The sequence below is a fragment of the Rhizobium tibeticum genome, assembly GCF_900110205.1.
GTDB classification, from domain to species: domain Bacteria; phylum Pseudomonadota; class Alphaproteobacteria; order Rhizobiales; family Rhizobiaceae; genus Rhizobium; species Rhizobium tibeticum.
Genome location: NZ_FOCV01000013.1, coordinates 1 through 56,132 on the forward strand (window position 1 = coordinate 1; position 56,132 = coordinate 56,132).

A 56,132-nucleotide genomic window follows, 5' to 3' on the forward strand; every position below is an offset into this window, starting at 1 on the left:
CTCGATGTTGCGGCGCGTTTCCGCTTCCAGTCGCCGGCTGGAACGCACACGGTTGATATACCCGTACACGTAAAGCTTCAAAAGGTCGGCTGGGTCGTAACCCGGACGGCCGGTCTCCTTCGCCGCCACCCGCACGAACCCGGCGGCTTGGAGATCGAGGCCGTCAACGAAAGCCTCGATGAAGCGAACCGGATTGTCCGGCCCCACATAATCATCAACCGCTTCCGGCAGAAGCAGCAATTGAGAGCGGTCTGTTCCTGAAAGATGCGCCATGGCAAAAGCTACCACGGCAGTCTAACGTGAGGAATCCCCGACGGGGTTTTCAGACGGTCTGCCAGATTTTGGAGATCACCCATGCCGTATCATTTTTTGGAAGTTGCAATCACTCCGAATGTGCGGCTTGCACAAGCTGAAATTGGTGCCGACCAGATTTGGTTAGGCGACCACCATCGAGAATCCGACAGCTTCACCGACAGCGAACTGGCTTTCATCTCTGCACGGGACAGCTTCTACATTGCCTCTGTGTCGGAAACCGGCTGGCCATATGTTCAGCATCGCGGTGGGCCAAAGGGCTTTCTGAAAATAGTCGACAAGAAAACGCTGGCTTTTGCCGACTACAGGGGCAACCGCCAATATATCAGTACCGGAAACTTTGCCGCAAATGACCGGGCCTGTCTCTTTCTGGTGGATTACCCACGACGAGCACGCCTCAAGATCTACATGCATGTCGAGAAGCTGACACTCGATGCCGACCCGGCACTGACGGACCTTGTTTTCGACGCCGGCTACCGAGCAAAGGCAGAACGGATTTTCCGGCTGCGGCTGGAAGCCTTCGATTGGAACTGCCCTCAACATATCACACCGCGTTACACCGACCACGAGGTCGAGAAAGCGGTAGCACCGTTGCGGGAACGCTTGGCTGAATTGGAGTCGGAGAACGCAGAATTGCGTACTCGGCTCGAGGCCTTGGGAGGAAAATAATGGACGCCACAAGACCCCCATTGCCGCCCTTTTCAGGGGCTTCTGCAACAGAAAAGGTTCGGCTTGCGGAGGATGGCTGGAACACCCGCAATCCCGAGAAGGTAGCGCTGGCCTATAGCCATGACAGCCGGTGGCGCAACCGCTCCGAGTTTATAAACGGCCGCGAAGCGATTATCGGCTTTCTCACGCGGAAATGGAAACGCGAACTCGCATACAGACTGATCAAGGAGCTTTGGGCTTTTACCGACAACCGCATCGCTGTTCGCTTTGCCTATGAATGGCACAACGATAGCGGCAACTGGTTTCGGTCTTACGGGAACGAAAACTGGGAGTTTGGGACAGACCGCCTCATGCGAAAGCGCTTCGCCTCCATCAACGACGCACCAATCCAAAGCCGGGATCGCCGGTTTCATTGGCAGCTCGGCCGTCGGCCGGACGACCACGCCGGCCTCAGCGATTTCGGCTTTTAATGCGAGGACAAGATGAGAAGCCCGACCTATCACCGTATCGATATCGACGGTCACGAAGTATTCTATCGCGAAGCTGGAGATTCGACGAAACCGACGCTGTTGTTGCTGCACGGGTTTCCGTCCTCCAGCCACATGTTTCGCGATCTCATCCCTCAGCTCGCCGATCGATTTCACCTTATTGCGCCCGACATACCAGGGTTCGGCCAGTCGGCAGCGCCCGCGCGCGCGAACTTCTCGTACACTTTCGATAATCTCGCCGGCGTCATCCAGAGGTTCAGCGAGGTCCTGGGCATCGAACGGTTTGCCCTCTACTCTTTCGATATAGGAGCGCCCATCGGGTTCCGCGTTGCAATCAAGTATCCGGAGCGGGTAACGGCTATCATTTCTCAAAATGGCAATGCCTACGACGAAGGATTGAGCGACGTCTGGAACCCGATCAAGCGATACTGGTCGGAACCGACGTACGCCAACCGGGATGCCCTGCGCGAGATTATGAAACCTCTCGCCATCCGTTGGCAGTACGAACACGGTGTTTCGGATTTATCGAACGTGTCTCCCGATGGCTATTCGCTCGATGCCTTCTACATGGCGCGTCCGGATACTGAAGAAATCCAACTCGACATTGCGCTCGACTACGCGAGCAACGTGGCTCTGTATCCGATGTTTCAAACATATTTCCGCAAGTATCAACCGAGGTTCCTGGCAATCTGGGGCGACAAGGATCCATTCTTCCTGCCCGCAGGTGCGGAGGCCTTTAAACGCGATCTCCCGAACGCGGAGATCCACCTCCTCGATACAGGCCTTCGCGTTGGAGACGCATTCCCGAGAAATCGCCACCGCAATAGCCGACTTCCTGACTTAACCGCGCTCGCAACCTCAGCCTGCTTCCACCGTTGTTGACTTCGCTGCGGTGAAGTCTGTTTGGCTTGTTGATAGTTAAGGACACTACCATGGATCGCCCGTCAGCATCGCGCCAAACGGTGCCGGAAGAAGATATCATCGAAGCGAAAGCTTTTGTCGACCTGTTCATGATCGCGCCCCAGACGCTCGTCGACCAGGCTGAGTTTCGCTGCATGCAATTAGCTGTAGGTTGCGCAATATCGCTGCCCAGCGCGCCCGCCATCGGTCTCAATCGTGTGCTCGGCATTGTAGCACTTGAAGATCTCAACACGGCCTATGAATGGATGAGCAAAAAGGCAGGCCGCCGCTACTTGCAAATGAACGCTGCCACCGCTCCTCAACAGACACACGATTGGATAAGGAAACGGGGCCTTGTTCCCCAAGGTAACGGATGGGCAAAGCTACGGCGAACGGCGCCTTCTACGCCACTCATCCATTCCGGCGAGGTCGCTACCCGGCAGGTCAAAGTCACCGAAGCCGAAATCTTCGGCTCGATGATGTGCGCCGGATTTAACTTTCCGGCAAACCTGACACCGCTTTGGTCAGCGATCGTCGGGAAGGACGGTTGGAGCTGCTTTTTCGCGGAATTGGACGGCAGGCCGATTGCGACCGGCGCGATGTATACGGCAGACGGCTTTGCGTGGCTTGGCGGTGGCGCGACCGTTCCCGAGTTTCGCAATCGAGGGGCACAGAAGGCTCTCATTACCGCGCGTCTGAACCGAGGCGCCAGTCAGGGCGTTCAGACATTCGTCGTCGAAACCGCCCAGCCTTCAGCCGATGAACCGAATATCTCTCACGCCAATCTCATCGTGGCCGGATTCGAGCAGATTTATACGAGAACGAATTACCGATTTCCGGACGGTTCATAAGGGACGTCAGACACCTTAGGTCTGCGAGTCGAGCTGTTGCTGTCGTTCCAATTGTCGCGCTTGCCGGATCAGTGCTTCGAACTCTGAGAGAATGTCATCTGCTTCTGGATCAGCCTCCAAACCCCACTCCCAAGCACCGCCACCGGCCCTACCCGAAAGGATCATCGACGTCGTGGGCTGTTGCGAGACCGACCGCCAGGTCATACGTTCTGTGATCCAACCTCAGAAGGAGCAGCAGATGCAGATCGACCTCGCAGGCAAGACCGCTCTGATTACTGGATCTACCGAAGGCATCGGCTACGCGATCGCCCGCCAGCTCGCGAGGGCTGGCGCGGACGTGGTGATCAACGGACGGTCTGAAGAAAAGACCGCAAAGGCCGCCGAACGCCTGAAAGGCGAAGGTGCCGGGGGCACCGTAGCCGCCGTCGCAGCCGATGTCGCAACCGCTGAAGGGTGTGGCGCTCTCGTCGCCAAGGTTCCTCATGTCGATATCCTGATCAACAATGCGGGCATCTTCCAGCCGCTCGACTTCTTCGAGGCGAACGACGAGGTGTGGGATCGCCATTGGCAGGTAAACGTCATGTCGGCCGTCAGGCTTTCGCGTGCCTACCTTCCGGGCATGCAGAACGTTGACTGGGGTCGCGTCATCTTCATCGCATCGGAATCCGGCTTTAACATTCCGGTGGAGATGATTCATTACGGCGTTAGCAAGACCGCCGATATCGCGGTTGCCCGCGGGCTCGCCAAGCGCATGGCTGGTACGGGCGTTACTGTGAACTCGGTTCTCCCCGGCCCAACACTGTCCGAAGGCGTCGAGGCGATGCTTGCCGAAGAGCGTGCGAAGACGGGCAAGCCGATCGAGGAGGTCGCGGCGGACTTCGTCAAGAGGCATCGTGGCAGTTCGATCATCCAACGAGCTGCAAGCGTCGAGGAAATCGCCAACCTCGTAACCTATCTGGCGTCGCCTTTGGCATCCGCGACAACCGGAGCCTCCATGCGCGTGGACGGAGGACTGATCGACACGCTCTGAGGTGATCCCTCACCTCACCTGCCAGTTGTTCATACGGCGGAGCCTTCCGATCGGCCTCCCGTCTTCTTTCCAACCGCCATCTATTTTCCATCTATTTTAGACCGGACCGTCTCGTGATCTGGAACAAGTCGGACCGGGGAACCAAGCAGTTGCAATCCTGTTGAGCTGCACTCGCGCCTCGTTGGCGTTCGTCATCGACTAAACAAGGAAGACGCACATGGCTAGATACGCCGTCTATTTGAGACACGCCGTCGAGCAGGTCGGACATCTCACGATCGAAGATAATCGCTCGCTTGCCGATTTGGCAAACACTCTTCAGAGTGTTGGCTACCTCCTTACAGAGGAAGTCACGACATTGGGTGGAAGACCCGCCAGAGCGAAGCAGTCCACGATATTCCTCGGCGACGTAAGCCGAATTCAGCCCGAATAGTGAAATGCTTCTCATGCCGCGCATTCGGGACTGGCATGCGGAGCAGCCAGAATAGCGGTACCCTCACAAGCTGGCGGGACGCTGTTGATGAGGCGACAGAAGACGCAAGATCCCCAGGGCCGGCTGGCCGATGTTCTGGCTCGCATGTCCGACATCCTGGTTACACAACTCGCAGAGCTGTTGCCGTGGCATCGGAAACCGGAAACAGCGATCATCGCATCGGCCGCGTAAACAGAGCGCGGAACAATTCTTCCGACCGTCGCAAACCTTCGTCGCTCAGAACGACAGACTTCGACTTGTTTGCGGGATTTGCAATGAGGCCCTTCTGATGCAAACGGTCCATCACGCCCCAATCAAAGCCTTTTCAGGCTCGACGCTCGTCATGCAGCGTCAGCCATAGCAATGCGCGAACAGCATCGTCGATCTTCTCGTCATCGATCTCCATGCCGGAAAGATACTATGTGCAAAAGCGAAAATCCTGCGATCCTCACCGGGTGCGTAGAAGAATAATCAGCGTGGACGGAAGTCTGGCGCTGCCAACAAACAAAACGTTGAAATGACGCGATGGTCAAAAGATGCAGCAGATTCAAGGTGACGATCGACTACAGCTGAACGCCGCCACCTATTATCAAAATACCACTTTCATTGAGATTTGCTTGCCTCACCGATGACTACTCAAGTCCGCGACCAATCAGTTGCGTTTGTTTACCTGCCAACCGCGTAGGCCTGCATAAGGCGGGGGGTCGCGGCGGCCCTTAGAAGACCGTCCATGTCCCGGCGCGCTGCGGTCAGACGGCCTACGGTCCAAGGATCGGCAACCTGTATCTTGTGGCCACGCCGGCGCAGCTCGTCGAGCGTCGACGCGCCGATGCTGCTTTCGACCATGATCTCGCCGGGAGAACTGGTGCGCGGGTAGAAAGAACCCGGGAAATGCGAAGTGTGAAAGAGTGGCATGTCGATACATGCCTGCAGGTTTCTTCCGTGATGGACGTAGCGCAGAAAGAAAGGCAGCTGCCACTGATCCTGCTGATCGCCGCCAGGTGTGCCGAAGACCATCGTCGGCCGGCCCTGATATAGCGCCAGCGAGGGAGTGAGCGTCGTCCGGGGGCGCTTGCCCGGCTCAAGAGAAGTCGGCAGGCCGGGCTTCAGCCAGAACATCTGGGCGCGAGAGTTCAGCGCGAAGCCGAGGCCCGGGATGATCGGCGAAGACTGCAGCCAGCCTCCGGAAGGCGTGGTTGAAACCATGTTGCCCCAGCGGTCGATCACATCGATATGCACCGTGTCGCCACGTTTTTCGCTAAGATGCGCCATGGTCGGTTCGTAGACCGTGCCCTTGCCGCTCATTTCGGCAAGCATGGCCATGGTCACGTCGAATTGATGGTCGTAGCCTGGCACGCGGCCGGGGCGCAGCTCGAGCGAAGCTCCCTCGCCGATCAGTTTTCGGCGTTCGCTATTATAGCTTTCCGACAGCAGATACTCGGTGGGGATCTGCGCGAAACTCGGATCTCCGTAATAGACTTCGCGATCGGCGAAGGCGAGCTTCATGGCTTCAACGACGGTGTGTACGAAGTCCGGCCCAGACGGGTCCATCGCGGCGAGATCATGGCTTTTCAAAAGCGCCAGGGATTGCAGCAACACAGGTCCTTGGCCCCAGGCCGGCGTTTTAGCAATCGTCCAGTCATGGTAGTCATAGGTCAGCGGCGCCTCGACCGTGGCGCGCCAGCTTGCCATGTCATCAGCGTTCAGCACGCCCTTGTGCCTGGCTCCGCTCGCATCCATGACGGCGGTGGTGCTGACGAACCTCTCGATCGCCTCGGCCACGAAGCCCCGGTAGAAGGCGTCACGGGCGGCCTCGATCTGATTTTCCCGACCGCTCTTCGCTTCGGCCACGGCAATCACCCGCTTCCAAGTCTCCGCCAGAACGGGGTTCTTGAAGTTGCGGTTCGGCTCCGGCGCGCTACCACCCGGCAGCCAGGTTGCGTGGGAAGTCGGCCATTCCTTCTCGAAGAAGCCGCCCAGTCTCTTGATTGTCGCAGAAACCGCCGCAAGCACGGGATGGCCCTCTTCGGCGTAGTAGATCGCCGGCTCGAGAATATCCCGGATGCTCATCGTTCCGTAGTCGCGCAACATCAGCATCCAGCCGTCGAAGGCGCCGGGAATAACCGTCGCCAGCAAGCCGTCGCCGGGTATCAGGTTCAGGCCTTCGGAGGTGTAGTGCTCGATCGTCGCACCGGCCGGTGCCGGTCCCTGGGCGCAGATGACCTCGACCTTGTCCTTTTTCTTCGAATAGAAAATGGCGGGCATGTCGCCGCCGGGGCCGCATAGATGCGGCTCGACGATCTGCAGCACGAAGCCGGTGGCGACAGCCGCGTCGAAGGCGTTGCCCCCCTTCTCCAGGATCGCCATGCCAACCGAAGACGCGATCCAGTGGGTCGACGTGACCACTCCGAAGGTGCCGAGGATTTCCGGTCGTGTCGTGAAGCTAGTCATCGTATTAAGTCCTCAGGAATATGCTTGCCGGGCGATTTATGGTGTCTTCAGGATCCCAGGTTTGTGCAAACAAAGGCGTGGATGACCTGGCAGAACAGATAAACGGGGCCTGGGCAGGTATGCTGATCGATCAAGCACAAGTGGGCAGACGTGAGCGGCCATCTTGTAATAGCCATGCTCGTCTCATATCAGATTTGACTATGGTTCCAAAGAATTGATGCTTTCTATACGCCCGGTTTCGTCGTCAAAATACAAGTAAAAATTGCATTGACAACTTGAATCTTTGAGGGGTCGGGAAGCCCCCACGGACGTCGGTTGCAGCCTCTTTGCCTGTTGGTGCTGGAACAATGGGATAGAGGGCGCGCTAGCGCTATCATCGGAGCACGCTCGTCATCCTGAGGAACTTCACGACGGAAGTTCTCACGATTAACGGCTCATGAACGATTACTGCACTCGTTTCCTCGGATGGCGGCGAAATGGGGACTGGCTGGAAGGGAACGTTCCATCTATGATTCCTTCTGAGACGACGGACAATTGCATGGAAGCGACGGAGAGTTCTCAAACATGGATAGGGGTACCCCGCCAGGGCCTTCATGTTTTTGCAGACGGTTGCTGCGAACCGCGCTCCAGTCAGGGCGGATGGGCCTTTGTGGCCTACCGCAACGGCGTGGAACTCGCGTTCAGCTTCGGCGGCTCGCTAAACAGCACAAACAACACAATGGAGTTGCTGAGCCTGTTCAACGCCGCAGACTGGATCAATCGCGAGAGTACCAATGAAAGGGCTACCGTCTGGTTAGACTCCATTTACGCAGTGAAGGGCTGCAATATCTGGAGACCGATCTGGAAGAACAACGGCTGGCGGAAGGTGCGTGCGAATGCCAAGGCGAGAAACCGAAAAATAGCCGATGCAGAGCTTTGGCAGAACGTTGATCGTGAGCTCTCACGAAATCCACTCATCACCATAGCTTGGTGCAAGGGTCATTCGGGAATTGATGGCAACGAACGGGCGGACAAGCTCGCAGATCAAGGCCGGCGATCATTCCTTAAGACCTAATTCATGCGATGCGTCACGATGGAGACGGGCAACTCCATACTGTTGCCTAGACGTCGGTCCAGCTAAAAAAAGTTGCGGCCTGGCCCCTCGTCCTGCCGTGCTCATCGAGAAGCTGCCAAACAATCCCATTCTCCATCCAGAAGTGTTTTCCAGATCTGGTGACGCGCAGCCCTCGGTAGTCGGCAATGTAGCCTTGCCGTGCCACCGCATCGAGGAGCCGCTGCCGCTCCTGTCGGTCCGGCGCCTCAGCGGACAATCGCGACGGCAGCTTCGTGAACTCGTCCCATGTATATCCGAAGCGCGTCTGGGCGGCGATGTTGGCATAAACGAAAAGCGGATCAGGATCAGTATTGTGGGCCAGAACGACAAAAGGCGCTGCACGATAGAGCCAGTCGGGGCCTTGCTCCGACGGAACAAGCGGCTTGCCGACGAGCCGCTGAAAGCTGCCGGTCAACAGTTTGAAGAATTCCAAGTCGCCGGCTAGACCGGCCGACTCGGGGTGCTGATCTTCCATAGTTTCGGTCCCTCTGCGAGGCATGGGCGGGCGCCGGACATTGCCGCCCACAAAGTGGGACAGCTATGACGGATTGGAAACAAGGTCTCACACGTCAAAGCAAAGCAATCCCGATAACGTTCTAGGCGTCAAACAGCGACGACGGCAGCTCGACAGTGAATCGGCTCGCTCCTGCAAGACGGATTGCAACTGCTTCTCGCAACAGAGCAAAGCGCAGTTCCAACGCCGTGGTCTCCGGCGATCTCGGCAGCTGGCTCAATTCCACAGCGAAAAGGTCAAACTCCCTTCCCAACGCGGTTTCATCAAAAAGTGCGTTCACGTGTTCACGACCGATCGTTGATTTGAAGACTCACTCGGCCACCGGCTTACAGCCAGCGATAAGACCGCGCCCAACTGTCGTGCGGGCATGCTGAATATCCAATGAACCAGCTTGCCGCACGGTGTAGCAAATTGGAACGAGTGGGGTGCGAGCCTGGATCATTTCCTCGTACTCAAACCAATATGAACCACTCGTTCACATGGCCTTCAGGTAGCCACCGCTAGCTTTGGTTCATCGTCATTAATCACTATGAATCTTCGGGACAATTTAGCAATGCCTTATCCTGCCACTGTATCGGCCGGCCGTGATCCGCGTCTTGATTTCTTTCGTGGCGTTGCCTTGGTGATGATTTTCGTCAATCACGTGCCGGGAAATTTCCTTGAAGGCATCACCTCGAAGAATTTCGGTTTTTCCGATGCAGCCGAAGCCTTCGTGTTAATGTCAGGCATGTCCGCCGGGCTGGCCTATTCGAGTGCCTACGCGCGGGACCGCGTGCAAGCGATCGCCCGTGTCCTTCGCCGTGCTCGTCACCTCTATGGCGTCCACCTATTGACGACGGGCTTGGCGGTTATCATTCTCATGAGCGCTCACCACTTCCTGGGGACCGCTGCGCTGTCAGATCGCGTCAACCTAGAAGCTTATCTGAGCGCTCCGTGGATGACGACCCTTGGCGTGGTGGCGATGACGCACCAGCTCGGCTACTTCAATATTCTGCCTTTATACATTCTGCTGCTCGCCGCTACACCAGTCTTTCTGGCAATCGCCTCGTCCAGCAGATCCGCGCTATTGACTGTGTCGGTGAGCGTCTGGGCTGTCGCGGGCTTCTACAACATCAACCTTCCCAACTTTCCGACCGAAGGGATGTGGTTTCTCAATCCATTCTCCTGGCAGTTGATCTTCTGCATCGGCCTTTGCGCCGGTATGGCATCGAAGAAACGGGAGACGTTCGTCGGATACAATTCGACGCTCATGTTCGCGTCACTGGTCTATCTTGCTTTCTCGTTGTTCGTTATCCAGGGGCAACGCTACGACCTGACGAACTGGGGAGATCATCCTGCAATCCTCGTTGGCTTTGACAAGGGTATCCTGCCTCTGCCCCGCCTTCTGCACGTGCTGGCGCTGACTTACGTCATCTCACAGTTTGGGGTCTTTCGGCGGATCGCCGCTGACACACGCCTTGGCGCCGTTACGCTTCTTGGAATGCAGGGACTGGCGGTCTTTGCATGGGGCTCATTGATCTGCATAGTTCTACAGGTCATTCGCGAGGCATATACGGTTCCGCTGCTACTCGACGCGTCGACGCTCGCGGCTGGGTTGGCGGCTCAATATGCCGTCGCCAACCGCCTGCAGCAGGCCAAGATATCCTCCCGCGGCGGCCCGGCGCACGCGACATAAAAATTCACGACCCTCATCAAGCACGTCGAGCTGCATGGCCGACATTAAGGTCAATCTGGTGCGTCACAAGCAAACTACTTGCCGGCAAGACCGGGTTAGTCGGCCTAACGCCTTGCGCTCTCCACAATCAGCCGAACGGCGGCTTCCATGCTTTCTGGCGTCGTGCCGGTGACGATGACGCCGAGCAGCGGCGCGGCGATGCCGGCCGCCTTCAGTTTTGGCATGTCCTCGGGCGTGAAGTTCTTCTGGCTCGGCGCAATGACCGGAATGCCGGCCTTGGCGGTGATCTCGCTGTAGCGGGCGAGATCGGTCTCGTTGAGCGGCTTGCCATAGTCCGCGAAGGCGGCAACGGAGGCTTCCATCATTGCGCCCGGAATCTCGAGGATCTTCCGAATTTCCTCGTCGGTGCTCTTTTCGCCGAGCGCCGGCATGGGCCGGAGCTTCGATTGCAAGAGATGCGGCTGCATGTCGCTGACATAGATGTTGAAGCCCTCGAAGCCCAGATCGGCGAGCACATCCATCTCTTGCGCGCTCGGCACATTCTCCTGCCCGGCCATGACAAGCAGCGGCACGCCCAAAGTGGCGAGGTTCTCGAAAAATGCTCGCTCTTGCGCAAAGCTGCCGAAGGTGGTGCCAGTCGCGCGATGATGGGCGTTGAGATGCACTTTCAGCGCAAAGGCCCCTGCCCCCAACGCGGCCCTGGCGAGATCGAGGTCATGACGCGCAAGCGAGACGATGACCGGAAAGTCGCCACCGCGCAGCGCCTTGGTAAGTTTCGTTTCAGGATACGCAGGCATGTCTGGTCTCAATTCAGCCGTTGGCCGCCATCGGCCGCGAAGAGATGGATGTTGGCGAGTTCCGGCCGCACGCGGATCGTCGCGCCGGGCGAAAGCGACACGCGCTCGCGGAAAACGCCGGTGACCGTCGTATCTCCGAGCTTCACCGTCATCTGAGTTTCCGAACCCATCGGCTCGACGAGGATGATTTCCGCGGGCACGCCCTTGTCATCGAGGACGAAATGCTCGGGACGAATGCCGTAAACTGCCTTGCTGTCCCTGAACTCATGCGCCGCCTCCGGCAGTGGCAGCAGGATGCCTGGTGCAGCGAAACCGCTTGAGGTGATCGTACCGGTCAGAAAATTCATGGCCGGCGACCCAATGAAACCCGCCACGAACTGGTTGACCGGCCGGTCGTAAAGATCGAGCGGCGCTCCGATCTGCTCCATGCGGCCGCCGTTCAGCACGACGATCTTGTCTGCCATGGTCATCGCCTCCACCTGGTCATGGGTAACGTAGATGGTCGTGGTCTTGAGCTTCTGGTGCAGGCTCTTGATTTCGCCGCGCATCACGACGCGCAACTTGGCATCGAGGTTCGAGAGCGGCTCATCGAACAGAAACACTTGCGGGTCGCGGACGATTGCCCGACCCATAGCGACACGCTGCCGTTGGCCGCCCGAAAGCTGGCGCGGATAACGGTCGAGCAGATGCGACAGTCCAAGGATATCCGCCGCCCACTTCACCCGCTCCGCGATCGCGGCCTTGCCGGTGCCGCGATGCTCCAGCGAAAACCCCATATTCGTCGCGACCGTCATATGCGGGTAGAGCGCATAATTCTGGAAAACCATGGCGATGTCGCGATCCTTGGGATCGAGGTCGTTGACCACGCGCCCGCCAATGCGGATGTCGCCGCCGGTGATCGTCTCAAGCCCGGCGATCATCCGGAGGAGCGTGGACTTGCCGCAGCCGGACGGACCGACAAGTACGACGAACTCGCCGTCGTTGATTCCGAGGTCGACGCCGTGGATGATGTCGACGGCGCCATAGCTCTTGCGGACGCGGGAAAGGGTAACTTCAGCCATCAATCAGATTTCCGGTTCTTCAGCCCTTGAGGCCGGTATGCGCGAGCCCTTCGACGAATTGCTTCTGCGCGATGATGAAGACAATGAGAACGGGGAGCGCCGTCAGCGTCGCGGCGGCGAGCTGGATGTTCCACATGGGGCCGCCATAGGCGTCGGTGTATTGGGTGAGAGCCTGCGGCAGGGTGAACTTGTCGGCACTTGAGAGAAACACGATCGGTTCAAGGAACAGGTTCCAGGAATGCAGGAAGGTGAAAATCGCGACCGATGCAAGCGCCGGCCTGGCCAGCGGCAATGCGATCTTCCGAAAAATCTTGAAGCGGCCGAGGCCATCGACGCGCGCCGCCTCCTCCAGCTCCGCCGGCAGTGTCACGAAAAACTGCCGCATTACGAAGGTGGCGAAAACGCTCGGCGCTCCGAAGATCGGCACCAGGATCAAAGGCCAGTGGGTGTTCACCATGCCCGCCTTTAGGAACATCTGGAAGAGCGGCACGATCGTTACTTCTGACGGAATGAGAAGGCCGAGCAAGACGATCATGAAGATCGTGTTGGCGAAGGGAAATTTGATCCGCGCGAAGGCGTAGCCCGCCATTGAGGAGACGATCATGGTGCCAACCGTCACAACCGCGGCGATATAGGCCGAGTTCCAGTATTGCTTCACGAAGGGCTGCAGTTCGAACACCTTGCTGTAGGTCGTCCAGTCGTAGCTCTGCGGGATGAGCCGCGGCGGAAAGGCGAAGATGTCGCTGATCGGTTTCACGGAGGATGTCACCATCCACCAGGTCGGGAAGACGAAGGGGATGAGCAGCACGCACATCAGCCCGTAGAGAAAAGTTTTCAGACGCGGAGAGAGTTCAGCGTTCATAGAAGACAATCCTCTTGCGCATCTGCCATTGGGCAAAGGTCAGAACGGCGACGATCACGAAGAGCACGATCGACAGAGTCGAGCCGTAGCCGAAGAGATGGAACTGGAAAGCCTGCTGATAGAGGTAGTAGACAAGCACCGTCGTCGATATGCCCGGCCCACCCTGGGTCAGCACCGCAATCTGCGCGAAGACCTGCAGCGACCCGACGATGGTGATGATCGAGGTAAGCAGGATGGTCGGGCTGATCAACGGCAGTGTGATGCGGCGGAACTGCTTGAAGCGCGGCGCACCATCGATGCGGGCGGCCTCATAGAGTTCGTTCGGCACGCCCTGCAGCGCCGCGAGGAACAGGATCATGTTGAGGCCGACATTCTTGAAGACTTGTACGACGATGACCGAGATCATCGCGGTGGTTTCCTCGCGAAGCCAGTTCGGTCCCTCGATGCCGAAGACCTGCAACATGCCGTTGATGCCGCCATTCTTCTGCAGCAGGAAGCCCCATACAATCGTCCAGGCGACCAGCGACACGACGACCGGCGAGAAGAACAGCGTGCGGAAGATGGTAATGCCGGCGAGCTTTTGGTTCAGAAGAACCGCTAGCAGCAGCGCCAGCGACAGATTGAAGACGACGAGCCCGGCGGAAAAGATGCCGGTCGCGCCCAGCACTTTGAGGAGGTTGGTATCCTCGATCAGCATCTGGTAGTTCTGCGCACCCGTATAGGTGAAGGTATTGGCAAGCACGTTCCACTCGTGCAGCGAATACCAGAAGACAAGCCCGAGCGGGATCAGTACGAAGACGATGACGCCGATCAGCTGCGGGGCGATGAAGAGGAAACCGGCAAGGCTGTCACGCCGCGCGATCGTCCAGAACGGCGACGAGGAGCGGCCCTCCGGAACTGCGTTATCCTGCGCGACAGCCATCAGCTTATCCTCAGCGCTTCAAGAGCGGGCCGATCTGGCCGCAAATCTTCTGGAGCGTGCCCGCAATATCGGCATCCGGACGCCAGACGGCATCGAGGCCGGAGCGAACCGCCTGCTGGATCTGCGCGAAGCCTGTATGGCCGGGGATGACCTCGCCTGTCGCGATGCCGGCAATGACGACCTTGTCGAGCTGCTCCTGGCTGAGCAACGGATTGGTCTTCTTCAGCACTTCGGCATTGAGCAGGGACTTGCGGGCCGACGGGAAGAACTGGCTGAGCTTGGCCGAGTTTTCCGGGTTCGTCATGTAGGCGACGAATTCGGCCGCCGTCTTGGCGTTCTTGCCGGCCTGCATCACGCCGATACCTGCCTGGCCGATCAGCGCGTAATCACCGGCCGGTCCCTTCGGAAGTGGCACGAGATCCCATGAGAAGGGCTTATCCTTCGGCAGCAGCGAGGCGCGGCTGATCTGGGTGATGGTCATGGCCGCATTGCCGGCAAAGAAATCGACGTTCTCGCCAGGACCTGGCATGGCCTTCTTCCTGAAGATCGCCTCGTGGATGGTGGTCAGCGCGTCGACCATCGGCTTTTCGGTCATCGCGCACGTCTTGCCGTCAGCGCTCCAGGGCGAGGCGCCCCAGCCGTTCCAGACGGAGGCGAGATTCTGCCAGATCTGGTAGTTGAAGTCGCGGACGATCAGACCGCCCTTGCCCGTCTGGCCGACGGCCGAGGCAGTGGCGATCGCGTTATCCCAAGTCCACTGCCCGGCGGCGATTAATTCGGCGGGCGTCTTGGCGCCGGCCGCCTTGATGACGTCGTTGTTGACGAACATCGCGAACGGCGAAGTCGAGAAAGGATAGGCATAAAGCTTGCCGTCCTTCGACCAGCGCTCGGCGGCCGTGGCGCTTAGTTCGTCGAGGTTGTAACCCTTGGCTGCTTTCAGCGTATCGCTCAGCGGATAAAGCGCGCCGGAATTGACGAAGTCATAGGCCGCGGTTTCGAATATCCAGGCCATGTCCGGCGCATTGCCGCCGGCAATCTGGGTGGTGAGCGCCGTCGTATAGGTGTCGAAGGGCAGCGACTCGTAGGTCACCGTGACATTCGGATGGTCTTTCTTGAAGCCGGCGGCGATTTCGTTGAAGAGTTTGAGATGCGCCTCGTTGGCGCTCCAGATGGTCATGCGCAGGTTGACCGCTTCCTGCGCCTGGGCGATGCCGCTCCAGGCAAGCGGCACGGCGATGGCAAGTGCCGCCACGGCCGATTTGAGTATCTTGTGATAGTTCATTCCCGTTCCTCCTCCAAAGATGGGTTTGATCAATAGGCCGCGATGTCGGGCCAGCGGATTTCAATGCCTTCACGGATGAGCTCGCGCTGGAAATCGTGGAGAAGCCCATCGTCTTCCTGGACCTGAAGAGGGGTCAGCCGTTTCTCCAAGCAATAGGCCGCAAGCATGCCTGCCACTTCGCCGACGTTCCATTCAACCGGATGCAGGCGGTAGCAGCCATTGGTGATGTGGGTGGTGCCGATGTTCTTGCCGGCTGGAATGAGGTTCTTCACCCGCCGCGGCAACAGCGCGCCAAGCGGGATCTCAAATGGGCAGGATCGCACGTCAATATAGTTGTCACCGCCTGTCGAGGGATGCAGATCGATGCGGTACATGCCGATGCCGATGCTGTCACGGTAGTTCACGGCGCCCTTTTCGCCGCGCACGGCGTAGGACATGTCCTGCTCGACGACGCGGGTAACCGGCTTTATGCGACGGCTCTCGCGGATATAAGGCGCCATGGCGAGGCCATGTTCCGTCCCGGTGATATCGCCGCGCAGGCGAAGGCCGCGATAACCCTGCCCGCCGTCGACGCGGGGCGCTTCCGTCTGCAGCCAATAGAAGACCGAGTAGGAAAGATCGGCGGCAGACTTCAGGTGCTTTGCCTTTTCCTCCTCCGACACGTCGATGATCGTGCCGTCCATGTAGTCGATCATCGGCCAGTTCACGAAGCAGATGTCGGATTGATAGAAGCCCGGCTGAAAATTGCGGCGTGCCGCAATGCGCCGGAACAGCCAAAGATTCTCGTCGCCCCCACCCTTGCGCTGGTCGGCGTCGACCGCTAGCGGATCGTCATCGACATTCGGGGTGAAGGAGCGCGTTGTGAATTCCAGCGTGCGCGGATGCGGCGCGGTGAAGCCAAGCAGCCGCCCGCCCCAGAAATGCGGCTGGTATTTGCGCCAGTAGTCGTAGTTTTCCGGTTTGTCGACTGTCCAGTCGCCGTCTACGTGATCGACGGCAAAGCATACGGACACCGCCTGAACATTGTCCGGCTGCGCTTCGGACGGCGCGCTCGGCTCGCCGGTGTCAGACTGTGCCTCGAAGCCTTTCACATATTCCGTACCAGTCATAGGCAGGAGGTCGCCGAGTTCGGTCGCGTCGAGGATGTAGTCGGCGCAAACGACGATCTCGTTGCCGGTATCGCGATGGCGAAGTGTGACGGAGCGGATGGTGTCGCCCTCGACATCCGCCGCGACCGCCCGGTAAGGCTGCAGCACGTTGAGGCGACCGGCACCGCGATAGGGCATCAGCATGGCTTCCATAACTGCGAGGCTGACGCGCGGTTCGGCGCAGATCCGGCTCACCCAGCCAGCGCCGGGATTGAGGTCGTCCCAAGCGCGGGCACCCTCGGTCAACGGATAGTTGTCACGGTAATACTGGCGGATGCCGTTGCGCAGCTTGCGATAGGAGCGGGTAATCCCGAACTGCTCGACCCATGTATGCTCGTCGGACGGCACTGCCTGGCTGGTCGATTGACCACCGATCCAGTCGAATTCCTCGGTCATGATGACGCTGCATCCCGTCCGGCAGGCGCCAAGCGCGGCTGCCACGCCACCGAGACCGCCGCCGACTATCAGAATATCTGCTCGCATTTCTTTCACGTTCTCAATTCCGTTTCTTTGCGGGTCCGAGGGTTTCGCCCTCGACCGGTTCACAAGTCAGAAGAATTTGTTCGATCGGGACCGCCCCCTCGATGCGACGCACCAACATGGTGGTCGCCTGCCGGCCCATTTCCTCGCGTGGAATACTGAAGGAGGTGAACTGCACATGGCTGCGTTCGGCCCGCACGTGGCTGCCGAGCACGACAGCGGAAAAATCATCAGGCAGAGATAACCCTCGCTCGCGAGCCACCGCCTCGACGCGCACCGCGTCCGCCAGTTCGACGAAGAAGACGGCGGTCGCGCCACACGTAACAATGGCATCGAGAATTTCGCCGGCCGACCTGCCGACATCGTCGACATGCAAGACCAGCTCGGCGCCCTCGGTGATCGCCTCGGCAAAGCCGCGCCAGCGGTCGACGACGGATTCGGCCGATCCGCTGGGGCCGACATAGGCCAGCTTCTCGTGTCCGAGCGCCCTCGCCTTTTCGACCAGCGCGCGGGTGCCGGTCGTGTAGTCGCCGCCAACGTAGGGAACGGGTCCGCCAGCGTCCTCACGTCGGCCGATCGCCACGAAGGGATAATCGCCGGAAACCAGCCGCTTGAGTTCCGCGCGGTCGAATTCGCGGCCGAGCACGAGGCAGCCGTCGGCGATCCTCAGCCGGTTGCCGTCGGCAAAAATCTTGCGCTCCCGGCCGACGCCGGCGCCAGTCAGAAGCAGCAGGTCGTAGTTCTGTGCCTGCGCCTCCTCCTCGATGCCGAGCAGGAAAGGCGCGAAGAAGTCCGCCTGCTCGCTCGGGAAAGCCGGTTCATAGGTGAAGACGCCGAGGATACGGTTCAGGCCCTTGGCCATGCGCCGGGCAATCGGATCCGCCACGTAGCCAGTCGTGCGGATGACGTGCTGGACGCGCTCGCGGGTTTCTTGAGGAATGCGCGCCAAGGCTGTCGGAGCACCGTTCAACACAAGCGATACGGTTGCCTGGCTAACGCCGGCAAGCTTGGCAATATCGTGCTGCGTCAATCGCTTAGGGCCTGCCACGCGAACTCCTCCAACTTCGCCTTGACTGCTAATACGTATTAGCTGCTAATACGTATAAACAAGATTGAGCCGGTTTCTGTCAAGCGGGAAAATGAAGGAAAAATTGATGCGGTTTGGGGAGCATTTGAAATCACTCGGAATTTCCGGCACGCGTGTGTTCGGCGACAGCATTACTGCCGGCTTCAATGCCAGCCAGCCGCATCTCGCCTGGCCCGCTTTGTTTGCAGCCAAGGTCAACGGCTTCCCAATCCGTAATCACGCGATCCCCGGCACTATATTGCAGGGATCGCGCCTTGCAGACGGTAAACTGCGGCCCGACAACGGTATCGGCCGTTTCGAAAATGCGCTTCTGAATGCGCCCCACCGCGACGCGATCCTGATTCTCTATGGCTATAACGACGCCCGCTATACAGCCGCCCCGGATACGATGAACGTCCGAAACTTCACCCGCGACTACGCGAAGATGCTGGAAAAGCTGATCGAGGCCGGGCACGCGGAACGGCTAGCGATCGGCAGCCCACCTTACATCCCGGATGCCGGGCTCTCCGTCGGCAGCACCGGCTTCACAAGTCAGACGCGGATGGGTTTCGAAGGTTACGTCGAGGTCGTGCGCGAGCTGTCGCAACGCTTCTCACTCTTCTATGCACCTGTTTACGAAAGCATGAAAACTCACGGCGATGGCGACTTGGCCTCAGCCGATCTAGTCCATCCGAGCGATGCCGGACATCGCGCGATCTTTGATGCTTTCATAAATGCCGTTCGTTCATAACTTGTGTTCCTTCTTCTAAGTTCGGATCGCAGGCCGTTGATGCGTGCCCGCGCTGCCGCTATCGCTATCAACTCGTCACGACGTGGAAAAATGACAGGACGGAAGATTGTCATTCCAGGGAGTTCTGATCAGCATTGACCAATGATAGGTTGGTGGTCGCCTATTGACGTGAGCACGGAAAATGCGCCTGCTTATTGTGGAAGACAACGCCGACCTTGCTGCCTGGCTCGCGAAGGCTCTTAGACAAACACAGTACACTGTGGATATTGCGGCCGACGGCCTGGACGCCGAGCATATGCTACGTCTTGCGGCCTATTCGGCAGTTATCCTCGATCTGTCCCTACCCAAGTTAGACGGCATAACTGTCTTGAAGCAGTTGCGCCGCGCCGGCAATAAGGTGCCCGTCATCATTCTCACCGCAAACGCTAGCGTGGAGGGTCGTGTTGCGGGTCTTGATAGCGGTGCGGACGACTATCTCGCCAAGCCGTTTGAAATTGCGGAACTTGAAGCGCGAATCCGCGCGGTGATCAGGCGTGGTCATGACGTCGCCGCGCCACAAATTGCCGTTGGAGACCTGGTCCTTGACGGCAGAACGCGACAGTTTTCGCTGCGCGGGCGGCCACTACAGCTCACGCCTCGCGAACACGCCGTGCTCGAGCACCTGATAATGAAAGCGGGGGCGACTGTGACGAAAACATCCCTTTCCGAAGGGGTCTTTGGATTCGATGATGTTGCTGATCCGAGCGCAATCGAAATCTACGTCCATCGGCTCCGAAAGAAGCTTGAAGGCAGCTCCATTCAGATCGTAACGCTGCGCGGCCTTGGCTATCTGCTGCGCCATGTTTAAAGGCCCAAAATCGCTGATCCGAAGGCTGACAGGCCGAATTGCTCGGCTAAGGCGCAGCCTGCGTGTCCAACTGGTCTCACTGGTCGTCTTGACGCTAGCTGGAGCAATCTGCGTCAACCTCTATTTGAGCTTCCGCTCAGCCGCTGCTGCCGCCCAGCTCGTTACCGATCGCACTTTGCTGGCATCGGCTCGTGTCATTGCCGAGGCCGTGCACGTCGACGACAGTGGCTCCGTTCAGATCGAAATTCCCCCCGCCGCATTGGAGATGTTTGACACAGGCTTTGGCGATCAAGTCTTCTATCGAGTGACCACGCCCTGGGGTAACCTACTCTCAGGGTATCCCGATCTGCCGACGCCGCTGGTCGCGCTGAAGGGCCAGGATTTGATATTTCACGATCAAAGTATTCGAGCGCTCATGCTTGCGCATCCAGTCGTGGGCCTTGTGGGAGACGGAACGATTGCTGTGACGGTCGGTGTCACGCATGGTAGCCAATATGCAATTCGACGCCAGCTGTGGCTTTCCGATTTCGCAAACGAGCTTGCGCTTGTTCTACTGGCAGGCCTTGTCACCATCATCGGTCTCCAGAGAGGACTTTCGCCCATATTGCGTCTGCGGGACGCTGTGCGCCAACGTGGTCGTGACCGCCTCGATCCATTCCCGCCATTAATGGTACAGACAGAACTGCAGCCGCTCGTTCACGCCTTGAACGAGCATATGGAGAGCGTGCAAAATCAGATGGCGGCTCAGCGGCGATTTGTTGCCAATGCCGCTCACCAATTGCGAACCCCACTGGCGCTGATCGCGACCCAGGCCGCGGTGGCCGCCAGGGAAGTTGACATTCGGCAACGCGATGAAGCACTTCAGGCTCTACAGAAAAGCACGCGTCAAGTTACCCGGCTGGCCGGGCAGCTACTTGCTCTTTCACGGGCCGAGCCCGGAAACTTCCGCCCACGCACGGACAATATCGACTTGGCGGCTCTTACACGTTCCGTACTCGAAAATGTCGCCGAAGAGGCCTTGAAACGCAGCATTGATCTCGGTTTCGACAATAGCGGTCCAGTGAACGTGACTGGTGATGCTACTATGCTCGGCGAGTTGGTGGTGAACCTGGTCGACAACGCACTGCGCTATACGCCAGCCGGCGGCGCGGTGACCGTTACGGTCAAGTCACTGCGAAATATGGCAATCCTCACGGTCGAAGACACCGGCCCGGGAATTCCCGAAGGCGAGCGCAGGTATTCGAACGCTTCTATCGAGTGATCGGCACACAGACCGAGGGTAGCGGTCTCGGATTGGCGATCGTGCGGGAAGTGGTCGAGAGCGCCGCAGGTGTCATCGAACTTGGTGATGGAAAAGACGGAGGACTTCTTGTCCTTGTAACATTGCCGCTTGGAGTGTGAAAACCAAAAGGGCCGAGCATGTCACCCGGCCCTTTCAGCGTTCCAGCAATGCTTGGGAGGATTACTGAACGTCCATCTGCTGTGGCCGCCACTTCGCTAGGCGGTTCTCGATCACGGTCATGATTGCCTCTGCAACCAGTGTGAAGATCATGACGAGGATAATCGCCGCGAACATGCCTGCGGCATCGAAAGTGCCCTTGGCGATCGAAATCAGCTGGCCAATGCCAAAGCGGGCGCCGACAAATTCGCCAACGATCGCGCCGATGATAGCAAAGCCGAACGAAACATGCAGGCTCGCGAAGATCCAGCTCATCGCCGATGGAACGATAACACTACGGGTTACCTGCCAATTGGAGGCGCCGAGGATGCGTGCATTGGCGATCATGTTGCGGTCTGCTTCCCGCACGCCCTGAAAAGCGTTTGCGAAAACCACGAAGAATACCATGATGAAGGCGAGCGCAACCTTGGATGGCAACCCAAGACCCATGATCATGATGAAGATCGGTGCAAGCACAACGCGCGGGATCGAGTTGATCGCTTTGATATAAACGGAGAAGATATCGGAGAGGAAGCGGTTGCGGCCAAGACCGACGCCAACGAATACGCCCGCGATCGAACCGGCGAAAAAGCCGATTAACGCTTCTTGCATGGTAACCCACAGGTTATACCAAAGCGAACCTTCCGTTGTGCCGTTGAGGGCCCAGTCGTAGAGCCGTGCGGCGATGGCGCTTGGGCTTGCATAGAAAAACGGGTCGATCCAGAGCATTGCGGAGGACAGCTCCCAAAGCCCGAGTGTCGCGACGAGAATGGCGATCTGCCAGAACAAAACCGTCTGCTTGCGGCGCTTGGTGGACTTCAACGCGACAGCTTCGATTTCGGCATCAGAGGTGCCTGGGCGAAAAACTGCACGCGCCGTCTCCATAGGTACGTTTGCCATTGCTAAGACCTCCCTATGCCGCTTCGCTCGCACGGCGATAACTGGTTTCAACCTCCTGTCGCAGATCATCCCAGATGGTCTTGCAGTAGTCGATGAATTGCTGTTCGTAGCGGATTTCCGACACAACGCGCGGCCGCGGCAGGTCGATCTTGTAGACCGACTTAGCAGTTGCGGGTCCGGCGGTCAGGACATAGACCTTGTCGGCAAGTGCGACGGCTTCCTCGAGGTCGTGCGTGACGAAAACCACTGATGCCTTGCGCTCCGCCCATAGTTTCAGCAGTTCCTCGTGCATGACGGTGCGTGTCTGCACGTCCAGTGCGGAAAAGGGCTCATCCATCAGTAGGATTTCCGGCTCATTGACGAAGGTCTGAGCGAGCGAGACGCGCTTGCGCATGCCGCCGGACAGCTGATGCGGATAGTGGTTCATGAATTTTGAAAGTCCGACGCGTGCCAGCCAGCTCTTGGCCGACGTTTCCGCATCATCGCGCGGCTTGCCGCGAAACAGGGGACCAGCCATTACATTGTCGATCACGTTCTTCCAGGGGAAGAGGGCATCCGTCTGAAAGGCGAAGCCGACGCGCGGATCGATGCCAGACACAGGCCCGCCCATAAGGCGGACTTCGCCAGCACTCGGCCGCGCGAGGCCGGTGACGAGATTGAGCGTCGTCGACTTGCCGCAACCCGTAGGGCCGACCACAGCGACGAACTCACCGCGTTCGACAGTCATGTTGAAATCGCGAAGCGCTGTCAGAGACTTGCCGGTCGGAGAAACGAAGCGGCGACTCACATTGATCAATTCGATCGCTGGATCATGGGTTATATGTTCTGTCATGAGATATCCTCGCGCATGCCTGTAGGCGCGCATACAGGTGCTTTTTGTTCAAGGGAACTGGTTCCGGCTTGACCGGACGTGCAGCGAAGGGGCGCTTATTTGACGTTCTTCACGAATTCCGTCGTGTAGGTCTTCGAAAGATCGATTTGCTTGCCCTTGACGTTTTTGGAGAATTCCGAGAGTACGGCTAGAACGGTCTTCGGGCCGTCTTCCGGCATGACACCGTCCGGCGTGAACATGCCCTTGCCCGCCTCGAGTGCGTTGATGTAGCCGTCCTTGTCGCCGACGTAGAAATCCTTAGGCATTTTTTCGGCGATCTCGGCGGCAGAATGCGTATCGATGAATTTCAGGGTCTTCACGAACGCATTGGCAAGCTTCTGAGCCTCATCCTTATGTGCGTCGACCCAGGCAGTCTCCATGTAGAGAGAGGCAGCCGGATAGGTGCCGCCGAGCGCCTTGCGCGTAGACTCGACGGTGCGCATATCGACGAGAACCGATGCCTCCCCGGTCTTGACCATGCGCGAAATTGTTGGCTCCGTCGTCATTCCTGCCTGGATCTGATCCTGCTGCATAGCGGCGATGAACGTTCCCCCAGCACCCACTGGGACGGTGACGACGTCTCCGGATTGCAATCCAGCCTTCGATGCCATGTAGAGCGTCAGGAAATTGGTCGAGGAGCCAAGCCCTGTCACTCCGATCGTCTTGCCTTTAAAGTCGCTGGGGGCATTGATTTCCGGATGCTTGCTCGAGACAAGCACAACCTCACCTGGGGCCTGGCTGAATTGGACGATCGATTCGACGAATTTGCCTTTCGCCTGCAGATCAACGCAGTGATCATAAAAGCCGACAACCCCCTGCACGGCGCCGGCAAGCAGCTGATTTTCTGCATCGACGCCAGCCGCCTCGTTCAGAAGTTCGACATCAAGGCCTTCCTCCTTGAAATAGCCAAGTGTCTCGGCGAGCTTTGCCGGCAAATAGATCTGCTTTTCGTAGCCGCCGACCATGATCGTGATCTTGTCAGCAGCATTGGCTGAACCTGCGGTTGCCATGGCGGCGGCAAGGAAGGCGGAAACGGCAGCGGAATGAAGAAGTGCGCGCATACAACGCATAGACTGTATCCTCCTGATGGTTTTCAGCATCGCCAATAACACACGGGCTCGTGTCTCCTCCACGATGCGACGACGACAGTAGCAGGCCAAGCTTTCAGTCAGCTTTCAGCCATTGCAGCCAAAACTCAAAATCACGAACGACTATTTGCACGGGTGCGCAGGACGACGGTAGGCTCTTCAAGCCAACTCAACCATTCATTGCCCGCGGCCTCGACGAAGGCATCCACGCGGCCTCGGGCTGGAGCAGTAATCGACGCTGGTACAGACCTGGCCAGCGTCGAGGACCTTCGCCCAGACGATTCGTTCGGCCAGCCTGATTGGAAGATCCGGCGCCACCACACAAGGCGACTTGCCGCTCAGTTTCAGCGTCACCGGCGTCAGAGTCGTCAAGGACTTTCCCCGACATATATAACTAGCCTTCTTCGAAGATGGCGGCGGGGCGGGCGCCGTCGGGCCAACAAGTTGGCCAAACATGCGATGTTGTCAGGCGACCCTAGCCAAAAAAGAGACACCTAAAAGCTATGCGACCCGTGGCGCAATCGCGCGTCGCTTGCATGAGGAAAACAAAAGCATCTCGGAGGCGCTTTCCCTACGCCTCACATTGGCAAAGCGGATTCAAAGCCATCGCAGAACTCATATCCCGGCATACCACTCATAGCCGCGATCCTCCCAGAACCCGCCATTACCGCCATAAAGCTGGCCTAGGTCCGCGACCGCTTCGATGCCGGTCAGATATTTCGCCTGCTTGTAACCGAGTTGCCGCTCGACCCTTAGCCTCAACGGGGCTCCATGCGCCACGTCCAGGTCGCGGTCGTTCATCGAGTAGGCAAGGATCGTCTGCGGATGGAAGGCATCGACCAGATCGACGCTCTCATAATACCAGCCGTTGCCGTCCAACGTCTTTTCGTATTCATCCGCGCAGTGAAATACGACGTAGCGCGCCTCAGGCTTCAGCCCGACTGTTTGCAGCAGCTTGCCAAGCGGGAGGCCCGTCCATTTGCCGATCGCGCTCCAGCCTTCGACGCAGTCGTGCCGGGTGATCTGTGTGCGCGATGGCATCGCCTTCAGTTGCGCAAGCGAGAACTGCGACGGCTTTTCGACCAGTCCACCGACCTCCAGCCTCCAGTTCGAGAACTGGCGACCCATCCAGTCGAGATATTGCAGGTTGTCCGGCATGCTGGTGCCGTTCGAGCGAAAGACCGGTGAGAGATCCGGCTCGCTGAATTCACGGGCGAGCGCATTGTCGCCGAGCAGGACCCGCTGCGTCTTCATGCTGAGACCCTCGGCGATCTTCAGGACCGACTTCGTCCGGTCGCTTTCGACCAATGCGTCGCAACCGCTCAAGCCCAGTGCAGAGGCGGTCAGGGTCGAACCGAGCAGGAAGCGGCGGCGGGTAAGAAGGCGGCTCATTGTTTGCCTCCCTGTTCAATGGCGTAATAGCCGGTGATCATCGAACGCAAATTGTTGAAGACGCCCGACAGGATCACCATGGCGACATGCACGACGACGAAGGCGACGAGCGAGAAGGCAGTCAGGAAATGGATGGTGCGTGCCGATTGACGGCCGCCGAAGACATCGAGCAACCAGGGTGCCACAGCATTGAAGCCGGGCGACATGGTGAGCCCCGTGGCGATCATCAACGGCAGCAATACGAAGATCACCACGAGATAGGTCAGCTTCTGCAACGTGTTGTAGTGCCTTGCCTCCGCTCCCTTCGGAAAGCGCAGCCGGGCATGGTTGACGACCTCGTGGCCCAAATGAGCGAGCGTCAGTTCATTGCCGGTTGGAGCGAGATCACGGCGGAAATGCCGGCTGGCCAAGCCATGGACGAGATAGACAAGGCCGTTGAGGACGAACAGCCAGGCAAAAAAGAAATGCCAGCGTCGGCCGGTCGACAGGTCTTGGTAGCTTGGAACGGTGAGCCAGCTTGGAAAACCCCTTGCTGCCGCCTCGCCATCAACAGTCGAGAGACCAAGGAAGCCGGTCGTGTTGAAGGTGAGAGAACCGAATGCGTCAGCCCCTTAACCTGGTTGCCGTCTTCGACGGCTTCCATGGAAATGAAGGAAGGGTCGTTGTCGGCTCCATACTGGCCCCAATAGAGCGCCGGATGAGCATTGAATATTTGCAGGCCGCTGAACAGCAGCACGGTGAGGGAAAGCACGTTTACCCAATGCGACAGGCGGACAGTAAGACTGTGGCGGTAGATGAGCGTGTGGCCGGTTTCCCTACCGGAATCGATCCTCGCCATGATTGTTCTCCAATGAAAGACCTCAGGAGAAGACGCGGCCGCCGCGGATAAAGTTTCAGCGGCCGCGAGATACGAGAACGCTTATTTCATCGCGTCGCAGGCCTTCATCATGTCGGCCTTTTTCATCGCGTCCTTTTCCATACCGGCCTTGTGCATGCAGTCCGTCTTGGTGTTCGACTTCATGGCGTCCTTCGACATCGCATTGCTTTGCATATTGTCCGTCTTCATTGCGTCGGACTTCATGGCATCCTCAGCCGACGCGGCACCGGCGAGCGAAAGGCCGACGACGAACATGCACGCTGCAAGGCTGGAAAGAAGCTTGGTCATGGAATTCTCCTAGAATGGAATTGTCGTGTCCGCCGGCTGCGTGCCAATGGCTCACACCTACCCATTCGAGAGAGCCTCGAAATGCGTTACAGCCTCACACGCATGTGATAGATCCGTGATGCCAAACATTTTTGATCTGCCCTGTAACCGATTGGCTGCTTCTGCGAATGAACTCGCTGACAACATGACGACCGCTCATTCGGAAGAAGCCCTGAAAGCATTGATGCTTCTGGCCCTTGACGGGGACGAGGCCGCCTATCGGCGTTTGCTGACCGCGTTGCGTGTGCTGCTTGTCGGTTACTACAGCCGCAGGATGGCTACGGCGACGAAAGCGGATATGGAAGACCTGGTCCAGGAGACATTGCTGGCACTGCATTCTCGCCGGTCCACGTATGACCGAAAAAGACCCTTCACGGCCTGGTTCTTCTCGATCGCCCGCTACAAGCTGATCGACCATTATCGCGGCCGCGGTGGACGCCGGCTATCCGAGACCGAGCTTGGCGAGGAGATCGAAAGTGACTTCAGCGAGGATACGCTGACTGCCCGCATGGATGTCGAGCGGTTGCTCGACGGGTTGTCGCCGAAACAGCAGGAACTCATCCGGCAGGTGAAACTGGAGGGCCAGTCGGTCGCCGACACTGCAAACCGCACCGGCCAGTCTGAATCAGCGGTAAAAGTCAGCATCCATCGGGCGCTCAAGGCGCTCGGGGAGAAATTGCGAGGCGCATCGTGACAAAGACGGACGATATCATCGAAAGCCTGGTCAGCGACCTGAAGCCGGTCCCGCGCAATGCGCCATGGCGCCGCTTCGCGCTTTGCATCGTTCCGGCCCTCGGGCTCTCCCTGCTGCTGATGCTGACCATCCTCGGTCTGCGGGTCGATATGCCCGAAGTGCTGATGCTGCCAGTCTTCTGGATCAAATCGACCTATAATGCACTGATTGCCGTGGCGGCCTTCCTCACTCTCTATCAGCTTTCCCGCCCCGATGGTTCTGAAGGTCGCTTTTTCGGTTTGCTTACCACGATCTTCGCCGGCATGGCCGCCGTCGCAGCCATCCAGCTCATGATGGCCCCCATCGAGACTTACCGGGCGCTGATCCTCGGTTCTTCGGCACGCCATTGCCCGCTTCTCATCTTCGGCTTCGCGATGCCCGTTTATGCAGGGACGATCTGGGCACTGCGCCGCGGCGCACCTATGGACCTGCGGCTAACGGGGCTCGTTGCCGGTATAGCCGCAGGGGCAGCCGGCGCCTGGGTCTATTCCTGGTTCTGCACCGAGAACGGCATGCCCTTCGTGCTGATCTGGTATTCACTTGGCATCCTGCTGACCAGCGCGCTCGGCGTATTCACCGGTCCTCGGCTGCTCCGCTGGTAGATCCTTGCCAGCTTGGCGACTGTCCATCAGCACTGGCCATCATGTTGTCGAAAGCGCGCCAAACCGCTTTGACGCAGGCCGGTTCCCCCGTGTGCCTAGGATGTTCGGGAAGGCTGCATAGGTCTGTCCGTTCAGCCGGGCATTGCGGATCAGGGTCCACCAGTCCATGCGCCCGAAGCGCTCCTCGAGATAGTCGGCAAGCACGGACCGCAAGGCATTCTCCACCGCAAACACGAAGGGGTAGAATGAGGAGAACTCCTCGACCTTGCGGGTATAGATCCTGTGGATCACCTCAGCGAGCCAGAATACCGCCTCGCAACAGGCTCCGCACTATCCTCATCATATTTGCACGGATCACCGTAGTCGTGTCCGCAAGTCGCTGTAGGAAATGGCTGCTCACGGCACTTCGCTCTTGTGGCGTCTAAGCTTCGCTCCGCGATTCTGTGATCGCTGTGCCTTTGATCCTGCTCCCGCTGTCACGTCCGGCCGTGTTGATCTCCTTTCGCGTCCAGAGGCTGGCGCTGGCGATAACGGCACCACCGACGATCAGCACTCCGGCCCACAAAAGGGAGAGGTCGAATGTGGCCGCAGTAAATGAAGCGACGAGAAGAGCCCCGACAAACGGCTCAACATAGGAGAAGGCCCCGAGCGCCTGAATGTCCCCCTTCTTCAGACCATGGTCCCAAAAATAGATGGCGAGCCCCATAGGCAAGCAGCCAAGCGCAGCCATTGCCAGCCATTCCGCCGTCGTGGGCCTAACCCACTCTTCAAAGGATAGGTGCGCGATGTACGAGACGATGGCGGAAGCAGCGTAGAACATTCCGAGAGCCGATGAAGGAACTTCCGGCAGTGCTCTAGTCAGAACGGAATAAATCCCCCAGAGCGCCGCCGCAACCCCGATCAGCGAGAGATAGAATGTCGCTCCCGCCGAAAAGGACGCCTCGCTGCCAGCGTCAACCAGACTGATGACGCCCACCAACCCCATCATCGCGCCGACAATGTGCCACCATCGGAGCCTCTCTCCAGGGAGGAAAGCAGACCCGAGCACGATCATAAGCGGTGTCGTTCCCTGAAGAAGGGCTGCGGCTGCCGCAGGAGCCTTTTGCGTGGCATAGTAAATACAGGCATGGTAGCCAACGAGCGAAACTACCGTCAGCAGCCAGACGCGGGGCGGTTGACGAAAAGCGACAAGCGGGTGGCTCCGTGTGATAAGCCACACGAAAGGCGACATGGCGGCGGCGAAGAGAAATGCAGTCGCCACCGTCTGAAGAGGCGGGATGGCCGTGGTGAAGGTGACAAGTGTCGTCTCAGTGGCCCAGAGGACGACCCCCACAGCTCCGACCAGCGAGGCGACCAAACGGCCCGAGCAAACCAAAGACATCGCGCTTTGCCCTTATTCACCTAATGCCACAACGTTGTCGGTGTAGAAACCGTTGAACTGTGTGCGCATCGACAGACTGTACGCACCCATCATCCCGATTTCGATCCAGTCGCCCTCGCGAACGTCTCCAGGCAGATTGAACGGTGCTCCCAGCACATCGTTCGAATCGCAGGTAGGCCCATAGATCTTGAAATCGACATTAGGGGCCGCCGAACGCACGCCGCTCCTGACAAGCCGGGTCGGGCGGTGCTCCTTGGGGTGACCAAGCTCCTGCAACGTGCCAAAAACGCCATCGTTAATGAAAATGCTCGATCCTCGGCGCATTACGACTTGAACGATTATCGTCCCCGCCGTTGCCACGAGGCTCCGGCCTGGCTCACAAAGGACGATGCAGCTGCGCGGTAGCTCAATCGTTCGCACCGCTCGGACAATATTGCCGAAGTAGTGCTCCCGCCCCTCGATCTTGTCGCCGGGATAGGGTGCTGGAAAACCACCACCGACGTTCAGCACACTCAGGGGAACGCCCGCCTTGTTAGCGACCTTTCCAGCGAGTTCCACGGCTGCGGCAAATGCGCCGGGTGACAGACACTGCGAGCCGACGTGGAACGAAATCCCAGCCCGGATGCCTCTCGCATGAATGGCCTTCAACATTTCGGCCGCATCGTTGGGCTGGGCACCAAACTTGGTGGCCAGAACATACCTTGCATCAGCCGCACGTGTAGCAAGGCGGACGGCAATAACCAGGTCGTCCCTGGAGCCGGCTTCCTCGACGATCTTTTCAATCTCTTCGATACAGTCGGCGGTGTAGAAGCGAATACCATGATGTTCGCTTGCAGCACTTATGGCGGGGCGTGTTTTCGCTGGGTTGTTGAAAAACTGGCCGGCAGCCTTCCCAAACATGCCGTCGATCAGACGTATCTCATCCAGCGACGCGACGTCAAAATCCGTGATACCGGAACGATAGAGGGTCTCGAGCACGAAGGGGTGGGGATTGCACTTAACCGCATAGAGCGCCCGGCCGGGAAACGACTGAAAGCTCTGCGCAGACTCCCGCAACTGCGTGGGCGAAATGCAAAAAACCGGTTCTGTGGGCTGCAACTCAGCAATAATAGTATTGACGTCAGGATAACTCGCTAGCGGAGTACCTGTGTGGCGAGCCTTCTCCAGCGATGGAATAGAACTTTGTATCCGTGCCTGCAGCTGGCGCGGGGACAAATCCGGCTCGTCTAGGACGGCAGACGCGGTTTGCGCGGTCATTTCAATTTTCCTGTCTGATTTCTGTTTGCGGCTAGGCTGCTACAATGGACATTATGTCCGACCCTTCCCAGCGATCGATAAACGCGGTGAGTTCCGATGCTGTGACGGGCCTACTGAAATAAAATCCCTGGAGCTGGTCGCAGCCTTCATTGGTGAGGAAGGTAGCCTGCTCGATCGTCTCCACGCCCTCGGCGGTCGTCACCATGTTCAAGCTCTGGCCGAGACTGATCACCGATTTCACAATCGCGCCAGACTTGTCCTTGCTGCTCATATCTCCGATGAAGGATCTGTCGATTTTGATTTTGTCGAACGGGAACGCGTTGAGATAACCCAAAGATGAATATCCGGTCCCGAAGTCGTCCATCGCAATCCTGACACCGAGGCTTTTCAGACCGTTCAATATCTCGAGCGCGGCTGTAGCATCGTTGATAAGGACGCTCTCGGTAATTTCCAGTTCCAGGCGCGCTGGATCAAGGCCCGTTCGAACAAGAACACCGTTGACGGTGTCGACAAGTTCACGGCCTCGGAATTGGACGGGCGAGAGGTTGACGGCGACCCGGAGCTGGGGCCACTCGAGCGCCTGCAGACAAGCTGTTTCAAGAACCCATTCGCCAATGGCGACAATCAGACCCGTCTCCTCTGCGAGTGGAATGAATTCCGCTGGTGAGACAAGACCCCGCGTGGGGTGGCGCCACCGCACGAGCGCCTCAACCGCGGCCACTGCACGCGTCTCAAGATCGATGAGCGGCTGGTAGTGAACTTCGAGCTCGTTTTTGAGGACTGCCTGGCGCAGGTCATATTCCAACGCCTTGCGGGCCTGAAGCTCCACGTCCATTTGGGCCTCGAAGATCTTGTAAGTCGCGCGGCCAGCTTGCTTTGCCCTGTAGAGCGCGATGTCGGCATTCTTCAGGAGCCGCTCGGGATCGTTGTCGCGAGTATCCGCAACCGCGATGCCAACGCTGACGCCGATATGAAGGTCCTGGCCGTCGAGTTGAAATGGAGCTCTTACGACCTCGATAAGCCTTCGGCTGAGTTGTTCGGATTCAAGAGGCTGGTTTACACCGACCTGGATGATCGCGAATTCGTCGCCGCCGAGCCGGGCGACGGTGTCGCTCGAACGGACACAGCCCAAAAGCCTGTTCGAGAGCTGCTGGAGAAGTATGTCGCCAGCGCCGTGTCCAAGCGTATCATTGATCTCTTTGAAGTGATCGAGGTCGAGACAGATGATGGAAACGCGTGACTTCTCGACGTCATTCGCCGCCAATGCGATGTTGAGCCGTTCGCGGAAAAGTACCCGGTTCGGCAGGCCGGTGAGAGCATCATGGTGTGCCAGGTGCGTTGCTCGCTCCTGTGCCTTGACCTCCTCGGTAATATCGGTTGCCGTGCCACGAAAACCGAGGAATTCACCGCTCGCACTTGTGATGGGACGTCCTGCGAGCCGGCAGATACGCGTTTGGCCGCCTGCATCACGATAGCAGCATCTCAGATCCCGAAATGACGTCCGCTCATGGGTTTCCTCGATCAGCCGGCGCCAACCGTCGGTATCGGCGTCGCTCGAAAAAAACTGTTCGAGCGTCTTGCCCAAGACGCTCGCGGCCGCCACGCCCGTCACTTCCGTGAAGCGGGTCGAAAAGTATACCAGCCGCAGAATGTTGTCGCTCTCCCAGATCCAGTCCGAGGATGCCTCCGCGACATCCTTGAACCGAGATTCACTCTCCTTGAGCGTCTGTGCGTAAGCTTCGACTGTCTTGGCCGACTCCTCAAGAGCGCGAGTGGACCGGCGAGCATTACGGACCACCAGCAAGGAAAAAGCGGCGAGGATAACAAGCGCAACTGCCAGCGGCGGCAGGATGAAGCGGAGCAACTGGTAGCCGGGCTTAGCTGGAAACCATGTAATCGAGCCGAGGTAAACTCGATCCTGCGTAAGCAGGGGGATCGAAGCTTCTGCGTCGGTGGGCTTGGTGGGCGAGATCGCCAGCCCATTCAGAAGATAGTCGCGGCCGATGCGGTCAAGGAACTTCTGATCAAGTTTCTTGGCGAACACCAGCATCGACAAATCCTTAGGCCGAACCGTCGATCTTTCGATGGAAGGCGGAAGAATTCCGGTGGCTGCGACAATGAACACGTCTTCCCCGGACTTGATGATGCTTGTGACCGGATCAGTCTGTATCGAGGCGACATGTAGGAGATCTCTCAAGCCATTAGGCATCACTTGGAGCGCATCGACCTTTTGGGGTGCTCCGTGGATCACCGCATAAACGGTCTTGCCGCTCGGATTGATCGCAAAGGCCATCTCATAGCCCAGACCTTCGTAAATGTTCGCTCCAACGTTTCCGTCGGTCGCGGCCCATTCGCCGTTCACGGTCTCGTGGAGGTTCTTGTAGACATCTTCCCAAACGGCGTAGTCGCGGAGGTTGCGGGCAACTTCTCTCGCCTTAACCTGAAGGGCGGTGGTTGCGAGTTTGGTCGAGGCTTCGACCTCAAGTTTGTTCTGACCGCTTGCGGATACAAGCACAAAACCCAGCACGACCGCGATTGCAACAACCAGGATGCTGGCCATGGGGAAAATGATACGTCTGGTAAAAGTCTCTCCCGACAGAGTCGGATTGTTTAAACTGACTGTATTCATGGCAACCCGCCCCAGTGTTGTTTCGTGCACACTATGTTTTAACTGCAAATGATGCGTTAAAATCTGAAGTTGCATAATGCTATAGTTAATTAATACTTACATTTGATGTAAATTGGTTCGGCCCATGGTTCCTCGCACGTCGATTCGGGCTACGTGCTGGCTGGTAGATCGTGGACGAGCCCGCCGACCGTCAAGCATCGCTCGGGAAGCCTGTTCGCCGGAAATGCGGTAGCAGAAACTGGCGTAGATTTATCCACCAAATGGTGCTGTTTTTCGTGCCTTAGTAAGGGAAACAGACCGCGCGATCGACCATTAACCTCGACGACACACTTATGGAAAAGGCCAGGTCCTTAACCGGTACCAAGGAAACCGCAGCACTCGTGCGCCAAGCGTTGGAAACGCGCCATGGTCGTGACCTCGCTTTCGGCCAGTCACCGCTTCAACTACGCCGAAACGCCCAGGTCTGCGAGTGCCGCAGTGAGAGTAGGCGCGGATAGGCCCGTCTTCTGAACGAGTTGATTGGCCGTTAAGAACGGATTTTGCTGAAAAAGATCTTGGATGCGAAGCGCTGAACCCGCTCGGTCACTTTCGATTGTGATACGCTCGCGCTCTTCCTTGAACACATCGACGATCCGGGTGGCGGCGTCAAACGCCTGGTTGGCGGTGTCAGCAACACCGGAGAGGAAGTCAGCCAAGCTTCCCAATTGCCGTGTTCGCGGACCTCCTGGAGCAGCCGATAGTATTCCGTCCGATGGGTCTTGAGGTAAAGACTGGACGTAGAGTCGCGCGACGGAGGAATCGTTGTTACGGCCCATGCCGGCTGGAGGCGGCGGGCTGGCGGGCTGGCGGGCTGGCGGGCTGGCGGGCTGGCGGGCTGGCGGGCTGGCGGGCTGGCGGGAAAATATTCGTGCGGCACTGCCAGCGCAACGGACATTCATTCCTTCACCGCACCGGTCATGGATGACACGTAATAATCGACGAAGAAGGAATAGAGGATCACCACCGGCAGCGAGCCGAACAGCGCGCCCGCCATCAGCGCGCCCCATTCGAACACGTCGCCGCGGACCAGTTCCGTCAGGACGCCAACCGGCACGGTCTTGTTTTCCGAAGACTGGATGAAGGTCAGCGCATAGATGAACTCGTTCCAGGACAGCGTGAAGGCAAAGATGCCCGCCGATATCAACCCGGGAACGGCAAGCGGCAGGATGATCTTGATCAGGATCTGCCAGCGCGTCGCGCCATCCACCAGCGCGCTCTCCTCGAGCTCGAACGGAATCGACCGGAAATAGCCCATCAGCAGCCAGGTGCAGAAGGGAATGAGGAACGTCGGATAGGTGAAGATCAGCGCCAGCCTGGAATCGTAGATGCCGAACTTGAAGACGATGAAGGCGAGCGGAATGAACAGGATCGACGGCGGCACGAGGTAGGCGAGAAAGATCATCAGCCCCACCGGCCGCGAGCCCGAGAACCGCACGCGCTCGATCGCGTAGGCCGCAAAGACCGATGCCGCCAGCGACAGGAACGTCGCGCAGGTGGCCACTAGCATCGTGTTCCACAGCCAACCCGGATAGGAGGTCTCGAACAGCAGGTACTTGATATGGTCGAGCGTCGGGCCGACCACCCAGAAGGGGCTGTAGTTCGTATAGTCGGTCAGCTGCGAATTTGGCTTTATCGCCGTGATGGCCATCCAGTAGAACGGAAAGAGTAGCACGAAGACGAACACCGCCATCGGCAGATAAACCATCACGATCCGGCGCGGCAGGCGATTGAGATAGCTCATGCCCTGTACATCGTCGGTCAGAACGGCGTCTTCGGATTTCACGGTCGTGGTCATCGTCATTTTCCCCTCAATCAATCCTGGCCGCCCTGCTGCCATTTGCGGCGTTGCAGGCCGAAGAAGCTGAACATAATGGCGCCAAGCAGGAAGGGGATCATCGCCACGGCGATCGCCGCCCCCTCGCCCAGTTGCCCGCCGGGAATTCCGCGCTGGAAGGAGAGCGTCGCCATCAGATGCGTCGCATTCACCGGCCCGCCCTTGGTGAGCACATAGATCAGCTGGAAGTCCGTGAAGGTGAACAGCACCGAGAAGGTCATGACGACGGCGATGATCGGCGTCAGCATCGGCAACGTCACATAGCGGAAGCGCTGCCAGCTCGTCGCGCCGTCCAGCGACGCCGCCTCGTGCAATGAGGCCGGAATGGTCTGGAGACCAGCCAGCAGCGAAATGGCGACGAAGGGAATGCCGCGCCAGACGTTGGCGGCGATCACCGAGGCACGGGCATTTGTCGGATCGCCGAGGAAATTGATCGGGCTGTCGATCACGCCGAGTTGCATCAGCGACCAGGAGATGATCGAGAACTGCGCATCGTAGATCCACCAGAAGGCCAGCGCCGAAAGCACGGTCGGAACGACCCAGGGCAAAAGCACGATCGCCCGGAAGAAGGATTTGAACGGCAGGTTCTCGTTCAACAATAGTGCCAGCCAGAGCCCGAAGACGAATTTCAGGATCGACGCGACGATCGTGTAGAGAAGCGTGTTGAAGACCGAGAGCCAGAAGACCGAGTCCTCGGAAAGGAAGATGTAATTTTCGAGCCCGATGAACACTCCGTCGCGGCCGATGCGCGTATCGGTGAAGCCGAGCCAGACGCCGAGGCCGAGCGGATAGGTCAGGAAGCAGACAAGGAAGACGGCGGCCGGCAGCATGAAGAGGAAGCCGATCATATTCCTGTTCTGCATGAGCGAAGCCATCGCCGATGGCGGCTTGGACGATACTGTGGGCATTGGGCATCTCCCGTATGACGAATTGGGAAATGGGGATCGGCGGGAGCGTTTCCGCCGATACCCTATCTGGGCTGCCATGCGGCTGCCGCCGTTTCAGACCCGGTAATAGCGGTTTGCCCGGCGCTCTGCCTCGGCAATCGCCTCTTCCGGTGTCTTCTGCCCCGTGACGGCGGTCGCGAACATGTCGACCAGCACATAGTCGGCCATCACACCGGCGGAGGCATAGCCGAGCGGCCCGGCATAGCCGTTGGGACGCAGCGTTTCGGAAGCGCGCGCATAGGGCGCGTGGATCGGGTCGGACGTCCAGACGGGATTGCTGGCGAAGGCCTTGAGCGGCTGGCAGCAATAGGCGCTGGAACCCGTGATCCAGGCATTCATCTGGTCGGCCTCCATCATGAACTTGATGTAGGCCTTGGCCGCCTCGGGATATTTCGTGTGGTTGAACAAAAGCAGCGAACTCGTCTGATGCAGTTCGACGCTCTGGCCGACCGGACCGACGGGGAAGTTCGTGGTACGGATGTCGGCGGAGAGTTCCGCCATTGCCGGATCTTTCTTCGACGCATAATAGAGCGAGACGCCGTTGGCCGTCAGGGATACCTGGCCTGCGAGGAAAGCGCGGTTGTTGTTGATGTCGAGCCAGCTCTCGGTGCCGGGAATGAAGGTCTCGTAAAGCGCCTTGGCGTAGTTGACCGCTTTCAGCGTTTCCGGACTGTTGATAACGACCTTGCCGCCTTCGTCGACCATCTTGCCGCCATGGCTCCAGAGCAGCCAATGGGCATAGTTGTTGCCGTCGCCGACGGCCTTGCCGTGCGGAAACCCGGCGGGCGTTCCCTTGGCCTTCATGGCCTTGCAGAGTTCGAGGAAGCCATCGGTATCCTTCGGGAATTCGCTAAAGCCGGCCGCCTTCATATGGCTGTCGCGGTAGCAGACCGCGTTGCCTATGGCCGTCAGCGGCATGGCGATGAACTTGTCGCCGCGTGAAGCATAGCCTTTCACGCCATCGTACCATCCGCCATATTTGCCGCCGAGATAGTTGGCGAGCTCGGTCAGATCGACAAGTTTGTCCGGGTATTGGTGGGCGTCGTCAAACCAGCACATCACCAGATCCGGCCCGGACCCGACATTCGCGGCGACCGCGGCCTTCGGGCGAATGTCCTCCCAGCTTTCCTTGTCGATGCGAACAGCAACCCCGGTCGTTTCCGTGAATTTCGCGGTATTGGCAAGCCATGCATCCTCGTCGCCCTTGACGAAGGGCGTCCAGCGCAACAGCCTCAGGCTTGCACCTTCTTCCGGCTTGTAGGCCGGTTCCACCCCTTGAGCGAAAGACGGACGGATGCCGAAAGGCGAAAGACCGGCCATGCCCGCGACCGCGGCGGATGCGGTAAGAAAATCACGTCTCTTGAAAGTCATCATGCTCCTCCTTCGTGGCACGGGACATGTCCCTACCGGCACCCGCCGTCCCATTTGGCGAATGCGGCGGCAATAGCTTCCGGCACTGCCGGAAACGCCGACCCCGAAACCGGATGCGTCAGGGCTCCTCTTCCCTCGCGCAGCCGAAACGGGGCGGTATCAGTCGATCAGCCGCGCTCCGGTTTCGGCATCGAACAGGTGAACGTGATTGGCATCGATCGACAGGTGGATTGCCTCTCCCGGCCGCACGTTCACGCGTTCGCGGAAAATGCAGGTGACGTCCGTTCCCCCGAAGCGCACGATCATCTGCGTTTCGTAGCCAGTGGGCTCGATAACCGCGACACTGGCGGCAAACCCGTTCGGGTCGAGCGACATATATTCCGGCCGCAGGCCGTAAATGAGATCGCGCCCTCTTCCCGCCGACGGCGGCCGCGCCACCGGCAGCGCCGTGCCATCGGTTGCGATAAAGCTATTCGGATTTTGCGGATCGAGCCTGCCCTTGATCATGTTCATCGCCGGCGAGCCGATAAAACCGGCGACGAAAAGGTTGGCGGGGCTGTCATAGAGATCAAGCGGCGAACCGATCTGCTCGACAATGCCGTCATGCATGACGACGATCTTGTCGGCCATGGTCATCGCCTCGATCTGGTCATGCGTGACGTAGACGGTTGTCGTTTTCAGCCGCTGGTGCAACTCCTTGATCTCGGCGCGCATTGCTACCCGCAGTTTCGCATCGAGGTTGGACAGCGGTTCGTCGAAGAGAAACACCTGCGGATCACGCACGATCGCCCTGCCCATGGCTACGCGCTGGCGCTGGCCGCCGGAGAGCTGGCGCGGATAGCGGTCGAGCAGCTTGGAAAGTCCCAAAATTCCGGCCGCGGTACCGACGCGCTTCTCGATCTCGGACTTCGGCGAGCCGTTCAGCATCAGGGAGAAAGCCATATTGTCGGCGACCGTCATATGCGGGTAGAGCGCATAGTTCTGGAACACCATGGCGATATCCCGACTTTTGGGCGGCAGGGCGTTGACCACCTTGTCGCCGATGAGGATCTCGCCCGCCGAAATGTTTTCAAGCCCGGCCAGCATTCGCAGAAGCGTCGATTTCCCGCAGCCCGAGGGGCCGACAAGGATGACGAATTCGCCATCCTCGATTTCGATGTTCACGCCCTTAATGACGGGAATGGCTCCGAATGATTTTCTGACATCGACGAAGTCAACGCCTGCCATATGCTTTCCTCCCTGTGAACTTCATCTGAAATCGGCGGATTGTCCGGCGGCCTCCTCATGCCGTTCTCGGACACCGTCCGGTTCCCTCTCGACTGCCCTTACCCTCGCCCCACCAACGGCATCTTCGTCGCCATGACCGTCATCGTCAGCACATTCGCCTCAAGCGGCAGGCTTGCCATGTAGATGACGGCCTCGGCGATATGCGCGACCGGGATCGTCGGCTCACTGGCAGTCTCGCCATTCGCCTGCAACACCCCGGAATTCATCTTCGACGTCATGTCGGTCGCGGCATTGCCGATATCGATCTGGCCGCAGGCGATGTCATATTTGCGTCCGTCCAGTGCGGTCGACTTGGTCAACCCCGTGATCGCATGCTTGGTTGCCGTGTAGGGCGCGGAGTTCGGCCGCGGTGTCTGGGCCGAAATCGAGCCGTTATTGATAATCCGCCCGCCGCGCGGCGCCTGCGCCTTCATCAGCCGGAACGCCTGCTGTGTGCAGAGAAAAGCACCCGTGAGGTTCGCGGCAAGAATACCGTTCCACTGCTCGAAGGTCACATCTTCCAGCGACACTGGCGGCACGGTGGAACCGGCATTGTTGACCAGCAGGTCGATCCGGCCGAACTCCGTGCGGATCGCTTCGAAAAGGCGATCGACCGCAGCCCGGTCGCCGATATCTGCGACGATCGCCCGCACGGTTCCTCCCGTTTGCGCCGCTATGTCGCCAGCGGCTTTATCGAGCACGTTGGCGCGCCGGCCGGTGATAACGACGGTATACCCCTCCGCGCTCAAGGCCTCGGCGATGCCGCGTCCCACGCCCGTGCCGCCGCCCGTCACCAATGCGATCTTGCCTTCGCCGGATTTCAAAGCGCGGACCATGTCAGATATCTCCTCCGAGTTCGTCTTCGATATGGATCCTGATGATCTCGTCGAAGTTGGTTTCGGCTTTGAAACCCAGTTCGCAAGCACGCCGCGCGTCGAAATCGGTCGCCCAGCCTGAAACAATCGATCGGATAACAGGGTCGGGCTCACGGCGGATGAGCTTGACGGCCTTCTCACCGGCCACACGCCGAAGCGCCTCGATCTCTTCACCAACGAGGGCGGAAAGGCCAGGCATGGTCAGATTGCGTCTCGGGCCGATCGCGGACGTATCCAGCCGCGCGGCATGAATGAAGAAATCGACCGCCGAACGCGGGCTTGCAAACCAGTGGCGCACGTTGTCGTCCACCGGCAACACCGCCTCGTGACCTGCCAGCGGCTCGCGGAGAATATTGGAAAAGAAGCCGGACGCCGCCTTGTTGGGTTTGCCGGGGCGGATGCAGATCGTCGGCAAGCGGATGCCGACGCCATCGAAAATGCCGCGCCTCGAATAGTCGGCGAGAAGCAGTTCGCAGATCGCCTTTTGCGTGCCGTAGCTCGTCAGTGGCGTGGTAAAGAACTCGTCGCCGATCTTTTCCGGGAAAGGCTTTCCGAAAACGGCAATCGACGAGGCGAAGATGACGCGCGGAACGTAGGGCTCCCGCAAACCCTCATGGCGAATCGCCTCGAAGAGCGCCCGCGTTCCGTCAAGATTGACCTTGTAGCCCTTGTCGAAATCAGCCTCGGCCTCACCGGAAACGATCGCCGCGAGATGGAAGATCACGTCGGGGCGCAAAGCGACAAGTTTCCCGGCGGCGTCTTCGGTTGAAAGATCAAGCGCGAGTGCCTTCGCGACCGGTGACAGCCCTTGAGGCTCCGGTGGCTCGATCACATCCACAAGCGTCAGCCTGGAAATATCGTAGCCAAGCGCGCCTTCCTCTGAGGCGAGCTTCTCCACCAGCTTGCGGCCGACCATCCCGGCCGCTCCAATCACCATGACATGCATTTCCGACGAACCTCCCCTTTGCCGCCCGGCCCAGCCCGATCAGCCTGCCGTCCCGCTCTTGTTCTTTTCCGGTTTTTTCTGCCCGCTCCCCGCAAGCAGTTCCTTCGTCGTGTCGTAGATCCGGGTGAGATGCTGGCGAAATGCAGCGATCACCGTCTCCCGGTCGCGCCGCTCCAGTGCCTCCACGATCTCGGTGTGGTCGTCATAGCTAGCATCGATAGCGCCCGGCCGTGACATCGCACTGCGCCGGTAGTCCATCATGTATGTGTAGAGATCGGTGACGAAATCGGAGAGTAGCGGGTTTCCGCAAGCCCGATAGATTCCCATGTGGAATTCGCGGTCGCAGATCAGGAAGCGCATGGCGTCATCGCCACAAAGCTTCTGCGCTTCGAGCAGGCTTTTGAGCTTGCCCAGCGTCTCTTCGTCAATCCGATCGGCAGCATCGCCGACGACCTTCAGCTCGATATGCAGCCGGGCCGCATGAACATCGTCGAGATCGTAGCTGTCGATGGCGTTGGGCGAAGCGATGGTAACGGGGAGATGGCTGAGATCGACATCGCAGACCCGCGTGCGGCTGCCCTGAGACACCTCGACAATGCCGCGCGCGGCGAGCGCCTGGATGGCACCGCGCACAGTCTCGCGGCTGACATGAAGCACATTGGCGAGTTCCCGTTCACCCGGCAAGACGTCGCCGGGGCGCAGCATGTTGGTGGCGATGAGCACCATCAGCTTGTCGGCGATGAGGTCACGAGCCGTGCGCCGGTCGAGACTCTGCCCGACCTTTGGCATCTGCGTGAGTATCGGGCTGCCGTTCATCGCCGTCATCACCTCCAACTGACCCGCTGGTTGGTCCAGTAGATCAGTTCTCATGGAGCCGCGAAAAATATGACCAGTCAAGACAGGATCGTTGCTGCACCGCATCAAAAATCGGCCCAGGAACGGCGCCGCTGCCTGTCACCTTGCGCTTCGGTGGTCTACGGGAGCGGCAGCCTCTCCTTGATGACGATCAGGCGCGGCGTGGCAATGGCTGATCCGAAAAAACCGGCCATCGGTGGATCGCCGCTCGATGATCTCAGGCAGGGAAAATTGACGAAGTCATTGAGGCTGCTCAGCAGGATTTCGATCAGTCGTGAAGCTCGATCCGAGATCGTCAACGCACTCGCCCTCGAGTTCCAGCCGCAATCTTATCTTCGCGTAATGCCTGTCGCTTAGTTGGCGAGTCCGCTGGGCATGGGCTTCGGAAACACGCGAATTTCCAAGTCCTGATCGCAAATTTCGGCTCGTCTATCGCTCGCGATCTTGCTACGGCGAGAGATCCATGTCCTTTGCCGAAATTACGCTCTCCTTTTGCTCTGAATTGCCATAGGGAAGGCGATCATTCCATCATCTCGATCTCGCAAACCACCGCCGTGTTTTTTCCTCGAGCCTTTGCCTCGTAGAGACACCCGTCTGCATGCCTCATCATCTTTTCGAGAGTCGGCGTGGACGAGGTGGTCCAGGCCGCTCCGACGCTGGCTTCGACAAGCACGACACCGTCCTTCAAATCGACAGGCGCCGCCAGTTCAGCCACGATACGACTTGCAACTCGCTCAGCGACGTCACCGCCACCTTCGAGAAGAACGACAAATTCGTCTCCTCCCAACCGGCATACGGCATCGCTGGGTCGTACCGCCGCCTTCAGTCTCGAGGCCGTCTCGATCAGCACCTGGTCGCCGGCGGCATGACCCAAGCTGTCGTTGATCTCCTTGAAGCCATCGAGATCGATCGTGAGCACCAGGCGGCGCTTCTCCTTGCTCATGCGATCGAACTTCTTCTGCAGGCCGCGCCGATTGAAAAGTCCTGTTAGCACGTCGGTGTCAGCATTGACCTCAAGTTCGGCGCGTCGGAGGTGTTCTTCAGTAAAATCGATCACCACGCCGATTATACGGAAGGGTGTTCCCTGAGCGTCCCGAAGCAGACGCCTGTCGCAACGCATCCAACGCTCTCCTTCGGTGGTTCGAAGACGATATTCCGCTACAGACTTGTCGACCTCCCCTTCCAGAAGCGGCGTCAGGTCGGCAGCAGGATGATCATCTGGGTGTACGTTTGCCAGGTATGCGTTCAGTTCCATTCGGCCGGCATGGGGTCCGCCGATGAAACGCGCCAGCCGGTCCGACGTCTCGAAACGCTTTGTCTGCAGGTCCATGTGCCAAAAACCGCCCCTCACAGCCTCCATGGCGAGTTCCAACTGTGTCGCGCGTTCCAAGAGTTGACGTTCAATCCAGCGAGCCTCCGTCACGTCCTCGATCATCGCCAGCAGTCGCGCAACCTCCCCTGACGGTTTTCGCATTGCTGTCACCGTCAGGCATGCTTCAACCACGGAATTGTCCGGTCTCAAGTATCTCTTATCGAGCCGATAGCCATCCCTTTTACCACCCAGGACATCATCGAACAGGTTCAAGTCCGTTTCCAAATCGTCCGGATGCGTTATGTGGCCAAATGGGACATCGGTCAGATCGTCGCGCGCTCTAGCGAGCATGGTGGCAAGACTTCCGTTCACCTTGATGATCTTCCCAGAAGGACTAACCAGCGCGACGCCGATTGGCGCAGCTTCAAAGGCGTAGTCGAAAAGAGCACCGCGCTCCTCCGCCGAATGTGCCGACTCTCGGTACAACGGCTTGGCGTTTCCAGATTGCTTCAATGATCTCTCCGCTGAAGGTTCTTGCGACGGCCGAGCCGGCGATATGATACGAAGCAATGAGGGGGTTTGATGTCCGGCCATATCATCACGTTACCGAACTATAGCGATCTGCTGCGCTGACAAGGCTTGAGCGACCCAGGCCCGTCGCAGGGCAAAGGCAATCCCTCGATCTATTGAACAGCGCTTGGCAGGGCAAACGGCCGCTTGCTTTTTTCGGCTTGCGAAAATGGCGCGTTCCAATGGCCTTGAGTGAACGGTTTGGAACGCCTCACGAGATCACGATCGGCTCCGGGTGGCAGATGGGCATAGCCGGTACCAAGAATAATCTGCAGATCCGGATGCGTCTTCCGAACACACAACCTCAGCCCAACGACGCGACGCAGGAACAGCGTCAACTCAATCGCAACCTATGGCGGGGACCAAGGCTTTGAAAACGAAAAAGCCTGCCGCGGGAGGAGGTGCGGCAGGCTTTTCGAAAAGAACCGAACAGCGACTGGGAGGAGGAGTGTCGCCGTTCCTACAGACGCCCTTGGGAGGAGGAGTGGGCCGTCTGAAACTCGAAGCTTTGCGGGAGGAGGTGCATCACTTCGATAGGTTTGATCATACACCGACCATGAACCGTTCCAATGCCTTATGCTGCACTGCAGCTATGCAAAAAACACAAGTCGGAAAGGCTTACGAACAGAGCAAGGATCCAACCGACCTTAGACGCGGGGGATAGACGCAAAAACGCCCGCGTCATCAGCGGGCGTCGTAGCAGTCTTAAAGACCAAATGCTGTGCGGTTAGCGCGCGATCGATGCGCGGGCAACGCTGCGGATGTCGGCCCGGTCAATACCAAGGTCCTGCAGTTCGCGGCTGGACATGCGGCCAAGTTCGGCAACGGTCTGACGGAACTTGCGCCAGTTGTTGAAAGAGCGTGCTACGTTCATGATAATCCCCTTTCCTGAGGCTTGTCTGACGTCAGCAACCTTGCTTGGTTCCGGCGTCGTTTCGATGATTGAAATATAGATGTTTCAATCGGTTTAAAACAGCGACAATCCCTCATCCCACCTATGCGCAAAACGCATAGGATCTTCCTTTCTTCGCGGGAAATGCCTGTTTTAAGCCCGGAGCGATCAAAAGCTGGCGGGCGCCGCAGTTGTTGGCATCTGCGCCCAGCATGGGCAAGCGATCCGCGACGACCTGCGTGCAGGAGACAGGTTCTTAAACGATGCTGGAAAAGGGGAAATCCGTGAAGATTGCCGACCAAAGATATTGTGGAGTCCCTTAAAAAGGTGACGGCTAGTTAGTGGCACGAAGGCCGCGCTTTGAGCTTATGCTCTCCACTTTGGCCCCGGACAATACGCTCCGCAGCTTAGTCAACGACCTCAAGAATCCCGAGGAATGTCGCCATCCCGGTGTCAGGGTCGCTTAAAGCGCATAGCCGCGTCCATCCCCAGATGTCACCTCCGCGAGGCGGAGAGCGGCTTGTATCATCCTCGCCGATCAGTGCTCAAACATTGAGCAAATGCTATCAACTGTAGACAGTCCTAGATTCTTCCGCGAACAGAAATGATAGAAATCAATAGTTTATAATTTGGCACACCTCTTGCTTCGAAATTGCTGAGTTGGTGGCTAGGGTTCCGGCGCTTCAAAAAGCGTGCTGGTCCGAGAGCTGCCGCCAGTGGGGAGAAATCCCACTGGATGCACGGCGGGACAAAAGCCCGGGAGACCTCGTAAGCCAAGGGATTGGCGGCGCGATGGTCTTTGCCGATCCCTTTTTGAAAAAAAGCAAAAGGGGAATTTCAAATGCAGACTTTTTCGAAGCTTCTTTCCATCACCGCCCTGTCAGCTTCCCTGATGCTGGGCTTCGGCACCGCCGCCGATGCCGCGCAGAAGACCGAGTTCAAGGTTGCCTGGTCGATCTATGTCGGATGGATGCCCTGGGGTTATGCGGCCGATCACGGCATCGTCAAGAAATGGGCCGACAAATACGGCATCAAGATCGAGGTCACGCAGTTCAACGACTACGTCGAATCGATGAACCAGTATACGGCCGGCGCCTTCGATGCTGTGACGCTCACCAATATGGACGGTCTCTCGATCCCGGCCGCCGGCGGCGTTGATACGACGGCCGTCATTGTCGGCGACTTCTCGAACGGCAATGATGCCGTCATTCTCAAGGACAAGAGCGCGCTTGCCGACATCAAGGGCCAGAACGTCAATCTCGTCGAATTTTCCGTCTCGCACTATCTGCTTGCCCGCGCGCTCGAGAGCAGCAAGATGACCGAGCGCGACGTGAAGGTGGTCAACACCTCCGATGCCGACATGGTCGCCGCCTATAAGACAGCTGACGTGACCGCAGTCGTTACCTGGAACCCGCTGGTCTCGACCATTCTCGAGGATCCCTCCGCCAAGAAGGTGTTCGATAGTTCGCAGGTGCCGGGCGAGATCATCGACCTGATGGCCGCCAATACGGGCGTGCTGAAGGACAATCCGAATTTCGGCAAGGCGCTCGCCGGTATCTGGTATGAGACCGCAGCACTCCTGACTGCCGACAGCGCCGACGGCAAGGCCGCGCGCGAGGCGATGGGTTCGGCATCGGGCACCGATCTCAAGGGGTTCGAATCCCAGCTTGCGGCCACCAAACTGTTTGCCAAGCCGGCCGATGCTGTCGCCTTTACCGCATCGGGGAGCCTGCCGAAGACGATGGATCTCGTCCGCAACTTCCTGTTCGAGAAGGGCCTGCTTGGCAATGGCGCGCCGTCGGCGGACGTGATCGGCATCGAAATGCCGGACGGCAAGATTCTCGGCGACAGTGGCAACGTCAAGCTGCGCTTCACCGAGACCTACATGAAGGCAGCCGCCGACGGTTCGCTCTGAGCGACGTTTAAGCAGCGGCGTGGCCTTGCCCGCGCCGCCATCCTTCATCTGCGGAGATTCCCTATGCGTTGGATCAACACCAGGCCGAGCCGAGGTGCGCAGCTTGCCTTGACGTTGCTCCCCTTCGTGCTGCTGATCGTTGCCTACACTTTTGGCTCGGCGGCGCGGCTGGCGGAAAACGCCAATGACAAGCTGCTGCCCGGTCTTACAGGTTTTGCCGATGCGATCGATCGCCTGGCCTTCGTCGCTGATCCGCGCACCGGCGAATACCTGCTCTGGTCCGATACGGGGGCGAGCCTGGTCCGCCTGTTTGCCGGCCTCGGCATCTCGACCGTCACTGCGCTCGTCATTGGCATGCTGATCGGCATGCTGCCTTATCTCCGAGCACTGCTCTCGCCTTTCGTCGCCGTGATCTCCATGGTGCCGCCGCTGGCGCTGCTGCCGATCCTCTTCATCGCCATGGGACGTGGGGAAGCCTCCAAGATCGCCCTCATCGTCATCGGCGTTGCGCCGACGATGATCCGCGACCTTGCGCTGAAGGCGCTGGAGCTGCCGCGCGAACAGATCGTCAAGGCTGAAACGCTCGGCGGCTCTTCCTGGCAGATCGGCCTTCGCGTCGTCCTGCCGCAGATCCTTCCACGACTGATCACCTGCCTCCGACTTCAGCTCGGTCCCGCCTGGCTGTTCCTGATTGCAGCCGAGGCGATCTCGTCGGATTCCGGCCTCGGCTACCGTATCTTCCTCGTGCGCCGCTATCTCTCGATGGACATCATCTTTCCCTATGTCGTCTGGATCACGCTGCTCGCCGTGGTCATGAATTATATCCTCGATCGCACCCGGATCGCTCTCTTCCCTTGGTCGGAGTTGGAGAAGCAGGCATGAGCGAACTGGTGATCGAAAAGGTCTGGAAGGAGTATGGCGACCAGATCGTGCTTGAAGATGTGTCACTGACAGTCGCCTCGCGCGCCTTCGTCGCCCTCGTCGGCCCGTCCGGCTGCGGCAAGACGACGTTCCTGCGCATGCTTCTCGGCCAGGAACGCCCCACACGGGGCGCTATCCTGCTTGACGGCGAACCGCTGCCATTGGAGCCGGGGTCGGACCGCGGCGTCGTCTTCCAGCGCTACTCCGTCTTCCCGCATCTGACCGTGCTCGGCAACGTGCTGCTCGGTCGCGAATTCTCCGCCGCGCGCTATAAGGCGAAGCTTTTCGGTGCTGCCCGTCGCCGCGCGGTCGACGAAGCCCGGCGGCTGATCGGCGAAGTCGGTCTTTCCGGCGCCGAGGACAAATATCCGGCGCAGCTTTCCGGCGGCATGCAGCAGCGCCTGGCGCTGGCGCAGGCCCTTATCATGAAGCCGAAGGTGCTGCTGCTCGACGAGCCTTTCGGCGCGCTTGATCCGGGCATCCGCGCCGAAATCCATACATTGATGAAGCGGCTCTGGCACGAAACGCAGATGACCGTCGTCATGGTGACGCACGACATGCGAGAGGCCTTCACGCTGGCGACGCGCGTCGTCGCCCTCGAGCGCCGCCGCGACCGTCCAGAGGGAAAGGAGCGCTACGGCGCGACCATCACTAAGGACATTTCCATCTGGCCGCCACGCCTTGCCGGCACGCCATCGATCTTCAGCCCCGACCGGGACGGCCCGGTCGCTTCCCTGGGGCATTGCCGGGACGACCTGGCTTCGTCAGGAGAAATCCAACCGTGACACATGTCAGACGTTCGCCCGAAGAAATAGCCGCCAATCGCGCGCGCTACGAGGAACATCAAAGGAAGGGGCTCGAATTCGCGCCCAAGGCCTTGCCGGGCGCAAGCCCATTGCCTGCGCCCGAAATCGCGCCTGACAAGATCGTACACCGCGAAGTGATCCCGGGTGGCTGGTACTGGTCGACCAATATCAAGAAGAACGAAACGCTCCGCGTCAGCCTCGACAACGGCTTCTCGACGATCTCACTCGTCGCCTGGAGTGCTGCCGACACCAGTGAGCGGCTGAACCTGCCCGATACGGTGAAGGTACAGTGGACCACGGCTCTCGGCCAAGGCCGGGTGATCTTCTCCGACATGGGCCGTGTGATGTTTTCGGTGACGGAAGACTCCTCCGGCGTCCATGATGGACTGATGGGGGGCTCCACCTCTGCATCGAACGCAGCAAAATACGGAGAGGAAAAGCGCAATACCCGTAACAACCTGATCCTGCTTGCGACCAAAGCTGGGCTCGACAAGCGCGACATTCCGCCGGCGCTGGCCCTCTTTGCCCCCGTCCGCGTCGACCAGGACGGCGCGTTCCTGTGGAAGCCGGAACTTTTGCGCGGAGGCGATTATGTCGAACTGCGTGCCGAGATGGATATGATCGTCGGCTTTTCCAACTGCCCACACCCGCTCGATCCGGATCCGGTTTACCGGCCGAATCCGGTGACCGTCACCCGCATCGCAGCGATAGAACCTCCTGCCGATGACCTTTGCCGGACCGCGACCGCTGAAGCCGTACGCGGTTTTGAAAACAACGCGCTGGCGGCGATGTGAGGGGAAGCAAGACAATGAGCGATTTCATCCAGACAACGCCTGCCCGCACGCTCGAGAACGCCGTGCAGGATCACTTCATTGCCGCCGAAGCGCCGTTCTCCACGGTGATCCGCAAGGGCCAGACGTTGCGCATCGAGGATAGCTACGGCCAGCAGGCGATCGACACACTCTTCTATAATGCGGAGGACTATTCCGAGCGCTATTCCAACCAGGATACGATGCGCGAACAGGGCGCGGCCTATATCTCGACCGGCACCAAGATCATCTCCAACGAAGGCCGTGTGATGCTGACCATGACTGCCGACAGTTGCGGTCGTCACGATACCTCAGCCGGCGCCTGCTCCTGCGAGAGTAATACGGTCCGCTTCGGCAACGCCACCAAATATCTCCATGCCTGCCGGGACAATTTCGTTCTCGAAGTCTCCAAGCACGGCATGAGCAAGCGCGATGTCGTCCCCAACATCAATTTCTTCATGAACGTACCCATCGAGCCGAGCGGCGAGATGACGATCGTCGACGGGATTTCCGCACCGGGCGACTATGTGGAGCTGAAAGCGGAGATGGACGTGCTGCTCGTCATCTCCAATTGCCCACAGATCAACAATCCTTGCAACGGTTTCGATCCGACACCGATCCGGGTGCTGGTCTGGGATAGCGAGGCCTGACATGTTCAAGAAGGTTCTGATCGCAAACCGGGGCGAAATCGCTGTCCGGATCATCAAGACGTTGCAGCGCATGGGTATTGCGTCCGTCGCCGTCTATTCGGATGCCGACCGCTTTTCAAAGGCGGTGCTGATGGCGGACGAGGCCGTACGGCTCGGCCCGGCATCGGCGTCCGAAAGCTATCTCGACGTCGACGCCGTCATCTCCGCCTGCAAGGCGACTGGCGCCGAGGCCGTGCACCCAGGCTATGGCTTCCTCTCGGAAAATATAGGCTTTGCCGAGCGGCTGGCGGAAGAGGGCATCACCTTCATCGGCCCGACGCCCGACAACATTGCGGCTTTCGGGCTCAAGCACACCGCCCGCGAACTGGCGCGCGAAAGCGACGTGCCGTTGCTTCCCGGCAGCGGCCTTCTGGACACGAGCGAAGCCGCGCTCATGGCTGCGTCCAACATCGGCTATCCGCTGATGCTGAAATCAACCGCCGGCGGTGGGGGCATCGGCATGCAGCTATGCGACGATCCCGAACGCCTGGCGGCGGCCTTCGAGAGCGTGCAGCGCACTGCGCGCGCAAGCTTCGGCGATGCGCGCGTCTATCTCGAACGCTTTGTCGCCAAGGCTCGCCATGTCGAAGTGCAGATCTTCGGCGACGGCAATGGCCGGGTGATCGCGCTTGGCGATCGCGACTGCTCGCTGCAGCGCAGGAACCAAAAGGTGATCGAGGAGACGCCGGCGCCGGGATTGTCGGATGTGGTTCGGACGCGCCTGCATGCCGCGGCCGTCGCGCTCGGTGTCTCCTCCGGCTACCGGTCGGCGGGAACGGTCGAATTCATCTACGATCCTGCGCGCGAGGAATTCTACTTCCTCGAGGTCAATACCCGCCTGCAGGTCGAGCATCCGGTGACGGAGGCCGTCTTCGGCATCGATCTCGTCGAATGGATGATCCGCCAGGCCGCTGGCGAGGATGTGCTCACCGGCAACGAGAGCCTTATACCCAGGGGCGCGGCCATCGAGGCGCGCATCTATGCCGAAATGCCGCATGCCGGGTTCAGGCCAAGTGCTGGACTGCTGACCGAGGTTGTCTTTCCGGAAAACGTGCGTGTCGACGGTTGGATCGAGACGGGCACGGAGGTAAGCCCCTATTATGATCCCATGCTCGCCAAGGTGATCGTGAAGGCCGAGGATCGCCCCGCCGCAATCGGGGCACTTGGCAAGGCGCTCGAGGAAAGCGCGATTTCCGGGATCGAGACCAATCTCGACTATCTGAAAGCGATCGCGGCTTCCCATCTGCTGGCGAGCGGCAACGTGGCAACGACGGCACTCAAGGATTTCGTCTTCGTGCCCAATGTCGTCGAAGTGATCGGGCCGGGCGCTCAATCGAGCCTGCAGGAACTGCCGGGACGGCTGGGTCTCTGGCATGTCGGGGTGCCGCCAAGCGGACCGATGGACGAACGATCCTTCCGCCATGCCAACCGCGTGGTCGGAAACGCCGACGAGACGGCGGCGCTCGAGCTTACCGTCTCCGGCCCGGCGCTTAAATTCTTCTCGGATGTCACCGTCGCCCTTGCCGGCGCGCAGATGCCGATGACACTCGACGGCACGCCCGTTCCGCACGACATGGCAATCCTCGTCAAGGCGGGCCAAACGCTTGCGATCGGCGCGATCGCCGGTGCCGGGCAGCGCTCCTATCTCGCCGTCGCCGGCGGGTTCGCGGCCCCGCAGGTGCTCGGTTCGCGCGCAACCTTCGGCCTCGGCCAATTTGGCGGCCATGCGACGGGAACGCTTCGCGCCGGACAGGTGCTGCGGCTAGCGCGTTGTCCGCAGTCAGCATCAAAGCCGGCTAATGAACCAGTCCGGCTCACACGCGACTGGGAGGTCGGCGTGCTCTACGGTCCCCATGGCGCTCCCGATTTCTTTCTGGAGGAAGATATCGAAACGCTGTTTGCCACCGAGTACGAGGTTCATTTCAACAGCGCCCGCACCGGCGTGCGCCTGATCGGACCCGCACCAAAATGGGCGCGCGCCGACGGCGGCGAAGCGGGACTTCATCCATCCAACCTGCACGACAATGCCTATGCGGTGGGCGCAATCGACTTCACCGGCGACATGCCGATCATTCTCGGCCCCGACGGCCCAAGCCTCGGCGGCTTCGTCTGCCCGGCGGTGATTGCCCGCGACGAGCAATGGAAGATGGGCCAGTTCAAACCGGGCGACAAGATCCGCTTTCGTGCGGTAAAACGCGCCGAGGACCCGATCGCCGGGCCGATGGTGAAGCGCATCGGCGAGGATGCCGGTGCCGCGATCATCGGGCGCAACGAGGTGGGACCGGTCCCCGTGGTCTATCGCCGCCAGGGCGACGACAATCTGCTGGTCGAGTACGGACCGATGCAGCTCGATATCGCGCTCCGCCTGCGCGTGCATCTCCTGATGCAGGCGATCAAGGGCGCGAAGCTTCCGGGGCTCGTCGATCTCACGCCCGGCATACGGTCGCTGCAGATCCACTATGACGGAACCGGCCTCACCCGCACGCGCCTTCTCGGTCTCTTGGCCGAGATCGAGGCTTGCCTGCCGCCGGCGCAGGCGGTGAAGGTCCCGAGCCGGGTCGTGCATCTGCCACTCTCCTGGAACGATCCCGACGCCGAACTTGCGATGCGCAAATACCAGGAGCTCGTCCGCCCCAATGCGCCCTGGTGCCCGTCGAATATCGAGTTCATCCGCCGCATCAACGGCTTGGCCGACGAACAGGCGGTGCGCAACATCGTCTTCGACGCCAGCTATCTCGTTCTCGGACTCGGCGACGTCTATCTCGGCGCGCCGGTCGCCACGCCGATGGATCCCCGGCATCGGTTGGTGACGACGAAGTACAATCCGGCCAGAACCTGGACGCCGGAAAACGCCGTCGGCATCGGCGGCGCTTATATGTGCATCTACGGCATGGAAGGTCCCGGCGGCTATCAGCTCTTCGGCCGCACGATCCAGGTCTGGAACACCTGGCGCCAGACGCCAGTCTTTTCCAAGGAAAAGCCCTGGCTGCTCGACTTCTTCGATCAGATCCGCTTCTTCCCCGTGAGCCATGAGGAACTGACCGAGGCGCGCGCCGCCTTCCCTCACGGCGGTTATCCGATCCGCATCGAGGAGGGCGAATTCAGCTATGCGGCCTATGAAGCGGGGCTTGCGGCCAACGCACAGGCCATCGGCGCCTTCAAGGCCAAGCAGCAATCGGCCTTCGAGGCCGAACGCCAGCGCTGGAAGGATCTCGGCCTGGACAGTTTTGTCGTCGACGAGGGCACAGGTCCTGGGCTTGGGGGCGATATTCCCGAAGGCTGCTTCGGCATCGAAAGCGCCGTACCCGGCAACGTCTGGAAGATCCTCGTCGAGGAAGGCCAGCCGGTCGCCTCCGGCGAGACGCTCGCCATCATCGAATCCATGAAGATGGAAATCAATGTGACCGCCCATGCCGCCGGCCGCGTCCGCGATCTGCGCGCGGGCCCCGGCCGCAACGTGAAAGCCGGCGATGTCCTCGTCGTGCTGGAGGAAATCTGATGCTCCCTGCCATTCTCGATCTCGCTTCGCTCAAATCCGCCTATGCATCGGGATTGTCACCTCTCGATCTCGTCGAGGTAGTGATCATCCGCCGCAATGCTTCCGACGATCCGGCGATCTTCATCACGGCGACGCCGGACGATATGCTGCGCGACGCCGCTAAGGCGCTGATGGCCCGCGCGCCCGATCCCAACAGTCTTCCGCTCTGGGGCATCCCCTTCGCGGTCAAGGACAATGTCGATGTGGCGGGGCTGCCGACGACGGCCGCCTGCCCGGCCTTCGCCTATCATCCCGACATGGACGCAACCGTGGTGGCGCGGCTCAACGCCGCCGGCGCGCTGGTTATCGGCAAGACCAATCTCGACCAGTTCGCCACCGGCCTCAACGGCACGCGCTCGCCCCATGGCGCGCCGCGCTCGGTCTTCGATACGGATTATGTGTCGGGCGGCTCGAGCTCCGGCTCGGCCGTTGCCGTCGCTTCAGGTCTGGCGAGCTTCGCGCTCGGCACCGACACGGCCGGTTCCGGCCGCGTGCCGGCGGCCTTCAACAATCTCGTTGGCATCAAGCCGACGCCTGGGCTGGTACCGAATGTCGGCGTCGTGCCCGCCTGCCGCAGCGTCGACGTCGTCACTATTTTTGCCGCGACGGTTGGCGATGGCGTCGCGATCCGCAAGGTGATGGAGGGCTATGACGCCGCCGATCCGTTCTCGCGCAAGGCGGCTCCCGCCAGCCTGCCCGCCTCGGGCCTCCGGATCGGCGTGCTCGACGGGGCCGAGCGGGAATTCTTCGGCAACAGGCACGTCGAAGCCCTCTATGACGCCGCGATCGAAAGAGCGCGCGTGCTCGGCGCCACCATCGTTCCCTTCGACTACGCGCCGTTCCGGCAGGCGGCCGAACTGCTCTACAACGGCCCCTGGGTCGCCGAACGGCTGGCGGCGGTGAAGGATTTTCTCGCAACGAACGCCGGCGACTTCGATCCGACCGTGCGTACCATCATCGAGGGTGCGAAAGCCTATGATGCCGTCGCCGCCTTCGAGGGCAGATACAAGCTCGAAGCGCTGCGCCAGAAGACCAGGGAAGAGTGGGAGAAGGCGGATATCCTGATGCTGCCGACCTCGCCGACCACCTACACGGTCGAAGAGATGAAGGCGGATCCAATCGTGAAAAACGGCCATTTCGGGCGTTACACCAACTTCGTCAATCTACTCGATTGCGCGGCCATCGCCGTTCCGGCCGGTTTTGACGCGGACGACCACCTGCCGGCCGGTGTGACGCTGATCGGCCCGGCCTTTACCGACGATGCTCTCGCCCCCTTCGCCGACGCCATGCACCGGACGTTGAATGCGGGAATGGGCAAGGATCGCGTGGCCGTAATCCCTAAGGCAAGCCGCGTGCCGCAGGCCGATGATGGCTCGGTGCCGATCGTCGTCGTCGGGGCACATCTGAGCGGCATGCCGCTCAACCACGAACTCACCTCTTCGGGCGGATACCGGCTGAAAACCTGCCGAACAGCGGGCGATTACCGTCTCTTCGCGCTGTCTGGAACCGTCCCGCCCAAACCGGGATTGGTGCGTGAGCCAAGTTTTTCGGGCAAGGGCGTGGAGGTCGAGGTCTGGGCAGTGTCACCCGAGGCCTTCGGACGCTTCGTCCAGAAAATCCCGGCACCGCTTGGCATCGGTAAGGTCTCACTGGATGACGGCACCGCGGTTTCGGGCTTTCTCTGCGAAGCCCATGCCGTTGTGGATGCACTGGATATCACCGACTTCGGCGGTTGGCGAAACTATGTCCGTGCCGGGCCAAAACAACACCTTCCTGAGAAAGGAGCGGTAGAATGAAGGCATTTCTGCTGACGACGTTACATGTGATCCGCGATGGGGTAGTTGCCCGAACGCTCGCTATCGGGCTGCCTCCTTCGGCCGCCTCCGACAGCCGTAAGGGGCCGGAAGGTGCTGTCGCGGTACTGGTGATCTTGATTGGACGGGTGGCGGTGCGATTGCACAGACATTGCCCACCATCGACCATTTCGCCGAGCCTACACTTTTCGCGGCGTTGTCGCTGGATCGCGCCAGTCAAACCAAGTACCACGCTCGAGCGGCATCATCGCAGCATCAGTGGTCGCCTTGTAGGGATCTGAACCGGCGGCGCCTTAACTCAGATAAGCTAAGTGCCTGATAAACCCAAATTCACGGCATAACGCCTGCCATTTTGTTGTTTCGATCTCTGGTCCAAGTAGCTCGATGGCATTGGGGAAATCCACCTTATACGTGGGACGGCCCCGGATGTTGCTTCTTCAAAGCGCTATTTGCGTGAGATGAGCGCCCTCAGATTGTACTAACATTGTTGTAACGCATCTGCCGATACTATATAGGTTGATCATCCCGAAGGAGTCGCTGATGTTGAGCGCAATCAAGAAGTTCGGCAATTCTGCCGGCGTGATAATTCCCAAGCCTTTGCTTTCCGAGCTAGGCGCGCAAGCCGGCGACGAGGTCGATCTGCGCGTCGAAAACGGCAGGATCGTGATCGAGCGCGTGGCACGACCTGTGCGGAAAGGCTGGGCCGCGGACGCGCAGCGTCTTGCTGCTGAGCGCGACGATGGTCTGGTCTGGCCCGAGTTCGGCAATGACGAGGACGAGACGATCGCATGGTAAAGCGCGGTGATGTGTGGCTTGCCGCGCTTGATCCAACGGTTGGCAGTGAGATCCAGAAGACCAGGCCCTACCTGATCGTTTCGCCCCCTGAGATCCATGATCATCTGCGTACCGTCATCGCCGCGCCGATGACATCAGGAAGCCGTCCGGCTGGTTTCAGAGTCTCTATGTCGTTTCAGGGGGTGGCCGGCCTCATCCTGCTAGAGCAGACACGCGCCCTTGATAAGCGCCGCCTGGTGAAGCATCTCGGGCAGGTGCCTGATGCCGCATTGAAGGATGCGCTAAGGGTTCTACGGGAGCTCTATGAGGAATGAAGACAATGGGACCTACACGCCGGAATTGATCGACAATCGTCGATTTCAATCGACGCCCCCGCGCGAGGGAATTACCCAATCGACGACGAGAGCGAGGCAGGATCCGGTTCAGGTCGGCACGACAATGCGGCTTCGTCTCCATCCATGGCCCCATCGCCAACCTTTTCCATCCTCTCCGCAGCCCGAAGAGCACTACTGAACATCGCAAACTGCGAAACGCCGCCATGAACACGTGGCGCGAAATCACCCTGTCGACCGCAGCATAAGCCGGCCCCATCGTGGCCATCCTGTGTCCGACCCAAGTTGAGGCGACGCTACCGCAAATACTTGGCGCAAGCACCGGTGGCGACCATGGTCGTAAACTGAGTACTGGCCCGTGTCTGGCCGCGCCCGTCAATATGACCATGACGAGACTCGACGACCGGTTACTTTGGAGCAGCGTCCCTGTCCCGATCTGAGAC

General features: G+C 59.4%; 51 protein-coding genes, 7 pseudogenes and 1 riboswitch (1 of these 59 running past the window's edge). Of the genes and pseudogenes, 25 read left to right on the top strand and 33 right to left on the bottom strand.

Going from position 1 to position 56,132, the window contains the following annotated elements:
* A partial coding sequence (locus BSG20_RS15640; protein WP_143147488.1) for a transposase occupies window positions 1-273 on the bottom strand: 273 nt, incomplete at its 3' end.
* A gap of 81 nt (window positions 274-354) precedes the next feature.
* Between BSG20_RS15640 and BSG20_RS15645 the strand changes: the two genes are divergently transcribed.
* From BSG20_RS15645 to BSG20_RS15675, 6 genes and pseudogenes are all read left to right on the top strand, one after another.
* On the top strand, window positions 355-981 hold the full coding sequence (locus BSG20_RS15645; RefSeq protein ID WP_072379082.1) for a pyridoxamine 5'-phosphate oxidase family protein: 627 nt from the start codon (window positions 355-357) through the stop codon (window positions 979-981).
* Window positions 981-1,451, top strand: coding sequence for a nuclear transport factor 2 family protein (locus BSG20_RS15650; protein WP_072379080.1), 471 nt, complete (start codon window positions 981-983; stop codon window positions 1,449-1,451). Before BSG20_RS15645 ends, BSG20_RS15650 begins: the two co-directional genes overlap by 1 nt.
* A 12-nt stretch (window positions 1,452-1,463) precedes the next feature.
* Window positions 1,464-2,313: pseudogene (locus BSG20_RS15655) on the top strand (alpha/beta fold hydrolase).
* An 88-nt stretch (window positions 2,314-2,401) separates the two neighbouring features.
* Window positions 2,402-3,220 (top strand): GNAT family N-acetyltransferase, encoded by an 819-nt coding sequence (locus BSG20_RS15660; protein ID WP_072379078.1) that lies wholly within the window; start codon window positions 2,402-2,404, stop codon window positions 3,218-3,220.
* Between the two features lie 238 nt (window positions 3,221-3,458).
* Window positions 3,459-4,250 carry an SDR family NAD(P)-dependent oxidoreductase gene (locus tag BSG20_RS15670; protein ID WP_072379074.1) on the top strand — a complete coding sequence of 264 codons (792 nt, stop codon included), beginning with the start codon at window positions 3,459-3,461 and terminating at the stop codon, window positions 4,248-4,250.
* Between the two features lie 217 nt (window positions 4,251-4,467).
* The gene (locus BSG20_RS15675; protein ID WP_072379072.1) at window positions 4,468-4,680 is read left to right on the top strand and encodes a hypothetical protein; all 213 of its coding nucleotides are present in this window, start codon (window positions 4,468-4,470) and stop codon (window positions 4,678-4,680) included.
* Window positions 4,681-4,891: 211 nt separating this feature from the next.
* Here BSG20_RS15675 and BSG20_RS15680 read toward each other — a convergent pair.
* Together BSG20_RS15680 and BSG20_RS15685 are read right to left on the bottom strand one after the other, a co-directional pair.
* Window positions 4,892-5,125: pseudogene (locus BSG20_RS15680) on the bottom strand (DUF6429 family protein).
* Between the two features lie 260 nt (window positions 5,126-5,385).
* The gene (locus BSG20_RS15685) at window positions 5,386-7,170 is read right to left on the bottom strand and encodes a gamma-glutamyltransferase family protein (RefSeq protein WP_072379070.1); all 1,785 of its coding nucleotides are present in this window, start codon (window positions 7,168-7,170) and stop codon (window positions 5,386-5,388) included.
* Window positions 7,171-7,708: 538 nt separating this feature from the next.
* Here BSG20_RS15685 and BSG20_RS15690 point away from each other — a divergent pair.
* Complete coding sequence (locus BSG20_RS15690) at window positions 7,709-8,224, top strand: ribonuclease H family protein (RefSeq protein ID WP_072379090.1); 516 nt, start codon at window positions 7,709-7,711, stop codon at window positions 8,222-8,224.
* 46 nt (window positions 8,225-8,270) lie between these two features.
* On the opposite strand, the gene BSG20_RS15695 is transcribed toward BSG20_RS15690, so the two are convergent.
* Window positions 8,271-8,738, bottom strand: coding sequence for an MEKHLA domain-containing protein (locus tag BSG20_RS15695; protein ID WP_072379068.1), 468 nt, complete (start codon window positions 8,736-8,738; stop codon window positions 8,271-8,273).
* A 592-nt stretch (window positions 8,739-9,330) separates the two neighbouring features.
* On the opposite strand from BSG20_RS15695, the gene BSG20_RS15705 reads away from it, so the two are divergent.
* The gene (locus BSG20_RS15705) at window positions 9,331-10,452 is read left to right on the top strand and encodes an OpgC family protein (RefSeq protein ID WP_072379064.1); all 1,122 of its coding nucleotides are present in this window, start codon (window positions 9,331-9,333) and stop codon (window positions 10,450-10,452) included.
* A 104-nt stretch (window positions 10,453-10,556) separates the two neighbouring features.
* Here the strand turns inward: BSG20_RS15705 and BSG20_RS15710 are convergent, their stop codons facing one another.
* From BSG20_RS15710 to BSG20_RS15740, 7 genes are read right to left on the bottom strand one after another with little or no spacing between them, the layout of a single operon-like run.
* Window positions 10,557-11,249 carry a hypothetical protein gene (locus tag BSG20_RS15710; protein WP_072379062.1) on the bottom strand — a complete coding sequence of 231 codons (693 nt, stop codon included), beginning with the start codon at window positions 11,247-11,249 and terminating at the stop codon, window positions 10,557-10,559.
* Between the two features lie 8 nt (window positions 11,250-11,257).
* The gene (locus BSG20_RS15715; RefSeq protein ID WP_072379060.1) at window positions 11,258-12,310 is read right to left on the bottom strand and encodes an ABC transporter ATP-binding protein; all 1,053 of its coding nucleotides are present in this window, start codon (window positions 12,308-12,310) and stop codon (window positions 11,258-11,260) included.
* 19 nt (window positions 12,311-12,329) lie between these two features.
* The gene (locus BSG20_RS15720) at window positions 12,330-13,172 is read right to left on the bottom strand and encodes a carbohydrate ABC transporter permease (RefSeq protein ID WP_072379059.1); all 843 of its coding nucleotides are present in this window, start codon (window positions 13,170-13,172) and stop codon (window positions 12,330-12,332) included.
* Window positions 13,162-14,094 carry a carbohydrate ABC transporter permease gene (locus BSG20_RS15725; protein WP_072379057.1) on the bottom strand — a complete coding sequence of 311 codons (933 nt, stop codon included), beginning with the start codon at window positions 14,092-14,094 and terminating at the stop codon, window positions 13,162-13,164. Before BSG20_RS15725 ends, BSG20_RS15720 begins: the two co-directional genes overlap by 11 nt.
* A gap of 10 nt (window positions 14,095-14,104) precedes the next feature.
* A complete protein-coding gene (locus BSG20_RS15730) occupies window positions 14,105-15,376 on the bottom strand; it encodes an ABC transporter substrate-binding protein (RefSeq protein ID WP_072379055.1) in 1,272 nt (423 codons plus the stop codon).
* Between the two features lie 29 nt (window positions 15,377-15,405).
* Window positions 15,406-17,007, bottom strand: a complete 1,602-nt coding sequence (locus BSG20_RS15735; RefSeq protein ID WP_072379053.1) for an FAD-dependent oxidoreductase — start codon at window positions 17,005-17,007, stop codon at window positions 15,406-15,408.
* A 13-nt stretch (window positions 17,008-17,020) separates the two neighbouring features.
* Window positions 17,021-18,052 (bottom strand): LacI family DNA-binding transcriptional regulator, encoded by a 1,032-nt coding sequence (locus BSG20_RS15740; RefSeq protein ID WP_072379051.1) that lies wholly within the window; start codon window positions 18,050-18,052, stop codon window positions 17,021-17,023.
* A 106-nt stretch (window positions 18,053-18,158) separates the two neighbouring features.
* Here BSG20_RS15740 and BSG20_RS15745 point away from each other — a divergent pair, with 106 nt between their 5' ends.
* The 3 genes and pseudogenes from BSG20_RS15745 (at window position 18,159) to BSG20_RS15755 (ending at window position 21,069) form a co-directional block, all read left to right on the top strand.
* The gene (locus BSG20_RS15745; protein WP_072379049.1) at window positions 18,159-18,821 is read left to right on the top strand and encodes an SGNH/GDSL hydrolase family protein; all 663 of its coding nucleotides are present in this window, start codon (window positions 18,159-18,161) and stop codon (window positions 18,819-18,821) included.
* Between the two features lie 181 nt (window positions 18,822-19,002).
* Window positions 19,003-19,668, top strand: a complete 666-nt coding sequence (locus BSG20_RS15750) for a response regulator (protein ID WP_072379047.1) — start codon at window positions 19,003-19,005, stop codon at window positions 19,666-19,668.
* A pseudogene (locus tag BSG20_RS15755) lies at window positions 19,661-21,069 on the top strand (sensor histidine kinase). Before BSG20_RS15750 ends, BSG20_RS15755 begins: the two are co-directional and overlap by 8 nt.
* 61 nt (window positions 21,070-21,130) lie before the next feature.
* On the opposite strand, the gene BSG20_RS15760 reads toward BSG20_RS15755, so the two are convergent.
* The 7 genes and pseudogenes from BSG20_RS15760 to BSG20_RS15785 form a co-directional block, all read right to left on the bottom strand.
* Window positions 21,131-22,006: an ABC transporter permease gene (locus tag BSG20_RS15760; protein WP_072379045.1), complete on the bottom strand. Its 876-nt coding sequence runs from the start codon at window positions 22,004-22,006 to the stop codon at window positions 21,131-21,133.
* Window positions 22,007-22,019: 13 nt separating this feature from the next.
* The gene (locus BSG20_RS15765) at window positions 22,020-22,838 is read right to left on the bottom strand and encodes an ABC transporter ATP-binding protein (RefSeq protein ID WP_072379043.1); all 819 of its coding nucleotides are present in this window, start codon (window positions 22,836-22,838) and stop codon (window positions 22,020-22,022) included.
* Between the two features lie 95 nt (window positions 22,839-22,933).
* Complete coding sequence (locus BSG20_RS15770) at window positions 22,934-23,947, bottom strand: ABC transporter substrate-binding protein (protein WP_072379041.1); 1,014 nt, start codon at window positions 23,945-23,947, stop codon at window positions 22,934-22,936.
* A 195-nt stretch (window positions 23,948-24,142) separates the two neighbouring features.
* Complete coding sequence (locus BSG20_RS35620; protein WP_143147489.1) at window positions 24,143-24,421, bottom strand: aldehyde dehydrogenase family protein; 279 nt, start codon at window positions 24,419-24,421, stop codon at window positions 24,143-24,145.
* Between the two features lie 159 nt (window positions 24,422-24,580).
* On the bottom strand, window positions 24,581-25,357 hold the full coding sequence (locus tag BSG20_RS15775) for a molybdopterin-binding protein (protein WP_072379037.1): 777 nt from the start codon (window positions 25,355-25,357) through the stop codon (window positions 24,581-24,583).
* A pseudogene (locus tag BSG20_RS15780) lies at window positions 25,354-26,195 on the bottom strand (cytochrome b/b6 domain-containing protein). Before BSG20_RS15780 ends, BSG20_RS15775 begins: the two are co-directional and overlap by 4 nt.
* A gap of 81 nt (window positions 26,196-26,276) precedes the next feature.
* The gene (locus BSG20_RS15785) at window positions 26,277-26,522 is read right to left on the bottom strand and encodes a pentapeptide MXKDX repeat protein (RefSeq protein WP_072379035.1); all 246 of its coding nucleotides are present in this window, start codon (window positions 26,520-26,522) and stop codon (window positions 26,277-26,279) included.
* 184 nt (window positions 26,523-26,706) lie between these two features.
* Here BSG20_RS15785 and BSG20_RS15790 point away from each other — a divergent pair, with 184 nt between their 5' ends.
* Window positions 26,707-27,255 carry a sigma-70 family RNA polymerase sigma factor gene (locus BSG20_RS15790; protein ID WP_072379089.1) on the top strand — a complete coding sequence of 183 codons (549 nt, stop codon included), beginning with the start codon at window positions 26,707-26,709 and terminating at the stop codon, window positions 27,253-27,255.
* A complete protein-coding gene (locus BSG20_RS15795; RefSeq protein WP_072379033.1) occupies window positions 27,252-27,896 on the top strand; it encodes an NrsF family protein in 645 nt (214 codons plus the stop codon). The genes BSG20_RS15790 and BSG20_RS15795 overlap by 4 nt, the downstream gene beginning before the upstream one ends.
* Window positions 27,897-27,935: 39 nt before the next feature.
* Here the strand turns inward: BSG20_RS15795 and BSG20_RS15800 are convergent, their stop codons facing one another.
* The 4 genes from BSG20_RS15800 to BSG20_RS15815 all read right to left on the bottom strand — a co-directional run bounded on the left by BSG20_RS15800 (window position 27,936) and on the right by BSG20_RS15815 (window position 33,163).
* Window positions 27,936-28,187 (bottom strand): hypothetical protein, encoded by a 252-nt coding sequence (locus BSG20_RS15800; protein WP_072379031.1) that lies wholly within the window; start codon window positions 28,185-28,187, stop codon window positions 27,936-27,938.
* A gap of 130 nt (window positions 28,188-28,317) precedes the next feature.
* Complete coding sequence (locus BSG20_RS15805) at window positions 28,318-29,277, bottom strand: DMT family transporter (RefSeq protein ID WP_072379029.1); 960 nt, start codon at window positions 29,275-29,277, stop codon at window positions 28,318-28,320.
* A gap of 12 nt (window positions 29,278-29,289) precedes the next feature.
* Window positions 29,290-30,534: a type III PLP-dependent enzyme domain-containing protein gene (locus tag BSG20_RS15810; RefSeq protein WP_072379027.1), complete on the bottom strand. Its 1,245-nt coding sequence runs from the start codon at window positions 30,532-30,534 to the stop codon at window positions 29,290-29,292.
* A gap of 31 nt (window positions 30,535-30,565) precedes the next feature.
* Window positions 30,566-33,163, bottom strand: a complete 2,598-nt coding sequence (locus tag BSG20_RS15815) for a bifunctional diguanylate cyclase/phosphodiesterase (protein WP_072379025.1) — start codon at window positions 33,161-33,163, stop codon at window positions 30,566-30,568.
* A 332-nt stretch (window positions 33,164-33,495) separates the two neighbouring features.
* On the opposite strand from BSG20_RS15815, the pseudogene BSG20_RS15820 reads away from it, so the two are divergent.
* Window positions 33,496-33,564: pseudogene (locus BSG20_RS15820) on the top strand (type II toxin-antitoxin system VapB family antitoxin); the annotation flags it as partial.
* Between the two features lie 13 nt (window positions 33,565-33,577).
* Here the strand turns inward: BSG20_RS15820 and BSG20_RS15825 are convergent.
* The 11 genes and pseudogenes from BSG20_RS15825 to BSG20_RS15880 all read right to left on the bottom strand — a co-directional run.
* Window positions 33,578-33,935, bottom strand: a pseudogene (locus BSG20_RS15825) (Fic family protein); the annotation flags it as partial.
* 162 nt (window positions 33,936-34,097) lie between these two features.
* Complete coding sequence (locus BSG20_RS15830; RefSeq protein WP_072379020.1) at window positions 34,098-34,997, bottom strand: carbohydrate ABC transporter permease; 900 nt, start codon at window positions 34,995-34,997, stop codon at window positions 34,098-34,100.
* Window positions 34,998-35,014: 17 nt separating this feature from the next.
* Window positions 35,015-35,944, bottom strand: a complete 930-nt coding sequence (locus BSG20_RS15835) for a carbohydrate ABC transporter permease (RefSeq protein ID WP_072379018.1) — start codon at window positions 35,942-35,944, stop codon at window positions 35,015-35,017.
* A gap of 93 nt (window positions 35,945-36,037) precedes the next feature.
* Window positions 36,038-37,354: an ABC transporter substrate-binding protein gene (locus BSG20_RS15840; protein WP_072379016.1), complete on the bottom strand. Its 1,317-nt coding sequence runs from the start codon at window positions 37,352-37,354 to the stop codon at window positions 36,038-36,040.
* Between the two features lie 159 nt (window positions 37,355-37,513).
* The gene (locus BSG20_RS15845; protein ID WP_072379014.1) at window positions 37,514-38,581 is read right to left on the bottom strand and encodes an ABC transporter ATP-binding protein; all 1,068 of its coding nucleotides are present in this window, start codon (window positions 38,579-38,581) and stop codon (window positions 37,514-37,516) included.
* A 98-nt stretch (window positions 38,582-38,679) separates the two neighbouring features.
* A complete protein-coding gene (locus tag BSG20_RS15850) occupies window positions 38,680-39,456 on the bottom strand; it encodes an SDR family oxidoreductase (protein ID WP_072379012.1) in 777 nt (258 codons plus the stop codon).
* A gap of 1 nt (window position 39,457) precedes the next feature.
* Entirely contained in the window at window positions 39,458-40,441 is a 984-nt protein-coding gene (denD, locus tag BSG20_RS15855) for a D-erythronate dehydrogenase (RefSeq protein WP_072379010.1), read from the bottom strand.
* Between the two features lie 39 nt (window positions 40,442-40,480).
* Window positions 40,481-41,257 carry a FadR/GntR family transcriptional regulator gene (locus BSG20_RS15860; protein WP_072379087.1) on the bottom strand — a complete coding sequence of 259 codons (777 nt, stop codon included), beginning with the start codon at window positions 41,255-41,257 and terminating at the stop codon, window positions 40,481-40,483.
* Window positions 41,258-41,415: 158 nt separating this feature from the next.
* Window positions 41,416-41,595 carry a hypothetical protein gene (locus tag BSG20_RS15865; RefSeq protein WP_072379009.1) on the bottom strand — a complete coding sequence of 60 codons (180 nt, stop codon included), beginning with the start codon at window positions 41,593-41,595 and terminating at the stop codon, window positions 41,416-41,418.
* Between the two features lie 221 nt (window positions 41,596-41,816).
* A complete protein-coding gene (locus BSG20_RS15870) occupies window positions 41,817-43,121 on the bottom strand; it encodes a diguanylate cyclase domain-containing protein (protein WP_167371594.1) in 1,305 nt (434 codons plus the stop codon).
* A gap of 784 nt (window positions 43,122-43,905) precedes the next feature.
* A complete protein-coding gene (locus tag BSG20_RS15880; protein ID WP_072379007.1) occupies window positions 43,906-44,052 on the bottom strand; it encodes a DUF1127 domain-containing protein in 147 nt (48 codons plus the stop codon).
* Between the two features lie 674 nt (window positions 44,053-44,726).
* Window positions 44,727-44,835, top strand: a riboswitch (guanidine-I (ykkC/yxkD leader).
* A 76-nt stretch (window positions 44,836-44,911) separates the two neighbouring features.
* On the opposite strand from BSG20_RS15880, the gene BSG20_RS15885 reads away from it, so the two are divergent.
* From BSG20_RS15885 to BSG20_RS15935, 11 genes and pseudogenes are all read left to right on the top strand, one after another.
* Window positions 44,912-45,985 (top strand): putative urea ABC transporter substrate-binding protein, encoded by a 1,074-nt coding sequence (locus BSG20_RS15885; protein ID WP_072379005.1) that lies wholly within the window; start codon window positions 44,912-44,914, stop codon window positions 45,983-45,985.
* Between the two features lie 63 nt (window positions 45,986-46,048).
* On the top strand, window positions 46,049-46,867 hold the full coding sequence (locus BSG20_RS15890) for an ABC transporter permease (RefSeq protein ID WP_072379003.1): 819 nt from the start codon (window positions 46,049-46,051) through the stop codon (window positions 46,865-46,867).
* Window positions 46,864-47,691, top strand: coding sequence for an ABC transporter ATP-binding protein (locus BSG20_RS15895; protein ID WP_072379001.1), 828 nt, complete (start codon window positions 46,864-46,866; stop codon window positions 47,689-47,691). Before BSG20_RS15890 ends, BSG20_RS15895 begins: the two co-directional genes overlap by 4 nt.
* On the top strand, window positions 47,688-48,506 hold the full coding sequence (locus tag BSG20_RS15900; RefSeq protein WP_072378999.1) for an urea amidolyase associated protein UAAP1: 819 nt from the start codon (window positions 47,688-47,690) through the stop codon (window positions 48,504-48,506). Before BSG20_RS15895 ends, BSG20_RS15900 begins: the two co-directional genes overlap by 4 nt.
* Window positions 48,507-48,520: 14 nt before the next feature.
* Window positions 48,521-49,171 (top strand): urea amidolyase associated protein UAAP2, encoded by a 651-nt coding sequence (locus tag BSG20_RS15905; protein WP_072378997.1) that lies wholly within the window; start codon window positions 48,521-48,523, stop codon window positions 49,169-49,171.
* Window position 49,172: 1 nt separating this feature from the next.
* A complete protein-coding gene (uca, locus tag BSG20_RS15910; RefSeq protein WP_072378995.1) occupies window positions 49,173-52,709 on the top strand; it encodes an urea carboxylase in 3,537 nt (1,178 codons plus the stop codon).
* Window positions 52,709-54,544, top strand: coding sequence for an allophanate hydrolase (gene atzF / locus BSG20_RS15915; RefSeq protein ID WP_072378993.1), 1,836 nt, complete (start codon window positions 52,709-52,711; stop codon window positions 54,542-54,544). The genes uca and atzF overlap by 1 nt, the downstream gene beginning before the upstream one ends.
* On the top strand, window positions 54,541-54,843 hold the full coding sequence (locus BSG20_RS35625; RefSeq protein WP_143147490.1) for a hypothetical protein: 303 nt from the start codon (window positions 54,541-54,543) through the stop codon (window positions 54,841-54,843). Before atzF ends, BSG20_RS35625 begins: the two co-directional genes overlap by 4 nt.
* Window positions 54,844-55,102: 259 nt before the next feature.
* Window positions 55,103-55,357 (top strand): AbrB/MazE/SpoVT family DNA-binding domain-containing protein, encoded by a 255-nt coding sequence (locus BSG20_RS15920; protein WP_072379084.1) that lies wholly within the window; start codon window positions 55,103-55,105, stop codon window positions 55,355-55,357.
* Window positions 55,351-55,671 carry a type II toxin-antitoxin system PemK/MazF family toxin gene (locus tag BSG20_RS15925; protein WP_072378992.1) on the top strand — a complete coding sequence of 107 codons (321 nt, stop codon included), beginning with the start codon at window positions 55,351-55,353 and terminating at the stop codon, window positions 55,669-55,671. Before BSG20_RS15920 ends, BSG20_RS15925 begins: the two co-directional genes overlap by 7 nt.
* A gap of 323 nt (window positions 55,672-55,994) precedes the next feature.
* Window positions 55,995-56,132 (top strand): annotated as a pseudogene (locus tag BSG20_RS15935) (chemotaxis protein CheD); its annotated part runs 29 nt beyond the window's last position; the annotation flags it as partial.

What these genes read in the sequence shown, in the direction of transcription:
- BSG20_RS15690 (WP_072379090.1), top strand. Translation starts at nt 7,709, where the DNA reads ATGGAAGCGACGGAGAGTTCTCAAACATGGATAGGGGTACCCCGCCAG.
- BSG20_RS15670 (WP_072379074.1), top strand. Translation starts at nt 3,459, where the DNA reads ATGCAGATCGACCTCGCAGGCAAGACCGCTCTGATTACTGGATCTACC.
- BSG20_RS15735 (WP_072379053.1), bottom strand. Translation starts at nt 17,007, where the DNA reads ATGCGAGCAGATATTCTGATAGTCGGCGGCGGTCTCGGTGGCGTGGCA.
- BSG20_RS15715 (WP_072379060.1), bottom strand. Translation starts at nt 12,310, where the DNA reads ATGGCTGAAGTTACCCTTTCCCGCGTCCGCAAGAGCTATGGCGCCGTC.
- BSG20_RS15850 (WP_072379012.1), bottom strand. Translation starts at nt 39,456, where the DNA reads ATGGTCCGCGCTTTGAAATCCGGCGAAGGCAAGATCGCATTGGTGACG.
- BSG20_RS35620 (WP_143147489.1), bottom strand. Translation starts at nt 24,421, where the DNA reads ATGTTTGGCCAACTTGTTGGCCCGACGGCGCCCGCCCCGCCGCCATCT.
- BSG20_RS15785 (WP_072379035.1), bottom strand. Translation starts at nt 26,522, where the DNA reads ATGACCAAGCTTCTTTCCAGCCTTGCAGCGTGCATGTTCGTCGTCGGC.
- BSG20_RS15830 (WP_072379020.1), bottom strand. Translation starts at nt 34,997, where the DNA reads ATGACCACGACCGTGAAATCCGAAGACGCCGTTCTGACCGACGATGTA.
- BSG20_RS15695 (WP_072379068.1), bottom strand. Translation starts at nt 8,738, where the DNA reads ATGGAAGATCAGCACCCCGAGTCGGCCGGTCTAGCCGGCGACTTGGAA.
- BSG20_RS15650 (WP_072379080.1), top strand. Translation starts at nt 981, where the DNA reads ATGGACGCCACAAGACCCCCATTGCCGCCCTTTTCAGGGGCTTCTGCA.
- denD (WP_072379010.1), bottom strand. Translation starts at nt 40,441, where the DNA reads ATGCATGTCATGGTGATTGGAGCGGCCGGGATGGTCGGCCGCAAGCTG.
- BSG20_RS15775 (WP_072379037.1), bottom strand. Translation starts at nt 25,357, where the DNA reads ATGAGCCGCCTTCTTACCCGCCGCCGCTTCCTGCTCGGTTCGACCCTG.
- BSG20_RS15730 (WP_072379055.1), bottom strand. Translation starts at nt 15,376, where the DNA reads ATGAACTATCACAAGATACTCAAATCGGCCGTGGCGGCACTTGCCATC.
- BSG20_RS15660 (WP_072379078.1), top strand. Translation starts at nt 2,402, where the DNA reads ATGGATCGCCCGTCAGCATCGCGCCAAACGGTGCCGGAAGAAGATATC.
- BSG20_RS15750 (WP_072379047.1), top strand. Translation starts at nt 19,003, where the DNA reads ATGCGCCTGCTTATTGTGGAAGACAACGCCGACCTTGCTGCCTGGCTC.
- atzF (WP_072378993.1), top strand. Translation starts at nt 52,709, where the DNA reads ATGCTCCCTGCCATTCTCGATCTCGCTTCGCTCAAATCCGCCTATGCA.
- BSG20_RS15880 (WP_072379007.1), bottom strand. Translation starts at nt 44,052, where the DNA reads ATGAACGTAGCACGCTCTTTCAACAACTGGCGCAAGTTCCGTCAGACC.
- BSG20_RS15815 (WP_072379025.1), bottom strand. Translation starts at nt 33,163, where the DNA reads ATGAATACAGTCAGTTTAAACAATCCGACTCTGTCGGGAGAGACTTTT.
- BSG20_RS15710 (WP_072379062.1), bottom strand. Translation starts at nt 11,249, where the DNA reads ATGCCTGCGTATCCTGAAACGAAACTTACCAAGGCGCTGCGCGGTGGC.
- BSG20_RS15770 (WP_072379041.1), bottom strand. Translation starts at nt 23,947, where the DNA reads ATGCGTTGTATGCGCGCACTTCTTCATTCCGCTGCCGTTTCCGCCTTC.
- BSG20_RS15805 (WP_072379029.1), bottom strand. Translation starts at nt 29,277, where the DNA reads ATGTCTTTGGTTTGCTCGGGCCGTTTGGTCGCCTCGCTGGTCGGAGCT.
- BSG20_RS15685 (WP_072379070.1), bottom strand. Translation starts at nt 7,170, where the DNA reads ATGACTAGCTTCACGACACGACCGGAAATCCTCGGCACCTTCGGAGTG.
- BSG20_RS15925 (WP_072378992.1), top strand. Translation starts at nt 55,351, where the DNA reads ATGGTAAAGCGCGGTGATGTGTGGCTTGCCGCGCTTGATCCAACGGTT.
- BSG20_RS15890 (WP_072379003.1), top strand. Translation starts at nt 46,049, where the DNA reads ATGCGTTGGATCAACACCAGGCCGAGCCGAGGTGCGCAGCTTGCCTTG.
- BSG20_RS15840 (WP_072379016.1), bottom strand. Translation starts at nt 37,354, where the DNA reads ATGACTTTCAAGAGACGTGATTTTCTTACCGCATCCGCCGCGGTCGCG.
- BSG20_RS15705 (WP_072379064.1), top strand. Translation starts at nt 9,331, where the DNA reads ATGCCTTATCCTGCCACTGTATCGGCCGGCCGTGATCCGCGTCTTGAT.
- BSG20_RS15765 (WP_072379043.1), bottom strand. Translation starts at nt 22,838, where the DNA reads ATGACAGAACATATAACCCATGATCCAGCGATCGAATTGATCAATGTG.
- BSG20_RS15645 (WP_072379082.1), top strand. Translation starts at nt 355, where the DNA reads ATGCCGTATCATTTTTTGGAAGTTGCAATCACTCCGAATGTGCGGCTT.
- BSG20_RS15675 (WP_072379072.1), top strand. Translation starts at nt 4,468, where the DNA reads ATGGCTAGATACGCCGTCTATTTGAGACACGCCGTCGAGCAGGTCGGA.
- BSG20_RS15860 (WP_072379087.1), bottom strand. Translation starts at nt 41,257, where the DNA reads ATGAACGGCAGCCCGATACTCACGCAGATGCCAAAGGTCGGGCAGAGT.
- BSG20_RS15905 (WP_072378997.1), top strand. Translation starts at nt 48,521, where the DNA reads ATGAGCGATTTCATCCAGACAACGCCTGCCCGCACGCTCGAGAACGCC.
- BSG20_RS15810 (WP_072379027.1), bottom strand. Translation starts at nt 30,534, where the DNA reads ATGACCGCGCAAACCGCGTCTGCCGTCCTAGACGAGCCGGATTTGTCC.
- BSG20_RS15920 (WP_072379084.1), top strand. Translation starts at nt 55,103, where the DNA reads ATGTTGAGCGCAATCAAGAAGTTCGGCAATTCTGCCGGCGTGATAATT.
- BSG20_RS35625 (WP_143147490.1), top strand. Translation starts at nt 54,541, where the DNA reads ATGAAGGCATTTCTGCTGACGACGTTACATGTGATCCGCGATGGGGTA.
- BSG20_RS15760 (WP_072379045.1), bottom strand. Translation starts at nt 22,006, where the DNA reads ATGGCAAACGTACCTATGGAGACGGCGCGTGCAGTTTTTCGCCCAGGC.
- BSG20_RS15845 (WP_072379014.1), bottom strand. Translation starts at nt 38,581, where the DNA reads ATGGCAGGCGTTGACTTCGTCGATGTCAGAAAATCATTCGGAGCCATT.
- BSG20_RS15790 (WP_072379089.1), top strand. Translation starts at nt 26,707, where the DNA reads ATGACGACCGCTCATTCGGAAGAAGCCCTGAAAGCATTGATGCTTCTG.
- BSG20_RS15835 (WP_072379018.1), bottom strand. Translation starts at nt 35,944, where the DNA reads ATGCCCACAGTATCGTCCAAGCCGCCATCGGCGATGGCTTCGCTCATG.
- BSG20_RS15725 (WP_072379057.1), bottom strand. Translation starts at nt 14,094, where the DNA reads ATGGCTGTCGCGCAGGATAACGCAGTTCCGGAGGGCCGCTCCTCGTCG.
- BSG20_RS15885 (WP_072379005.1), top strand. Translation starts at nt 44,912, where the DNA reads ATGCAGACTTTTTCGAAGCTTCTTTCCATCACCGCCCTGTCAGCTTCC.
- BSG20_RS15720 (WP_072379059.1), bottom strand. Translation starts at nt 13,172, where the DNA reads ATGAACGCTGAACTCTCTCCGCGTCTGAAAACTTTTCTCTACGGGCTG.
- BSG20_RS15745 (WP_072379049.1), top strand. Translation starts at nt 18,159, where the DNA reads ATGCGGTTTGGGGAGCATTTGAAATCACTCGGAATTTCCGGCACGCGT.
- BSG20_RS15895 (WP_072379001.1), top strand. Translation starts at nt 46,864, where the DNA reads ATGAGCGAACTGGTGATCGAAAAGGTCTGGAAGGAGTATGGCGACCAG.
- uca (WP_072378995.1), top strand. Translation starts at nt 49,173, where the DNA reads ATGTTCAAGAAGGTTCTGATCGCAAACCGGGGCGAAATCGCTGTCCGG.